Origin of the sequence: Pseudoalteromonas sp. K222D, from assembly GCF_017653575.1 — a bacterium.
Taxonomy (GTDB): domain Bacteria; phylum Pseudomonadota; class Gammaproteobacteria; order Enterobacterales; family Alteromonadaceae; genus Pseudoalteromonas; species Pseudoalteromonas nigrifaciens.
The window spans coordinates 138,652-179,937 of sequence record NZ_JAGGDL010000003.1 but is presented as its reverse complement, the minus strand read 5'-3'; the positions used below and the strand labels follow the sequence as shown (position 1 = coordinate 179,937).

The following is a 41,286-nucleotide window of genomic DNA, read 5'->3' as shown; positions in this document are numbered from 1 at the left end:
GTTACCAACAAGGCGTCATGAGCGCAGCTTTCCACGATGTGTGAAAAAGAAACCATCTAAATATCCCTATAAAAAAAGCCAGTCAGTGTTAACTGACTGGCATTAGCCTAGTGGCCCATTTTTTGTTTGTACGTTTATACAAACGCGATTTAAACCTTGAGCATTCAAGTACAAGCAGCTTATAAGCAGTGCTTACTTTCAGTATTACCCTGAAAATTATGGCCGTGATTTTCTAAAACAATTAACAACAACTCTGTATCGCCATTTTTATATTTGGTTGTAAGTTTGATTAAAAACCCAACTTTAATACATTTGCAGAACATAAGACTGTATTATACTGTGTTAGTTGATAATTATAGAAAACAGTAGTATTTATGCCATTAAATTATGCCGATAGCGATTTAAAACTTAGCCTTAAAGCCTCAAAAGTCCTCATTGTTGATGATCAGTTACTTAGCTTAATTGTACTGAAAAAAATATTATCAAAGCACTTTATTGTTAACACCGCCAACAGCGGTGAAGAAGCAGTTGAAATATGTAAATCTAATACTCCCGATATCGTACTGCTTGATATTTCAATGAATGGCATATGCGGTATAGAAACCTGTTTAAAACTTAAAACGACGACACAAACCCAAGACATTCCCGTTATATTTGTTACCTCCTTTGAAAATCAAGAAGAGGACTGCTGGGAAGCGGGCGCGGTAGACTTTATTCAAAAACCGATTAACCCAGAAACCTTATACAGAAGAGTAAGGGCGCACTTAACTATTAAGCTGCAACATGACTTATTAAGTCAAAAAGTGTTTCTGGATGACTTAACTAAAGTGTTTAACCGTCGTTATTTTGATACTCATATAAATAAAATACAATTGAGTGCATTAAGAGAGAATACACAATACGCTTTATTACTTATGGATATTGATTACTTTAAGCAATACAACGATATTTATGGACACGTAGAAGGCGACGTTGTTTTACATTTAGTTGCTCAAACAATCGCTAACAGCCTGCAAAGGCCAAGCGATTTTGTTGCCCGCTATGGCGGCGAAGAATTTGTGGTTGTGCTACCCCATACCAACGAGGAAGGCGCTCGCTGTGTTGCTGAAAAAATTAAAAATAACATATCCGGCTTAGGTGTTTTACATAAGTACTCAGAGTTTGAATTTGTCACTATAAGTATAGGTGGGGCTACGTTATTGCAATCAGACGAAAGTAACGTAGATATTTTGCAACGCGCAGATAAAAAAATGTACGCCGCTAAAGCACAAGGGCGAAATACAGTGTGCTTTTAAAGCGCAGCGAGCCCAGTAGAAAAATATACGGTAGAGCAGTTATTAACGCAGCAGGCCTATAGGTATGTAAGTAAATAGCCAATAGCTGCTCGAAAGTAAAATTTTATTTTAGCCATACACATCGCCTGTAACAGCCAATCCTAGGCATGGCTATTGGATGTATTTAAGGTTCAGTTGCCTGTAATTACCTACTTTACTCACCGCACAGCTGCAGTTTGTTATACGCTATGACACTTTTTATATTTTTTGCCACTTTGGCAAGGACAGTTATCATTTCTGCTTATTTTAATATCGGCTACCGGAAATAGTGTGCCATCAAGGTAGCGCCACTGCCCATCTTGTTTAATAAATAACGACTTTTCGTGTAACTCGCAATACAGGTTTTGGTAAAAGTAATTTACTTTAAAAGTTACAAAGCCTTCGCTTGCATCGTACTCAGTGTCGATGACGGTTAGCTTTATAAAGCGGCAGCTATCAGCAAAGTCTTTAATCTCTTTTACAGGGTTTTCTGCCTGTTTTTCATTTGCATAAGTTTGATAAACATAAGTTGCATTTTTAAGTACATATGCGCTGTAGCGAGCACGCATAAGTTGCTCAGGTGTTTCAGCTATTTTTGATGCTAAATGAAGTGGTTCACAGCAGTCAGCATAATTTTGCTGGCTGCCACAAAAGCAAGGAGAAGTCGTTAATGAGGTCATAATATTAATATAAAGTGTTTAAAACACGAGTTTAACAAGCTTATTGAGTTAGTGGTATCTCAAGGTTGTGAGTATTTTTAGTAAAACAGTAAAGCTTAGTATTTGTAGTGCTTAAATTTAATGATAGCTGTGTCAGCTGTTGATCATTAATAATATCAGTCCAGGTAATAACCGCAGCAAAGTTTCCGTTGTGCAGCGCCGAGCTAAGTACATATTCTAAGTTTACTAAATGTTTTTGCCTGATCACCAGTAATTTGCTGGTATCAATGGAGCATGAATCAAGTAAGGCTTTACTCGGTACATGGTCAGGTGCAATCAGCAGTGTCCATGCATTTAAGCTATTGTATTGGTGTAATACTTTAAGCAATTCAAAGGTTGCTGAAATTTCATCTTCAATTTGAATTAAATTTACACAATCACTTTTATCGTCTTGCTGATAACTTTTAACGGTTCTTACGGTAATAGGCTGTAACATAAATCTCTCACTCACTGGGTTTTTATACAGTACCCGTATACAGTAGTTTATACAGTGTTATGGTGCAAGTGTTTTTTTGCTAATTATTTGTACAGTCATTCAGTTTTAAATTTTTACACGGATAAAAAAACAAAAATAACTATTAAAAACAGGGCGTTAATATTTTAGGTGTATGTTTTATATTTTTTATTAAAGCTATGCGGCGAATAGCACCTATACAGTACTTTATGCTCTATTATTTACGTTAAAGTAAAGCTGATTGCTCAGCATATAAGCACGGTAATTATTATTTTTAAAACCTGAAGTACATACGTATTACCGTGTCATATTTATTATTTCAGCTACTTCAATAACTTAATGCATAACAAGGTAAAATGTCCGGTATTTCGCTATTTTTATGCTAAAATCTCGCCACTTTTTACTACCTTAAGTTTGTTATGCTCGAAGCCTTATTTAAAATCCGCGCAAATGATTCCTCAGTACAACGTGAATGTGTTGCCGGTATGACTACTTTTATTACTATGGTTTATATTGTTTTTGTTAATCCAGCAATGCTTGCCCAAGCAGGAATGGATCAAGGCGCTGCGTTTGTAGCTACATGTATTGCAGCGGCAATAGGCTGTTTTATTATGGGCCTATGGGCCAATTATCCGTTAGCGTTAGCGCCGGGTATGGGATTAAATGCTTTTTTTACCTATGGCGTTGTTTTAGGAATGGGCTATACCTGGGAAGCGGCATTAGGTGCTGTGTTTATGTCGGGTTGTATATTTTTATTTTTAAGTTTATTTAAAGTACGAGAGTGGATTATTAATGCCATTCCACTGGTGCTAAAACAAGCAATAGCGACCGGTATTGGTGCTTTTTTGGCGCTAATTGCGCTTAAAAGTGCAGGGATCATAGTATCTAGCCCTGCAACCTTAGTGCAGCTAGGTGATATTACTGCACCTGGGCCATTACTTGCTATTTTAAGTTTTTTTGTGATTGCGGCATTGTTATATCGCGATTTTAAAAGTGGTGTGTTAATTAGTATTTTACTGGTAACAGGTATTGCTTTGGCTTTTGGTTTGGTTGAATATCAGGGGGTTATGTCTATGCCGCCGTCAATTTTACCAACCTTTATGCAACTTGATTTTAGTGCGGCATTTGAGCTTTCAATGTTGAGTGTTATTTTTGCATTTTTATTTGTAGATTTATTTGATACCTCAGGCACCCTGGTTGCAGTCACGCAAAAAGCAGGGCTTGCAGATGAAAAAGGCAATATGCCACGTTTAGGGCGCGCTCTTAGCGCTGATAGCACTGCCACTATTGCTGGTGCAATGCTTGGTACATCTACTACTACATCTTACATAGAGTCGGTGGCTGGCGTTTCTGTCGGCGGACGCACAGGCTTAACAGCCGTTGTTGTGGGTATTTGTTTTTTATTGATGATGTTTTTTGCGCCACTAGCGCAAATGGTGCCAGCGTATGCCACTGCCGGTGCTATTTTATATGTTTCGGTACTTATGCTACAAAACTTAAAGTTTGTAAACTGGGACGACATGACAGATGCCATTCCTGTTAGTGTGGTGTTATTAATGACCCCGCTGACATTTTCTATTGCTCACGGTATAGCGCTTGGGTTTATTTCATACACTGCGGTTAAGGTATTATGCGGTAAAAAGGATCAAGTAAGTATTAGTGTGTGGATTTTAACGGCATTGTTTATTGTTAAGTTTGCATTTTTATCTTAAAAAACTTATTTAACTATCAAAAAAAGCCCATACAATTTTGTATGGGCTTTTTTTATAAATTATAGTACTAATTTACCATTTCTTTTTCGGAGCAAACAATATGTCTAGGTCATCTTGCTCTTGTTCAGTTTTCTTTTTAAGTGCATCGGCATTCGATGCTCTTAACTCAACACTAATAGCTTCTAAGTAGCCTTCTACTTCTTGATATTTAGCAGTTACATATGGATCGCTATACGATACCGCACTGAGTGAAGCATGGGCTTTTTCAAAATACTGCCTAGCTGAACCTACCATGCCTGCAGAGCGCGCCGATAAACCACGTTTAATTTGGCTTTCAATATTTATTTGTAACTGCAGTTTTTCCATTCGTTTGTCTTCAATTACAAATAGTTGGCTATCGAGGTTACCTTTATTGTGCTCAGAGCGTAGAATAATACGTAATTTTTTTATGCCCTGTATTAGCGATACCAATTGCTTATCGTTACTTGGCAGTGAAAGCGATTCGCTATTGCTTCCTTGAACAGGGTTATTCAAACGCTCTTTCGCTTCATTTAAACGGTTTTTTAATATTTTAGAACCAGGTGAAAGCGATACCATGGTACTAAGCGCATCGTGATTACGACGCTGTAAAACACGTAGTGTGTTATCTGAAAACGGGATATTAGCGTTATTCATTAACGCTTCCTCGGTTTCCTCAATGATAGCTTTTTGTTTGGTTAGTTCTTTACGGCGATCAGCTTCTTGTTTTTCTTTATGCTGTTGCACCGCACTTACCCAAAGCGCAATCACAATAAGAGCAACAATGAGTATAATTATAATAGAGACGATCATGTTACAGTTCTCGGGTTCTAAACCTAATTGCTCAATCTTACATTAAATATATAAGAACAGGAAAACTTTGCGCTAATTAACTATAAAAGCAGGCTAAGAAAGCGTTTAAATCTTAATGCTTTATATGATAATCATTGCTATCTGAAGTATATTTATTGTGCTAGCCTAAGCCTATATTTATTAAATACGATATTATCAATTAAAACCTACCATTTTTCGGGTGGTCAGTTTTTAAAGATAAAGTATTTACCCCCTCAAAAACGAATAATAACGAAAATACATAGCTATGAAATTACAACAACTTAGATATATTGTAGAAGTTCAAAATCATAAATTAAATGTCTCAGCAACAGCTGAAAGTTTATTTACCTCACAACCAGGTATTTCTAAGCAAGTGCGCATGCTTGAAGATGAGTTAGGTATTCAAATTTTTGGTCGCAGTGGTAAACATTTAACGCATGTAACGAGTGCCGGTGAAGAAGTCATTAATATATCGCGCGAAATCCTCTCAAAAGTGGAAGGTATTAAAGCGGTTGCTCATGAGCATACTTTACCTGATCAAGGTAAGCTTAATATTGCCACTACTCATACCCAAGCACGTTACGCATTGCCGAATGTTATTAAAGGGTTTATGAAAAAATACCCCGCAGTGTCACTTCATATGCACCAAGGTACACCGCAGCAAATATCAGATGCAGCTGCACGTGGCGATGCTGACTTTGCTATTGCAACAGAAGCGCTACACTTATATTCAGACCTTGTTATGCTGCCTTGTTATCATTGGAACCGTAGTATTGTGGTGGCAAAAGACCACCCATTAGCTAAAAAAGCCAATAGTATAACCGTGGCTGATATTGCAAAATATCCGCTTATTACTTATGTATTTGGCTTTACTGGCCGCTCAGAACTAGATAAAGCATTTAGTGCTCATGGGCTTGAGCCGCACATAGTATTTACCGCCACCGATGCCGACGTTATTAAAACGTATGTACGCTTAGGATTAGGTGTTGGAGTGGTTGCGTCAATGGCGATTGACCAGGTCAGTGATACAGATTTAGTGTGTATTGATGCCAGCCATTTATTTGAAGCGAGTACCACTAAAATTGGTTTTAGAAAAGGCAGTTTTTTACGCACTTATATGTATGACTTTATTGAACGCTTTGCACCACACTTAACAAAAGAGCGAGTAGAGCGTGCTAACTTATTACGCAACCAAGAAGATGTTGATAAGTTATTTGCTGATATAGAATTGCCAGTTAAATAATTGTTTCGGTATCTAATACTTAACAGTTAAAAGTAGCTAATAAAAAAGGCGCCTGTTTTTAAACAGGCGCCTTTTTTAATTATAATTAAGTGTGTTAACACTCAATTATATTAACGGCTAAACCACCACGAGCGGTTTCTTTATATTTAGTTTTCATATCGTTACCGGTTTCGAGCATAGTTTTAATCACTTTATCGAGTGATACTTTTTGCTCACCACTACCACGAATTGCAAGGCGTGACGCATTAATTGCTTTTATCGCGCCCATGGCGTTGCGTTCAATACACGGTACTTGCACTAAGCCACCAACTGGGTCACACGTAAGCCCTAAGTTATGCTCCATGCCAATTTCGGCGGCATTTTCTACTTGCACTACATTACCACCTACAATTTCGGTAAGTGCGCCTGCAGCCATTGAGCAAGCCACGCCCACTTCACCTTGGCAACCTACTTCGGCACCCGAAATAGAGGCGTTCTTTTTATATAAAATACCGATAGCGGCGGCGGTTAATAAATAACGCGTAACTATATCGCGATCGACTTCTTTTATAAAAGTATGATAATACATAAGTACTGCTGGTAAAATACCCGCTGCGCCATTGGTAGGCGCGGTTACAACACGCCCGCCAGCGGCGTTTTCTTCATTTACAGCTAAAGCAAATAAGTCGACCCAATCCATAGCACGTAGGGGGTCGTTACTTACTTCAACATTAAGTTTTAAATGTAAATTAGGAGCACGACGTTTTACTTTTAAACCGCCTGGTAAAATCCCTTCGGTACGCATACCACGCTCAATACAGGCTTTCATTACCTGCCAAATATTAAATAACTCGTCTTTAATGTCGTTTTCGCTGCGTAGTGTTTTTTCGTTATGCATCATTAAAGTAGATACACTGAAACCCGACTCTTTACACATTTCCAGTAATTCTTGTGCGCTACCAAACGGAAAAGGTGCAGGGTTTTCTTCACGAATATCAAGCGCTGCTTGTTTTTCGTTTTCAAAATCTTGGTCAGTAACAATAAAGCCACCGCCAATTGAGTAATAAATTTGGCTATAAACCTTCTCGCCATTATTAGAGGCAATAATTTCCATTGCATTAGAGTGCTTAGGTAGCGTTTTACGACGGTGAAAAACAATAGCCCCTTGCTTTGGGAATTTAGCCTTATGCGTTTGATTTAAATAAATAACTTGTTCTTTTTCAATTGTGGCTAAAATAGTATCAACCAAATCGGCGTCGATGGTTTCAGGATCATACCCAGCAAGGCCAAGTATTACAGCTTTACCCGAGCCGTGGCCAATACCAGTTTGACCTAACGATCCATATAGCTCTACTTTAATGTCGGTAACGTTTGCTAATAATTGTTTTTCTTGTAGGTCATTAACAAATAAACGAGATGCGCGCATTGGGCCAACGGTATGTGACGAAGAAGGGCCAATACCAATACTAAACATATCAAATGCACTTATCATAATGTGTCTCTTCTGTGTTTACTCAGCACTAGGCTGCTTTTTTGAACGGTCGTGTATAGTAACGCTAAATTGTGACTATGTAACCATTAATCAATAACATTTAAACTGGTAAGGCGAGTTGTTTTGTAAAGTTTTTAATGATGCTTGCAGTTGCACCCCAAAGTAAACCATGTGGGGTATTGTAACCATATAAAATAATGGTTTTACCAAAACGCTGAAAAGGCAGGGGCTGCCAATTAGCCTCGTTAGTTAAATCACGCAGTGGTAATAAAAAACTAGCTTGTACCTCATTATGATCGTTCTCCCAAATAGTGTGTTTATTAAGCACGCCAACAAAAGGGCTAATGTTAAAGCCGGTGAGTGTTGAGTACAAAGGTAATTGGCCAAATACTTTAACATTACTGGGCGTAATATTTAGCTCTTCATTTAGTTCACGCAGGGCAGTAGTGCGAAGCGTAATATCACTTGCTTCAAACTTACCACCGGGCAAGCAAATTTCACCGGGATGATGGTGCAAATAAATAGGGCGCTTACACAGTAAAATATGCGCATGATCATCTACATCAATAAGCGGCAACATGACTGCGCTGGCACGCTTTTTAGGGGTATCTATTCCTTGATCTGGCGCTGCCGTAGGGCTTAACTGAAACCGCGCTATAATGTGTTCACTATTCAAAGCGACCTACTGTTATAATAATGGAAGTATTTTATTTACTTTATCGTATGTTTCTTGATATTCCAATGCAACTTTAGAATCAGCTATTATGCCACCACCGGCCCAGCAGTGTATTTGTTGAGCGTGGCATACTAAAGTACGAATAGTAATGCTGGTATCCATGTTACCACAAGCACTTAAATAGCCTATTGAACCACAATAAATACTGCGACGATGCGGTTCAAGTTCTTCAATAATCTCCATTGCTCTCACTTTAGGCGCGCCAGTAATCGAGCCCCCAGGAAATGCTGCAGCGAGTTGATCAACCGCCGTTTTACCCTCTGCCAATGTAGCTGTAACTGTACTAACTAAATGATGCACCGCCGGAAAGCTCTCAATAGCAAATAATGAGGGCACCTGTACCGATCCTGGTTTGGCTACTTTACCTAAATCGTTTCGTAATAAATCAACAATCATTACATTTTCGGCGCGATCTTTGGCAGAGTTTGCCAATAATTGTGCTTGCTGGGCGTCTTGCTGCGGATCCGCTTTTCGCGGTAGCGTGCCTTTAATCGGCTTAGTTTGCACTTGATTATCGCTTACTAATATAAAACGCTCCGGAGAAATAGACAAAATTGCGCCTTGCGGATGGTTTATAAAGCTAGAAAACGGCGCTTTATTCGCTGCTGTTAATTTAACGTAGGCAGCCCAAGGCGAGCCTTCATATTGGGCACTAAAACGCTGTGCTAAATTTATTTGATAGCAATCGCCTGTTTTTAAATAATCTTCAATTACGGCAAATTTTTGCGCATAATCAGCGCGGCTCATATTAGATTGCCACGCAGTTTTAAGTGCAAAGCTAGGCATAATGGCAGGTTGTGCTAAATACTGCTGATAAAGTGCTAAGCGATTAACCTTAGGCTGGGCAATATAAAACCAACTGTTTTGTTGTTTATCGTATATGAGTGCATCTAAGTACAAGCCAACGGCCATTTGTGGCAAGTCTATATCGTTTATAGCGCTACTTGGGAGGTTTTCAAGTGTGCGGCCTAAGTCATAACCCAAATAACCCAGCCAGCCACCACTAAAGGGTAGGTTGTTGGCCGCTTTGTTGTTATTAAGTTTTAGCAGTTCGCTGTTCATTATTTCAAAGCAGCTTCTTGCATCGGGTTGGTTATTTAAAATACTCAGGTTGTTTTGTACTTCCAGTGTGCTTTTGGGCTCGATGGCAATAATATCAAAACGGCTGTCTACATGCTCACTATTGGCCGAATCGAGTAAAATGGCATAAGGCAAGTGGGCAAAATGCGCAAATACATCAATACAGCTTTGTGTTATGGCTAATTTTATACAATTATTTTTATTGTTTAGCATTTACTACCCCTTTAAGAACTGGCTCGAAACGGGCGAGGAGGGTATCATAAGTCAAATTTTTTTGGCAGCGTTTAGTTGCTTCCCAAATTAAAAACAGTGCAAACCACCGTCACCGGTTTGATATAGCTTACGCGACACCGCGTAACGGTAACTTAAGGAACCACTATGAGTACAATCCGTCAGCAAGACTTTATAGATAGCATTGAAGATGCTTTGCAGTATATTTCCTTCTATCATCCCCTTGATTTTGTTCAAGCGCTTGAAAAAGCCTATAACAAAGAACAAAGTAAAGCAGCAAAAGATGCCATCGCACAAATTCTAATTAACTCGCGTATGTCGGCTGAGGGCAAGCGTCCGCTTTGCCAAGACACAGGTATTATTACCTGTTTTGTTAAAGTAGGTATGGATGTTAACTGGGATAAAACCGATTTAACCGTTCAACAAATGGTTGATGAAGGCACACGCCGTGCATACTTAAATCCAGACAACCCGCTGCGCGCCTCTATTGTTGCAGACCCTGCAGGTACTCGTAAAAACACCAAAGACAATACCCCTTCAGTTGTACATATAGATTTAGTAGCGGGCGGTAAGGTTGAAGTAATGGTAGCGGCTAAAGGCGGCGGCTCTGAAAACAAAAGTAAAATGGTTATGTTAAACCCATCTGACGATGTGGCAGAATGGGTAGAAAAAACGCTACCTACAATGGGCGCAGGCTGGTGTCCGCCTGGCATGCTAGGTATAGGTATTGGTGGTACGGCTGAAAAAGCGGCAGTAATGGCTAAAGAGTCGTTAATGGATCCGGTAGATATTCATGAATTAATGGAACGCGGTGCAGAAACCACAGAAGAAAAGCTACGTTTAGAAATATTTGAACGTGCTAATAAATTAGGTATTGGCGCACAAGGCTTAGGCGGTTTAACAACGGTTGTTGATGTTAAAATTAAAACAGCACCAACGCATGCAGCGTCAAAACCGGTCGTGATGATCCCTAACTGTGCGGCTACTCGCCACGTACACTTTACCCTTGATGGTTCAGGCCCAGCAAACCTAAAAGCACCTAAGTTAGAAGATTGGCCACAAGTAACCTTTGAAGTGGGCGAAGGCACACGTCGTGTTGATTTAAATACCTTGACCAAAAAAGATGTGCAAGAGTGGAAAATGGGTGAAACTGTTTTACTTTCGGGTACTATTTTAACGGGTCGAGATGCCGCGCATAAGCGTTTGCAAGACATGATCAACTCAGGCGAAGGTTTACCTAAAGGCGTAGATTTTGATAATAAATTTATTTATTACGTAGGCCCAGTAGATGCTGTACGTGACGAAGCAGTTGGCCCAGCGGGTCCGACAACGGCTACGCGTATGGATAAATTTACCGATATGATGCTAGAAAAAACCGGTATTGTAGGCATGATAGGTAAAGCAGAGCGTGGCCCTGCTACGGTTGAGTCTATTAAGCAGCATAAGTCAGTGTACTTAATGGCAGTTGGCGGCGCGGCGTATTTAGTATCTAAAGCAATTAAAAAAGCACGTGTTGTTGCTTTCGAAGATTTAGGTATGGAAGCCATCTACGAGTTTGAAGTAGAAGATATGCCGGTAACAGTCGCTGTTGATAGCGAAGGTGCTAATGCGCATACGCAAGGCCCTGCAATTTGGAAAGCTAAAATTGAAGAGCTAGATAGCAAGCTAAAGTAATCTAACTTACTAATATACAAAGCGAGCCCTGTGCTCGCTTTTTGTTTAACTTAAACTAAGTAACCTGATCTCTGGATAATAAACCTATCTCAAGCAGCTATTTTCAGCGCTAACTGCGTTGAATTCACTTGCAATAGGCCAGCTATTGACGCGTGAATTCGTCTTGTTTTCACTGAAAATCTCTGGCTAGAGAAAATAAAGATAAATATAACTATGATTCAATACGTTAGTAAATCTCTTAACCAGAGTTCAGGTTAAATAACCTGTTCTACTCCCCGTAATTTAATTTGCTTAGCAAAAGAGTAAACAGCTCTGACCAGTTCTCTTAAACCACCCCCTTTTTAAGGCAAACCTATGTAGCATAAGCGTTTGCATATTATGCTTGCGTGTAATTTAAACTTTACAGTTATTAGTTGCGTTACGTTCACGTAAGCGTAAACCTTGCGGTGTTTGTTATTTTTAGCTTTTAATACTTGATTGCTTTACCTTTGTGGAATTTTTATGTGCACTTACCATTAAAGCTGGCTATTTAATTCAATGCTGTTTTGCGCTTGGGTTTATCCTCTCGTGGTATAGCGAAGCGTTATCCGAAGTGATAAAGTCTCGGCAATTTCATGCATGCATACCCTTTAGGGTTAACTATTTCGGAGTATTTAAAGTGGTTGTGTTTAATCAAGTTGAATTTGATAACCATGAACAAGTGGTTTTTTGTACTGATAAAGAGTCGGGTTTAAAAGCAATAATTGCGGTACATAATACTAACCTAGGTCCGGCAGTGGGCGGATGTAGAATGTGGGATTATGCAAATGATGAAGATGCCGTTTACGACGTGCTGCGTTTATCCAAAGGCATGACCTATAAAAATGCAGTTGCGCGCTTGCCATTTGGTGGCGGTAAATCTGTGATTATTGGTAATGCTAAAGAAATTAAATCTGAGCAATTATTCCGTGCTTTTGGTCGTCAATTAGAGCGATTAAACGGCAGCTACTATTCTGCTGAAGATGTAAATATCAACTGCGACGATGTTGCAATGATGAACAAAGAAACCAGTTATGTACTTGGCCTTGAAGGCAAAAGTGGTAACCCATCACCATTTACAGCATACGGTACGTTTTTAGGTATAAAAGCGGCATTAAACCATCAGCGTGGTCATCAAAACTTTGCTGGTATTAAAGTAGCAGTACAAGGGTTAGGGACTGTTGCTTATACTTTATGTAAGCATTTGTCAGAGGCGGGCGCTGAGCTATATGTTACTGATATTAACCAAGCAGCAATTGACCGTGTTGTTAATGAGTTTGGTGCTACAGCCGTTGGCATTGACGAAATTTACGATTTAGACGTAGACGTGTACGCACCTTGTGCACTAGGTGCAACTATAAACGATGCAACTATACCGCGCCTTAAAGCTACTATAATTGCAGGCTGTGCCAATAACCAGTTGGCACAATCGCGCCATGGTGAAATTATTCGTGAGAAAGGTATTTTATATGCACCAGATTACGTAATTAACGCCGGTGGTATTATTAATGTTTATTATGAAACGCTACCAGAAGGGTACAGTGCTGCTGCGTCAAATAAACATGTTGAAGGTATTTTTGATACCCTAACTGAAATCTTTGCGCGTAGTGAAAAAGAGCAAAAATCTACGCATTTAATTGCTGATGAGCTTGCACAAGAGATCCTTAAAAACGGTCTTTAATCGGCTAAATAAGTTAACCGTAAATATTAGGGCGTGCAATTGCACGCCTTTTTTTTGTTTATACGTTAAACTTAGTTTTTTATTTTGTGTGTTTATTTATCTATGTCTTCTTCGCCTGTTTCTATGCAGCCTATTGATTTTGATAGCTGGCCCCGTAAACAACATTTTGAGTTGTTTAAACACTTTTCTCAACCTTACTTTAATGTGTGTGTACAGCTAAATGCGAAGGCCTTATATAATTACTGTAAAGCGCATCAGCTGTCTTTTTTTCAGGCCTATACTTATGCCACACTTAAAGCGTGCCATGCGTACCCGCCAATTATGCTGCGTATTATTAATGATAAGCCATGGCTACTAAGTAACACCCGCGCTAGTGTGGTTGAGCTGGCAGCAGATGACTCGTTCAGGTTTAGTTACTTTAGTGATAAGGCCAACTTTACTGAGTTTGCCGTGCATGCCAGCGCAGTTAGTTTTAATGCTAAATCGCAGCCTTTATTTTCTGATGCCTTTGCACAAACCGAAGGGCAGGCCGACTTAATTCATATTTCGGTATTACCTTGGCTAAATTTTAGTGCTTTTTCGCATGCGTTTAGTGAAGGGAAATGTTTAGGGATCCCTAAATTTGTATTTGGTCAGCTTAATAAACAGCAGCAAACTATGCCCTTAGCTATTGATGTACATCACTCTTTAATGGATGGTTTACACGTAGCAAAGTTTATAAACATTTTACAAGATACATTTGATAACTTTTGTAAAGATTAGTTAATGAAATGCTACTGCAGGCTGTGGTAGTATTTTCTTAGTTTAGCTGGTTTTGGTTGGTTTTTAATCACTTAGGATTGCGTTAAATTTAGTGGGTAATACTAATTAATCAATAATAATTATAAAGGTCGCAGTGATGAAGCATTTAGGGATTTTATGTGTATTTTTCGTCATGTTCACGTGTCAGGTGCAGTCACAAACTCGTTTACCTTTAAGTGATTATTTTTTTGAAACATGGAATACCCGCTCAGGCCTGCCTCACAATAGTATTAATAGCTTAGCGCAAACTCAAGACGGTTATTTATGGATAGCAACATGGGAGGGTTTAGCGCGCTTTAATGGCCAAGAATTTAAACTATTTACTCGCGCTGAAATAAATAATCTTCCCGACTCAGGGCTTCGTGCACTTACTCCTACCGATGACGGCGGCTTATTAATAGCCGGTGCAAGAGGTGGTATCAGCTTATATCAATATAGACAGTGGAATACTCAGCCGAGTGCCTCAGCTATGGTTAATCACATAATTAAAAGTAACGATGACGGGTTTTGGCTGGCATTAGAAAACGATGGCGTATTTTACCGCGGGGCTAATAGTAAACACGATCAGGCCATTGTTCATAATGTTAGCGCCTATCGTGTGCTTGAAGATGCCAATGGCGTTATTTGGGCTGCTACTAGCGATGGTTTATATAAAATTGTTGATCAGCAAGCAAGCTTAATAACAGCCGATGATGGGCTACCCAATGCAGCAGTTTATACTCTACTACTTACTCGCCAAGGGAAATTAATTATTGGCAGTGAGCGCGGCGCTTATATTCTCAAAGACGCAGTATTTACTGCCATCCATCCACAGCTTAGTGCTGAGTCTATTTCTAGTTTATTAGAAGATAACCATGGTGATTTGTGGTTTGGCACTATTAATAAAGGTGTTTTTCGACTCAGTGTGGCTGGGCTTGAGCAATTAGATGCGAAAGGCGGACTCCCTGCTAATAGAATATTGTCTTTATTACAAGATAGAGAAAACAGTATTTGGGTGGGCACTAATGCCGGGCTGTTTAGATTAAGGGAGGCGCCATTTACCGCCTGGACTACTAAGCGGGGTTTAGCTGGGGATTACGTGCGAACGGTATTATCGCACTCCGATGGTAGCTTATGGGTAGGGAGTAGTGCCGGCCTTAACAAAATTAAAAATAATAATGTAACTCAAATAGAAGGTGCTAAAGAAGGTTCTCCCTATTCGGTATTGAGTTTACTGGAGGGCGAGGATGGCGATGTATGGATAGGCACTTATACATCGGGTGTATTAAAGGTTAGTAATAATAAAATAACGCCTTATTTAAATCGTAGTAATGGCCTTGGGAGTAACGAAGTAAGAGGGCTATTACTCGATTCCAAACAGCGATTATGGATCGGCTCTGCTATGGGGTTAACGCGAGTTGAAAAAGATGGCTCATTAGTGCAATTTACCAATGAAAAAGAGCTGCCTAGCGGTTTTATTTTAGCACTCAGTGAAGATAACAAAGGCAATGTTTGGATTGGCACCGGCAATGGGGTTGTGGTGTTTAATATACTAACTGAGCAATTTAGTGCTATAAGCTTTCCGGCGCAATTTGCTGCCGAGTATGGATTTGGTTTTTATTTTGATGACGACTACACATGGATGACGACAGATCGTGGATTAATGCGCTATGAGCACAGTGCAGGCAAAATGGCTATTTTAGGGCGGGAGCAAGGGCTGCCAGTCGATAAGTTATTTCAAATTGTGGCTCATAAAGATTCATTTTGGTTATCGAGTAACCGCGGGGTTATTCAGGTTGATCGCCAGCACGTTAATCATGTTCTTGATGAAAAACAAAAAAATATAAATATTCCACTCGTATTTCAACTTTATGACGAGGGCGATGGCATGCTCAGTGCACAAGTTAATGGCGGCTCGACCCCATCAGCAACAGTGCATAAAGATGGCACCATTTGGTTTGCTACTGCAAAAGGAGTAAGCGCGCTAAAACCTGAGTTATTGCAAGCATCAAGCAAAGTAGATTTGCCTACTATGATTGAGAGCTTTAGCGTTAACGGCAGAGCAACAGCGCTCCCATTAGATGGTGAAACAGTATTATTGCCGCCTAATGTTTCAAGATTATCTTTTCAGTATGCGGGTTTGAGTTTTATTATGCCGCAACGTTTAAGTTTTCAAACACAGTTAGAAGGTTTTAATAAAGAGTGGGTAAACCGCCAGCACATGACAGGTGCAGAATACACCAACTTACCTGCAGGTAAGTATACGTTTAAGGTGCGCGCCGGTTATCCAAATACGCAATGGCAGCAAAATGAGCAAGAAATTCGCTTTGTAATTCAAGCACATTACTGGCAAAAGTTGAGCTTTAAATTAATGCTGTTTTTTACTTTTTTAGTCACTATATATGCTATTTATAAGTACCGCTTATATCATTATAAAAAAGTAGAGGCAGAGCTAACTAAACGAGTAGAAAAGCAAACACAGGACCTTCAAGAACAGGCAAACGCCTTTGCTTATCAAGCCACTCACGACCAACTTACTGATATGCCAAACCGGCGCGCTTTCGATAGTTGGTTAGCAGCAAATTTTGCCACTTATAAGCAGCAAAATAAAATATTAGCTATTGCTATCATGGATATAGATCACTTTAAGCGGGTGAACGATGGCTGGTCACATATTGTTGGCGATAAAGTTATTTGTGAAATAGCCAAAATACTCAAATCGCATTGCGAAGGTGAGCAGCAAGTAGCTCGCTGGGGCGGGGAGGAATTTACCTTAGTGTTTCCTAACAAAACTGCGGCAGAAGCAAAACTCATGTGTGAACTATTACGGGAAGAAATTGCAAATAACGATTTTTCAGTAATTGCTGCTGGGCTGCATCAAGTAACCGCGAGTTTTGGTGTTTCTGATTCTAATAATATAGACGATTACGACCGACTTTTATCAGGAGCCGATCAGGCATTATACAAAGCTAAAAACGGTGGCCGTAATCGCACCGAAATCATGTAATTGAAAAGTGCCTCAGTCGCACACATATAGAGAGTATACATTGAGCGAAGGCATCAGCATGATAAATGGATTGTTAATTGTTATCTTAATTATTTTTGTGGTTATTTTTTGGCGTTGGCCAGCTATTCAAAATAGATTATGGCAACGTAAATATAAAACTCTTGAGCTTAATTCGCAGCAAAAAGATATTTTACTGCGTTGTATGCCTATTTATAAAAAAATGACCGATGCTGATAGAGCAAAGTTAGAGCGTCATATTATGTGGTTTTTAAGTGAAAAACGCTTTGTAGGGTGCGATGGCTTAAAACTAACAGGTGCAATGAAGCTAATTGTAGCAGCCGATGCCTGCTTGCTTGTGCTCAATAAACCTTGGCCACTTTACAAAAATGTAAAAGAAATACTCCTCTATCCAAGTGCTTATTATGCGCCGCAGTTAACGCGTGATAGCGCTGGCTTAGTTAGCTATCATAATGCAATTAGGCTAGGTGAGTCGTGGCCAGGTGGTACATTAGTACTCAGTTGGCACGACGTTCTTGAGGGAAATAGATTACCCAGTGATGGCCATAATTTAGTGTTTCATGAATTTGCGCATCAGCTAGATCAAGAAACCGGCAAAACAACCGGTACGCCGTTACTTAAAACAGCAGCCGAGTATAAAGAATGGGGGCGTGTATTTAGTCGTGCCTTTAACCAGTTAAAAAGTCATGTTGCTTATAGTATGGAGCATGTTATTCATAGTTATGGTGCGACTAATGAGGCTGAGTTTTTTGCGGTGATCACCGAAACCTTTTTAGAGAAGCCGGCAGAACTGCGCCGATATGACCCTGAAATTTATCGCTTGCTGGTGGACTATTATCAATTTGACCCTATAGTCTGGCATTAATTTACGGCATTTCATCTTATAACGCTGGCAACTTGTCGGCGTTTTTGTTGCAATCATGTAAGAGAGTTACATAGAGCAACAATAATAAGTGAGAATTGCATGAAAAAAATGCTGCAAACGGTGCTAGCTTTATCTGTGTCATTGGCACTAGGCAACGCACAAGCCCAACAAGACGATGAGCCAAAATGGCAAGTAGATTCACCTAAAGGGCAATTTGTAGATGCCACCATTAGTGTTGATCAAGGCACATGGATGAACCTAGATATTAGCCCTGATGGTAAAACACTGGTGTTTGATTTACTTGGCGATATTTATACTATGCCAATAAGTGGCGGCAATGCCACACAACTTACCTCAGATATTGCATGGCAAATGCAACCGCGCTTTAGCCCAAATGGTAAACACATTGCTTTTACCTCAGATCAAGGTGGCGGCGATAATATTTGGATTATGGATTTAAACGGCGAAAACCAAAGTGCAGTAACCGACGAAACCTTTCGCTTATTAAACAGCCCTGCATGGAGTCCTGATGGCGACTACTTAGTTGCGCGTAAACACTTTACCGCAAGTCGCTCATTAGGGGCAGGCGAAGTATGGCTTTATCATAAAGCGGGTGGTAAAGGAGTACAGCTTACTAAGCGAGCAGACGATCAAAAAGATTTGGGTGAGCCGATGTTTTCGCCCGATGGTCGTTATGTGTACTTTTCGCATGATGCAACACCAGGTAAAACCTTTCACTATTCAAAAGACTCTGTAGCGGGAATTTATAAAATAAAACGTTACGACCGTGAAACCGGCGAAATTGAAACGGTGATTAGTGGCATGGGTGGCGCAATAAGACCAACCCCCTCACCCGATGGTAAAAAGCTTGCTTATATAAAGCGTGACGACTTTCAAACTAGCCTGTATTTATACGACTTAACTAGCGGTGAGCACACTAAACTGTACGATAAGTTAGAGCGTGATATGCAAGAAACTTGGGCTATTCATGGTGTTTACCCCACGATTGCTTGGACGCCAGATAACCAACAACTGGTATTTTGGGCTGGTGGCACAATACATAAACTCGATGTTAGCGATAAATCGGTAGAAACCATTGCTTTTAAAGTACAAACCACTAAAAAAATTCAAAAAGCAGTGCGTTTTACACAAAACCTCGATACTGATGAGTTTGATGTAAAAATGCTGCGTAACGTACAAATTAGCCCAGATGGTGAAACGGCTATTTTTGAAGCGTTAGGACACATTTATAAACGTGATTTAGAATCAGGTAAAATTAAACGCTTAACCAAACAAACCGATCATTACGAGTTATTTGCGCAGTACTCGCGCGATGGCAAAAAAATAGTGTACACCACATGGGACGATAACGAGCAAGGTCAAGTACGTGTAGTTTCTGCGAGCAGTGGCCGTGGTGACACCATAACTGAGCAACCGGGTAAGTACGTTGAGCCTACCTTTAGCCCAGACGGTAAAACAGTGGTTTATCGCAAAGCCACCGGTGGCAGTATTTTAAACCCTAAGTGGTCACTAAACCCAGGAGTTTACAGCGTAAGTACTAAAGGCGGCAAAAGTGAGTTAATTTCAAAAAATGGCTATCAGCCACAGTTTGGCGCAGCTAACGATCGAGTGTACATCATGAGCCCGTGGCCAAAACCAACGCTGAGTGTAGTAGAGCTTGATACTAAAAAAGTGCGTAAGCTTTACGAATCTGAGCATGCCACCGAGTTTAGAGTATCGCCAGATGGCCAATATCTTGCGTTTGCTGAGCGCTTTAAAGTATTTGTAACACCGTTTGTAGAAAGCGGTAAAACGATTAATATTAGCCCTACAGACAACCAATTTCCTATTGAGCAGTTATCTGTTCGTGCGGGAGAAAATATTAGCTGGAGCGCTAATAGCAATAAACTGTATTGGACTTTAGGCCCTGAGCTTTATCATGCCAGCCTTGAGGGTATGTTTGCTATTAATAAAGCTGACGATAAAGACTTTAAAGTAAAAAGTGGCGATAACATTAGTTTTAGTAAAAAAATGGCTGAGCCAAAGGGCATGATAGCTCTAACGGGCGCTAAAATTATTACTATGGATGGCGAAAAAGTTATTGAAAATGGTGTGATTATCACCGATGGTAAGCATATAAAAGCCATTGGTACAGCTGCTGAAGTAAGCATTCCCAAAGGTGCTAAAGTAGTTGATGTAACGGGCAAAACGATTATGCCAGGCATAGTCGACGCCCACGCACATGGCTCGCAAGCAAGTGATGAAATTATTCCACAACAAAACTGGAAAAATTTTGCAGGGCTTGCATTAGGTGTAACTACAATTCACGACCCATCAAACGACACCTCAGAAATATTCACCGCCAGTGAAATGCAAAAAGCAGGCATGATAGTTGGCCCGCGTATATTCTCTACCGGTACTATTTTGTATGGCGCCAATATGCCAGGGTATACCTCGCATATTGACTCATTAGATGATGCTAAATTTCATTTAGAGCGTTTAAAAAAGGTTGGCGCGTTTAGTGTTAAATCGTACAACCAACCACGTCGCGAGCAACGCCAGCAAGTAATAGAAGCGGGGCGTGAACTGCAAATGATGGTAGTACCCGAAGGTGGCTCATTACTACAACATAACCTAAGTATGATAGTAGATGGGCATACAGGCATTGAGCATTCAATTCCGGTAGAGCATATTTACGACGATATAAAACAGCTGTGGTCACAAAGTGATGTAGGTTATACACCAACGCTTGTTGTAGCCTATGGCGGTATTTGGGGCGAAAATTACTGGTACGATAAAACGGATGTGTGGAATCACCCACGGTTAAGTAAATTTGTGCCTAAAAACCAATTATTACCGCGCTCAATGCGCCGCGTTAAAGCACCCGAGCATCACTATAACCATTTTAACAATGCCCGCGTAGCTGCTGAGCTGCAAGACCTAGGTGTACTAGTTAACTTAGGAGCGCATGGCCAACGTGAAGGTTTAGGTGCGCATTGGGAAATGTGGATGTTTGCCCAAGGTGGCATGACCCCACTTGAAGCAATTAGAGCCTCTACACTCGATCCAGCTAAGTACTTAGGGCTAGATAAAAACGTCGGATCGCTAGAAGTAGGTAAACTTGCTGATTTAATGGTAATTGATGGCGATCCGCTAAGTAATATCCGCGACTCAGACAAAATTGACTACACCATGATCAACGGCCGCTTATTTAATGCCGCAACTATGGTTGAAGTGGGTAAAAAACAGCGTAAACCACTTTATTTTGAAAACAACAAATAACATTTAAAGTTAGAGTTTAAATAACGTTAACGCATTTAAAAGCGGCTAACTTAGTGTTAAGTTAGCCGCTTTTTTTAGGCATAAAAAAACCGCTTAACGCGGTTTATTTTAAGATCACATTAGGATGTTAAACAACACCGCGCGGTAAACGGCAATCGTGCTCTTTACGCGCTAATTCTACAATCCAAAACTCTTCAGCTGTATAACCGTCTTCATTTTCGGTAACAACAGTAAATGGTGCTTTTTTCTGTGCTTTAGCAGGCGCAGCCACTTTAGTTTTTTTCGTTTTAGCAGTTTTGCCAGAAGTTAACTTTTTAGTTAACTCTGCTACATCAGCTAGGCGTAAATTTTTGCCGCCATCGATGCTGTACCAGCCTGGTTTTGTAGTGATTTCAGGTTTTTTACCGTTGGCAGCTTCATACGCTGATTCAAAGGCAGATAACACTGCTGTTTTGTCTAGTTTGCTCATTAGAGACCCTATACGTTGTTAACACAGATAAAGAAGTCCTATTTATACCTATTTTAAAAGTGTTTTTCAATTTTTTGCGATTTTCCTTCCATTTTAGCTCATAAACAGCCAAAATTTGCACAAAATTCAGTGTTAAGTAAGGTAGCTTATATGCAACGTCGAGAATTTAACCAGCTGTTAAATGACATTTTAAAACCCCACACAATTAATGATTTTTGCCCAAATGGCCTACAAATTGAAGGCAAAAATGAAATTAAAACCATAATTACTGGTGTTACTGCAAGCCAAGCACTGATTGATGCTGCAATAGAAAAAAATGCTGATGCAATATTAGTGCACCATGGTTATTTTTGGAAAGGCGAATCGCAACCAATTACAGGTATGAAAAAACGCCGCATTGGTGCGTTATTAGCAAATGACATTAACTTATTTGCTTATCATTTACCGCTCGATATACATCCGGTACTTGGTAATAACGCACAATTAGCACTGTTGCTAGATATTGAAATTGAAGCGGGTTTAGAGCCTGTTGCAAACAGCGTAGCAATGAAAGGGCGTTTAAAAACACCGTTAACGGGTGAAGAGTTTGCCAATAAAATAGCTCAAGTGTTAAACAGATCACCACTGAGCAGTTTAGTACGAACCGATAAAATAGAGACAATTGGGTTATGCACCGGTGGCGGGCAAGGTTACATTGACCTAGCTGCAGAGCAAGGCCTTGACGCCTACTTAACTGGCGAAGCCTCGGAGCAAACTATTCATAGCTCGCGCGAGCAAAATATTGATTTTTTTGCCGCAGGGCACCACGCCACAGAGCGCTACGGCATTAAAGCATTAGGTGAGCTACTCGCTCAAGAGCATGGTTTTGACGTCACATTTATTGACATAGATAACCCAGTATAAATAGTTAAAAATGCAATAAATATAAAATCATCATTAGCTCTCATGGCTTTGGTAAACAATACAAAAAACCATATTAATACATGTGTTAGTGAAGGTTGCGGCTGGGTGGTTTTTACTAAATACAAAGTGACAGGTAAAGCTTAAGCTATAAATCTTAAGCTACTAACCTATGAGGCTATTTTATATTTATGAGCTGCTTTAGATTTAAGTCGTGATCGCGTTTTTGAGGAATGCTTGAAGCCGTTTTTCTATAACTAGAAACTTCAGAGCCTCGAATATAAGTAATGAGAGGAGTCACTTTTGAGCGAAATGAAAATATTTGGTCTTTTTTTAATTACGGCTTTGGCAGAAATTATTGGCTGTTATTTACCATACCTTTGGTTGCGTGAGGGGAAATCGGTTTGGTTACTGGTTCCTGCAGCCCTCAGCCTGGCTATATTTGCTTGGTTATTGTCGTTGCATCCAGCCGCTGCAGGTAGGGTTTATGCTGCTTATGGTGGCGTGTATATTTTCATGGCTATTTTGTGGTTGTGGGCTGTTGATGGTATTCGTCCAACTACATGGGATCTTGTGGGGTCTGGTGTAGCACTTGTAGGTATGGCTATAATAATGTTTGCTCCACGTAGCGTATAACAATAGTATCAGAGGTGGTAGTTTCCATCACGGAAAATAAAAAACACCTATTTTAAGGTTTGTAATTGCAGCGTAGTTAGTAAAGCTGCACATATCCGGAAATTACCATGTCTAAATCAGTTCAACCGCACATTAAAAATGTAGCTCTAATCGTTAAAAACTACGATGGTGCTATCGCGTTTTATACTAAAAAACTTCAATTTACACTCCTCGAAGATACTGATTTAGGTGGCGGGAAGCGCTGAGTTTAGGTTTATCTTCCCTATTCTAATGGTACGAATTTACTAGGAGCACAAACGAGCAGACACAAGCTGTTGGTAACCAAACCGGTGGACGTGTTTTCTTACTTTTACAGATCAACGATTTCTGGTGAGACTATGAGCTAATGAAAGCAAATGATGTTGTATTTAATGAAGAGCCACGAGTTGAAGAGTATGGCACAGTAGTGTTTTTTCAAGACCTATATAGTAATAAATGGGATTTACTGCAACTCAACAGCACAACCAAATAGTATGCACTTAACAATAGACTATAGGAACAACAGCTGTTTTCACCACACACTTAATCTGGCAGCATCTAAGCCAATAAATTTAAAAAGTTAAGAACCGATAAAAATTATGAGCACTGAAAATATTTCTCAAAAAACCGCTAGCTTATTCCCATGGCTGATTATGATCTTGATGTCGTCAGTGACCTTTGTAGGGATATTATCGGAGCTGATGCCCTCAGGTGTTATGCCTTTAATGATGGCCGATCTCAATATTAGTGAGATGCAAACAGGTAATTTGGTGGGCTACTACGCCATTGCTTCAGCGATATTTGCAATTCCGCTCATTTCAATGACGATGCAATTTAATCGCAAGCACTTACTGCTGCTTTTGTTGAGTGGCTTTGCCGTTTCAAACATTGTGGTTGGGCTGATTGATAATTATAACGTTATTATTTTTCTTAGAATTATCGGAGGCATTTGTGCAGGTGTGATGTGGCCAATGATTGCAGCTTACGGTATGCGACTGGTAGATGAGGAACATCATGGCAAGGCTATTGCGGTTATTATGGCAGGCACCACGCTGGGAATTAGTATTGGTATGCCCATAATGACGACTATTGGCAATGAATATGGCTGGCGAAGTGAGTTTATTGGCTTTGGGCTGGTTATTATTGCTATTGCCATTATTAGCTTTTTTGCTTTGCCTTCTGCGCCCGGTGAAAAGCTGAGCAAAAGCTCCTCACCTTTTGCGGTATTAACAAATCCAGCTGTACTAGTTATTCTTGTGCTTACCTTGCTTGGTGTAACCGCACATTATGGTGCCTATGTTTACATTACAAGCCTGGTTGAGGAAATTGGTTTAGCTGGTGGGATTGAAAGTGCTTTATTGTTTTTTGGTATAGGTTCGATGATTTCTGTTTTTTTAGCTATAAAACTTATCGATAAATACCTGCGGCTATTAACAATAACCATGTTTGCATTACTTATTGTTTCTATGCTCACATTACTAATGTTTGGCAAAGTAAAAGGTGTAGGGCATTTTGCTTTTTTTATCTGGGGTCTTTCATTTGGTCCCTTAGTCACTTTAATGCAGGCCGCCGTTAGCAGGCAGGTAAAAAATGCTAAAGATGTTGCTACTTCAGTTCAGTCCTCGGTATTTAATTTATCCGTTATGATCGCATCTTCTGTTGCTGGGCTGCTGCTGGGGATTTATTCACCTATGAGCTTGGTGTACTTTGCCGTTGCTTTATCTATTCCGGGTATTATTATCTCATTTTTTGCGAAAAAAACTTTAAGTAAAGTGTTTTAGAAAAACTTATTGATGCTAAGAAAATAAAATCTATACAGTTAAAGTGAAGTGGCCAATTGAAAGGTAGTGTAGCTAATATTACTCCCTCTAGTGCCGGATGATGATGGTTATAGTTATAGCTTGTTCATGCAGCAAAATGGCCTAAAGTGAGCTCCCTATGTATCTGCTTTAGCATTTGGAATTTGACTCTAAGCGCGATGGAAAGTCACTGCTTGTTGCTTAACAAAGTAATCAAAGCTGTCTTTGGTAAGTGCACTAACACGTGTAACTTTGTGGGATGTTATGTGGCGCATTAGCAAAATGTACGACACACGTTATTGGCAAAAGTGTTATAAATTAACAAAACCGGACACCTATTTAAGTAACCCGGTTTGATACACTATTTGTAATTTACTGCGTTGAACTTACGTTAAAGTGCTTCTGGGTCTATCCAACGGCGCATGCTGATCCACGCTTTACCCACTACCTCATGGCTGTATTGTGTTACTACATGCAAAGCTTGGGCATTTGGTACGAGTTGTTTGTGCCAAGGTAACACAGCAAAGTTATGATAGTCAGTTGCCGCTGTTATTACCTCAACACCTTGGGCGTTAAATAAATCTTTTGCGCGCGGCATATGTAAAACTGAAGTAACCAATGCCACTTTGTAGTCAACTAATGTGGGGGCTAATAATTTTGCTTCGGCTGGGGTATCCATAGCCGCTGGATTTTGCACTAAGCGATTTTTATTAATGCCTAAATTTATTGCTGTGTTATACATTAAGCTACTATTAGTGACTTTTTGGTATCCGCCGCCCGATACAATAAGTTGTGCTTTTGGGTAGAGTTTGGCTAGCTTTATGCCTTCGACTAAACGAGTAAGTGCGCAGTTGCCAAGTTGGTTATTAGCACTTAAAGCCGTGTTGGGGTTAATGTCGCAACCGAGTACGACTATTTTGTCAATTTTTGGCTGTTTTAATGAATTAAATGCCAGTGTGGGTGACTCGTTATTTTTTATAATTAGGTTAGCAACCAGCGGTGTGCTGACTAAAAGCAGCGCTGCTAAGCTTATAAAAGATAAAAATAAAGCAGATCTTTTACCTCTAAATGCCAAAAGTAGCATAATAAGGGCAAATAGACCCAATAAAGGCAGTGGCATTAATAAACCACCCAATAATTTTTTTATGGCAAACATAATGAGTAATATAAAAAGCTAAGTTAGCTTTATATTACTCATGTGTAAGATGTTTATCGACCGTTATTTAACTTACAGGTATTTAAAAAGTGACGATAAACTGGGTTGTCTTTCATTTCTTTTTTCATCGCTAAATACATAGGGCGAGTTAAGCCTAATGCTCCTAGCGGAATTGACTTAATTAATCCTTGGCTTTCGTAAGGTGTAACCAGCCAGTCGGGTAATGCAGCCACGCCCATGCCCGCACTAACGAGTTGAAAAATAAGTAATCCCTGGTCAACTGTTTTAAGTGTGCCATCAAAACGGGCATTTTGAATAAAGTGTTTAAAAATATCTTGGCGTTCGCGCGGAATAGGGTAGGAAATAATAGTTTCGTTTTTTAAATCAAGCGCAGTTACATAGGCTTTTTTAGCAAGATCATGGTCGGGGGCAACAATGAGCTTTAATTTAAAGTCGAATAAATGGGCGTATTCTAGCTGGTCGGGTTCGCGTATATCTGAGGTGAGCACTAGGTCAAGTTCATCACTTAATAAATCAGGGATGGCGTCGTAGCTAAAACCGCGTTCGTAATCAATTTTTATATCGGGCCAAAAATTATTAAATTCTTTAATTGTTGGCAATAACCAATGAAAGCACGCATGGCACTCAACACTTAAGCGCATTTGTGAAATAGGCTGGTTTAAACTTTCTTTTAAGCGGCACTTGGTTGCTTCTACTTTTGGTAATATTTCGTGGGCTAATTCAAGTAATAGCATACCTTGGGGGGTAAATCGTACTGGTTGGGTTTTTCTCTCGAACAATTGGCAGTCTAATTTGTTCTCTAAATCTTTGATTTGATGTGATAAAGCCGATTGCGTTAAAAATAACTCACGTGCGGTATTAACCAAAGATCCCGTTTCTTTTAAGGTAGCAATGGTTTTTAAGTGTTTAAGACCAATCATCTTTAAAAATTCTCATGAAAAAGGTGAGTTTAACTCAGAGTAAGCACATATTACGCTTTTACAAAAAACGTTTCAACGTCTAGAAGGCTATTAATTGTGTTTTATTAGTAACCTCTATGCTTAACATTAAGTTTTTTAATCATGAAAGTCATTTTAAAATAGATTTGATGGATTTTGCATGAGTTTAGCTCATGTTGGGTTTTGGTGTGATTACTAAAAATATTGTGGGCGAGCATGGATTTATTACAAAGGTTTGAAATGTTGATTACCCGAATGACACTGACCAAGTGTATTAGGATATTAATACAGCTAAGATGCCTAGTATTGCATGGATAAATCCAGATTGTGGTTTAAAACCAGATCATGGGACAAGCACTTACCAACATGGTTAAAACAACCAAAGAGCTGCGTGAAGAGTTAAAGGTTAGATCTACACCTTAAAAATGTAGCTTACGTATATTACTTATATAAAAATAATCGTAAAAATAAGCCAGCAATAATTAGCTGGCTTTTTTATTATAGTGGGGCGTCGATTAGTAAAATAGCTTCTTGGGCTGTTACCGGTTTTGATTTTAAATAGCCTTGCCCGTAATTGCACTGCGTAGTTTGTAAAATAGCGAGTTGCTCAGCAGTTTCAATCCCCTCAGCAACCACTGCAAGATTAAGTGATATTGCTAGCGACAAAATAGCATCAACGAGTGGGTTGGCTGAGTCATGTAAGTGATCAATAAAGCTCTTATCTATTTTTAAAATATGAATAGGTAGCTGATGTAAGTAACCAAGCGCTGAGTAACCTGTACCAAAGTCATCAAGGCAAAGCTTTACTTTTAATGGCGATAAGCCTTCAATTATTTGCGTAGCTAAGTCTAAATTTTCGATTAACCCCGATTCAGTAATTTCTAAACACAAAGATCCCAGCGGGAGCTGATATTTATTATAAATAGCGTGAATTTGTGCCACAAAATCTAAACTGGCAAAGTGACGAGACGATACATTAACGGTGACTTTTAAAAACCGGTGTCCTTGTTGATGCCAAGTGCTAATTTGTTGTGCGGCTAAATCTAATAAATGTAAGTCTAAATTAATTATTTGCCCGGTTTTTTCAGCAATTGGGATAAAGTCATTTGGCGGTACAAACCCTTTACTGGGATGATGCCAACGAACAAGTGCTTCAAAACCGATTACTTCACATGTTGCAATGGTAAATATAGGCTGAAAATACAGCTCAAACTCATTGTGCTCTATACCGTGTTGTAAGTCGTTTTCAATATCGGCATGTGTTTTAAGCTTTTTGCGCATAATATTATTAAATAGCTTAACTTGTCCGCGTCCTGTCGATTTAGCTTCGTACATAGCTGCATCAGCTTGTTGCAATAAAATATAGGCTTTGTCGTTTTCGTTATCACTTAATGCTACGCCAATACTTGTAGATGCTTGTAATAGGTGGCCGTCAATATTAATTGGCTTTGAAAGGGCAAGTTGTATGCGTTTGAGCGCATCCGTTACCTGATTGCGGTGAGTGATGTTTTCCATAAAAATAGCAAACTCATCGCCACCTAAACGTGAAAATGTGTCGGTATTGCGCACCGTGCCTTTAATTAATTGGCATATTTTTATTAAAAAGTGATCACCAACTTCATGACCAAGTGAATCATTAATACTTTTAAAGCGATCAAAATCTAAATAGAGTAAGGCGTGGCTAGTGCCTTTTTTTGCTCTTGCAAGGCGTAAAATAGCATGCTTAATTCGCTCAATAAGTAATGAGCGATTAGCTAGGCCAGTGAGGTCATCGTGCAGGGCGCGGTGCTCTAGTTCTTGGCGAGCTAATTGGCGATCAATCGCCATACTTATTTGTCGGCTAACATAGGTCAGCAGCGCATTATCGTGTTGACTGTAATGTAGTGCTTTATCGTAACTTTGCACTACTATAACACCGCTATGGCGATCGTTTACCCTAAATGGGACACCTAACCAAGATTCTGCGCGCCTACCCACCATTTTAAAATGCTGTTGTTCTACATGGTGTAAAAACTCACTATTAGTGAGCAGTAAAGATTGCTCCGTAACTAATAAATAATACGAGGCAGTATCTTTTAATTGCTCTTTTGAAATTTTTTGATGGCTGTTGGTTTTAATGCCTTCTTCAACAATATAAACAATATCTAACACGTCAATTTGTTTATCGTATAGCGCTATAAAAAAGTTATCGGCAGGGAGTAAACTATTAATAATTAAATGCAGCGATTCAAAAAAAACGTCTAAATTTTTAGCTTTATAAGTTAAGTTTGCAATTTGCAGCAGGCTATTTTCTAACTTTTGGGCATTATTTAATTGTAAAACCGTTGTTTGTAAGCTGTTTACCGTATTAACTTGGTTTATTTTGGCACTTAATAAGTGAGCAACCGTAGTGAGTATTTCGAGGTGCGAGTTAGTAAAGTAATTTTTAATTGGGTGCTCACAATCTATTACCCCTAAAACATGATCTTTGTATATAAGTGGAACACATATTTCAGATTGAGCAGGGCGCTCATCAGCAATGTAGCGGCTATCTTTGGTTACATCGCCAATCATGATTGCTTTAGCTGTGGTTGCTACATAGCCGGTGATACCTTCATCAAAGTGGATCACTTTTCTCTGTGCTTGATATTCTTTGCGCTCACTGGCAACGCCCATAGAAGCGGCTTGAATAAGCGTTAAATTGGCAGTATCAGCAAGATAAATAACACAATCAACAAAGCCAAGCCTATTAATCACTTGGGTAGTTACATATTCAAATAGCTCATCAAGCGTATCTAATTGCAGCAAGCTTGAGGAGAACTGATTAATTATACTCAGCTGATCGGTTTTAACTTCGAGCGCTGTAGTTATATCTACTTTGTTAGGCATAGCAAATAATGTAGTTCTTAGTTAAGTATAAATACGGGTACTAATTTAACATGGTATTAACTTTCCTACAAAACAAAATGATAATTGCTTTATGTAAACTGTAAAGTTTAATTGCAGCGCTACAAAGGTTGATTATTTATAATAAGATCTTTACTCGAAAACGTCCTATGCCTATGATCGGATAAATTTAGCTTAGGGACCAACTCATGACCGTTAAAAATACAGACTCTGCAGCAACACTCACTATTACCAGGCCAGATGATTGGCATGTACACTTACGTGATGGTGATCAATTAAAAGACACGGTTCGTGATATTAGCCGTTATATGGGTCGAGCAATTATTATGCCTAATTTAATGCCGCCAGCAACTTGTACAGATACGGCATTAGCATACAGAGAACGTATAATGGCTGCAGGCCCACAAGGCAATTTTGAGCCTTTAATGGTGCTATACCTTACAGATAAAACAACCCCAGATGAAATAATAAAAGCCAAAGCAACTGGCAAAATAGTTGCAGCAAAACTATATCCGGCAGGTGCAACAACAAATTCAGACTCAGGTGTTACCTCAATTAAAAATATTTACCCTGTTTTAGCTGCAATGCAAGACGTAGGCATGCTGCTTTTAATACACGGTGAGGTGACAGATTCGTCTATTGATATTTTTGACCGTGAAAAAATATTTATCGAAACGATTTTAGGTGATGTAGTAACTGACTTTCCTGAGCTAAAAATAGTACTTGAGCATATTACAACCAAAGATGCGGTAGAGTTTGTAACTAATGCGCCGGATAATGTTGCAGCAACAATTACTGCTCATCACTTACTGTACAATCGCAACCATATGCTGGCAGGGGGCATTCGACCACATTATTACTGTTTACCTATTTTAAAACGTAATATTCACCAACATGCTTTAATGGCTGCTGCAGTAAGTGGTAATAAAAAATTCTTTTTAGGTACTGACTCAGCGCCTCATTATAAAGATAAAAAAGAAGCTGCGTGTGGTTGTGCAGGAGCTTATACCGCACATGCTGCTATTGAGTTATACGCAGAGGCATTTGAAGGCGCTGGTAAGCTAGACAAACTGGAAGGCTTTGCAAGCTTTTTTGGACCAGACTTTTATGGCCTTGCACGTAATAAAGATACCATTACTTTAGAAAGAAGCCCGTGGCAAGTGCCTGCAAGTTATACGCTTGGCGACTCACAAGTAGTACCTATAAAGGCAGAGGATACAATTGACTGGCAAGTTAAGTAGCTGGTTGCTCACAATACCTAAAATTTTTAAAGCCGTTTAGCTTAGCTAAGCGGCTTTTTTTCATTTTTTAAACGGAGTTTAAACTTTAGGTAGAATCAGCTGGTAATTTTAGAAAAGCGCTTTAGATTTATTGTTAGATGATTATAGAAAATACTAAAGCGTTTAATAGTATCGCCAGCAAGGTGATAATTACAGGATAAAATCTATATTTATTTGCTTTTAAATTAACCGTTTAAGAAAAAAAATCAGAAACAACGCATTATTGATAAATATTTTCTAATTAATAGAGCGAAATAAAATTTAATGTGCTAATCTTAACTTGCTTTGAGTTTTTGCCTAATGAATTTACGGATGTTGTGCTGCGTTTAAGGTTACCGGTTTGGTTATTACTTCTTCCTGTACTGTACCTCCATATTTTTGAGCATTGATTCAAGGAGGATATTGCCATAATAATATGGCTGAATTTTAATTATTGACTTACAGGAAAATTTAGTATGTCGGTTACTGGTAAAGTAAAGTTTTTCAACGAAGCTAAAGGCTTTGGTTTCATTGAACAAGAAAATGGTCCTGACGTGTTTGTACATTTCAGCGCAATCACTGGTTCTGGTTTTCGCACTCTTAGCGAAGGTCAAGCAGTGACATTCAGCATCAAGCAAGGTCAAAAAGGCCCTGAAGCTGAGAACGTAGAAGCAGCATAATTTATTATGTGAACCTTCGTTCAACGTGGTGAAACAGGCTACTGTTTCACCATAATTTTCTTTTTAAATAATTCACATTCCCGCAAATCAAAATAGCTACCTCTAAATATTTTAATTATCACTTATCAACTTAAACACTCTGTTGTTGTGCGTCATTTTAATAATTACAATTTTTAAAAATTCCATTACTCAATAAATAAAATCATTCTTTATGTATTTGCTATTTATAGTTTAAATAACCACAAACACAGCAAATCATGGGTTATAAAGTTTAATGGTAATATTTTTAAAAAAGATAAAATAGCTTCTTCACTGTGTTGAAAGTAACTTAAATAGAGTAACTAATTTTTGTTTGTGCGCAGTTAATTTAAATCCCCCTTCGTTATTTACTCCCACTGAATTTAAAGCAGTTTTAATAAGCTGATACAAGGTCGTCAAAGTTATTAAAAGTAACTTGTGTACGCATGTAAGTTGCGTATGTAAGTGCTGCGAGCGTACAAAGGCGCTACAACAGGATATTACAAACTACCAGCCTCATAGTTTAAGGGGTAAGCACTCCTTAGCTTTAATGCTGTGTTAATCAATCCACATCACTTTAAATTAATAAAAAATGATCAGACTATAGAATTAAATCATCACTAGCTGCGTTAAAAGTAATTTTTAGTCACCACACGAGCGTACTAAGTGAAAGTGATGGCAAAGTAATAATTCAGAACAACGAAATATAAAGCCTTGATTAAGAACAAGAGGCTTGCTCGTCATTAAAATAACCCTTTTAATTAAGCATATTAATATTATTGCCTTAGGGGATGTAGTAATTATCAACTACTCTAAAATAAGCCTGCAGATACCGCTTTAGTAGCAAACATTAAAAATAAACATTGTGCTAATAGGGTGGTAATGATTTATATTATTTTTGCATTTTAAAAAATGGATAAGCCATATTTATTGTTTGAATTCTACCTTTATGATTAGTTTTTTATAATGTAATACACAATAGTTATTATGAAGTGGGTTGTAGATTATCTATGGTACAAATGAGTTTTCGTCTATAAAACGCTCAAAAGTTGTTAAAGATAAAATAATAGAAGGTTATTTATATTTTTTTTTTAGTCTCTAAATAGTTAATGTCAAATGTTATAATAATGTTTATTTTTAAGTTGTTAATTATGAATGTTGTTATTACAAAAGGGTTTCATGAAAGTATTTGCGGTAAAGTGGTTGCAATAATGTTAATGTTATCGGGTTGGTATATTAAATAACTAGTTCATATGCATATTTATTTATAGGTAATGCTAAACATCAAGTTGACATGACTTACTGCATTTAGCATTATTGAAAGGTTGATATCTATTAAAAGATATCAGGGTTGTCTTCCTCTTGTAGGTTGATAATTAAATTATAAAAGTAACATTACTTAATTGGTTGGGAACTATGTCTGTTAAAATCAGAAAGAGTCTTGTAGCAACTGCGTTGGTTGGCGCATTTGCATTTGCAAGCAGCAATGTGATTGCAGATCCTTTGAATGACGTGCAACAAGCAGGTCAGCAAATTCAAAAGGCTGCAGTTAAGTCTCAAACTAAAATTGACAATGTATATGGTCAAACTCAAGAGCTAATAGCTGAGTACCGTAGCATTGTTGATGAGACTGAACTTATGAAAGTGTACAACGATCACGTAGCACGTTTGGTTGATGATCAAAACGCGTCTATTGAATCGTTTGACCGTCAAATAGCAACTATTGATAACACTAAACAAAACGTTGTGCCTCTGATGTATCGCATGATCGATACGCTTGAGCAATTCATCAAAGCGGACGTTCCATTTAATCTTGAAACGCGCTTAGGTCGTGTTGAAAGATTACGTGAAATCATGTCTTCTTCTTCTGTAACAACGTCTGAGAAATTCCGTCAAGTACTTGAAGCTTACACAGTAGAAACATCATACAGCTCAGCTGTAAATGCTTCACAAGGTACGCTTGATGTTGATGGCCGTAGCATTAACGTTGATATCGGTCGTTTAGGTCGTATTACTTATGTTGCACAGTCATTTGACTTGAAACATGCTTGGGTTTGGGATAACAACACTAAACAGTGGAAAGAATTAGGTGAAGAATACCTAAAACCTGTTAAAGAAGTGATCCGTATGGCACGTAAGCAAGCGACACTAGAACTTGTTAAACTACCAATTTTTGGCGCGGAGTAATCAATAATGAAGAAACTATTTAAAGGTTTTGCTGTTGCAGCAGTACTAACTGTTTCTGCAGGTACCGCGCTTAATGCACACGCAAATACGAATGCATTAGATAAAATTCTTGAGCAAGTAAAGCAAGAGCGTATCTCTGAAGGTAAAATCAATAAGCAACGTGAGCAAGAGTTCTTATCAGAACGTGCTGACAAGCAATCATTACTTAATAAAGCGAAAAGCCAATTAGTTGCTGAAAAGTCACGTGGCGATCGTTTAACTAAAGAGTATGCACAAAACGAAAACACGCTAGCTGAGAAAGAGCAAGCACTACAAAATGCTCAAGGTACACTTGGTGAAATGTTTGGTGTTGTACGTCGTGCAGCTCAAGATGCTATCGGTTCTATCGAAGCGTCATTAGTAAGTGCTGAAAAGCCAGGTCGTGCTGAAGTATTACGTTCATTAGCTGCGGCTAAAGAGCTTCCTACAGTTCGTGAGTTAGAAGAGCTTTGGATTTCACTTCAAACTGAAATGACAGAGTCTGCTAAAGTTTCTACTTTTGAAACTGAAGTTGCTGGTCTTGACGGTAACCCGTCAATGAAAAAAGTAACACGTATTGGTAACTTTAACTTAGTTACAGACGACGGTTACTTAATTTATTCACCAGAAACAAAGTCGATTCAACCACTTGGTAAGCAGCCTGATAGCTACATTTTAGACGGTATTGCAGACCTTGAAAAAACATCACCTGACAACTATGCTGGTGTATATGTGGATCCAACTCGTGGCGCGATTTTGCGTATTAACACTCAAAAAGCAACACTTATGGAATACTTCCATCAAGGTGGCGTAGTAGGTTACATAATTACTGCGTTGTTAGCTTTAGGTATGTTAATTACTCTAATTCGTTTTGTTGACCTTACGCTTACTACAAGCAAAATTAAGAGCCAACTTAAAAATGTTGCTACACCGAATACAAATAACCCATTGGGTCGTATTCTTAAAGTGTACCATGACAACAAGAATCAAGATGTTGAAAACCTTGAGCTTAAACTTGATGAAGCGATTCTTCGTGAAACGCCACGCATCGAAGCTGGTATCAACATTATCAAGATCCTTGCTGCAATCGCACCATTACTTGGTCTACTAGGTACAGTAATCGGTATGATATTAACGTTCCAAACAATCACATTGTTCGGTACGGGCGATCCGAAGATCATGGCTGGTAATATCTCTCTAGCACTTGTAACTACAGCGCTAGGTCTAATTGCTGCACTACCACTAATTCTACTTCACGCACTTGTAGCTGGTCGTAGTAAGTCGGTATTACACATCCTAGATGAGCAAAGCGCAGGTATCGTTGCGACTCACGCGGAGAAGGAGAAAGCCTAATGCTAGTCCTGATGGAGATATGGGAATCTATCAGGGATTTTGTTGGCACAGGCGGCCAGGTTTTATACGTGGTCGCGATAGCACTCTTTCTGATGTGGGTTTTAATGATTGAGCGCTATTGGTTCTTACTTGCAGAGTTTCCGCGTTTATCGCAAGAAATTATTGCAAAGTGGGATGCCCGCCAAGACACTACGTCTTGGTACGCACACAGAATCCGTGAAGCATGGATTTCTGAAGCGTCTGAAAAATTAGATCAGCGTATGTTGTTGATTAAAACATTAGTAGCTGTTTGTCCTTTAATAGGTTTGTTAGGTACTGTTACGGGTATGATTTCGGTTTTCGAAACCATGGCTAGTCAAGGTACTGGTAATGCACGATTAATGGCATCAGGTATTTCAATGGCAACAATCCCAACAATGGCTGGAATGGTTGCGGCACTATCTGGAGTGTTTTTTAGCTCACGTCTTGAGACAAAAGCTAAAATGGTGAAAGCCAAACTTGTAGATAACATGCCTCATCACTAGAGAGAGAATTAAATATGGCACGTAAACAACGTTTTCGTGAAGAAGAAGAAGCAGCGGTCGATATGACGCCGATGCTTGACATCGTATTTATCATGCTTATTTTCTTTATCGTAACTACATCGTTCGTTAAAGAGGCTGGTATCGAGGTCAATAAACCAAAAGCTGCCCAAGCTACTAAGCAAAAAAATGCTAACATTTTTATTGCTATACGTAGTAACGGCGAAATCTGGGTTGATAAACAACAAATTGATGTTGAACGTATTTCAGCAAAAATTGAAAGTTTATTAGCAGAGCAACCTACCGAAGTTGTGATTATACAAGCTGATAAAGAAGCTAAGCACGGCACGGTAGTTAAAGTGATGGACCAGATTAAAGCGACGGGTGATAACCTAAGAATTTCAATCGCTGGAGATCAGTAATGATTCGTTTTCTGTTTTCACTGATTGCAGGTGGGGCAGTTACTTTCGGCTTGTTCTACTTCATGGCATTCCTCATCTCTGGTGGGGCTGACCGTAATACTGAACAAAAAGAGCAGATCATAGTCGAAATAATGACGAATCCGCCTGAATCTAAGGTGCAGGAAAGAAGGCGTGTTCCGCCTCCTCCTCCTCCACCGCCTAAGCAGCCGCCTAAACCGCAGCCGCCACAGCCGGAAAATAACAACCCTAATCCTGGTGGATTGTCATTTAATATGCCAAGCATCGATGTGGGAAGCACGGCAGGTGGACTAAGTGGTCCGGGTGCATTTGGACGAGATGGTGATGCGACACCTATCGTTCGAATTGAACCAAAATATCCAACGCAAGCAGCACGTGATGGTAGAGAAGGTTGGGTTCAACTTTCGTTCACTATCGATGAGTTAGGTGGCGTGGTTGACGTTGATGTAATTGACGCTGACCCGAAACGTGTCTTTGACCGTGAAGCTAAACGTGCATTGCGCAAGTGGAAGTACCGTCCTAAAATTATTGACGGTAAACCACAAAGACAAGTTGGTTTACAAGTTCAATTAGACTTTAAACTTAACCAAGGCAACTAAGGAGGCGAGTAATGAGAAATTTATCTAAAGTAACTGCTCTTGCAATTCTTATGTCTGTGTCGGGTGCAGCTTTGACTGCACCTGTTTTAGCGGCGCCAAATTACGCAAAAATTGAAGAGCGTAAAAAAGCAAAAACTAAAATCATGGGCGAGCGTACTGGTAAAAAGGTAATTAAAGCGTTTGACTTGTATAATGAAGATGATGTTGATGGTGCACTTGCTTTACTTAAAGAGTTAGATCCGTCTAACGATTTTGACAAAGCAACTGTAAATCGTTACTTAGGTAGTATGTATGCTCAAAAAGAGCAATACAAAACAGCCATTAAGTATATGAAAGCAGCGATTGCACCAGATGTATTAAACTTTGCCGATCAAGCACAGGGTTTAAAAACCTTAGGTGATATGTATGCAGGTACTGAGCAATATAGTGCTGCAAAAAAAGCCTACGCTGATTGGATGGACTTTACAGGTGAAGAAGATCCGAAAGTTTATACTCGTATTGCGCAAGCAAGTTACGAACTTAAACAGTTTAAGGATGTTATAGAACCTGCAGATAAAGCGATTAAGCTTGAAAAAGAGCCAACAAAAGCTCCTTATCAACTTAAGCTAGCTTCATATTTTGAACAAAAGCAGTATCAAAATATGGTTCAAGTTGCAGAAGAAATCGTTCGTGTATGGCCAGATGATAAAAAATCTTGGGTAGGCTTAGGTAAGTATTACTTACAAACTGAAGACTACAAAAAAGGCCTAGCAACTATGGAAGTTGCATACAAAAACGGTTACTTTGAGAACGAAGTTGAATACAAAGTACTAGCTAACTTTTATTCTTTAAACGAAATACCTTATAAAGCAGCATTAACGCTTGAAAAAGGTGTTAAAGAAGAAAAAGTACAACGCACTAAGCAAAATATCAGTGCAATTGCTAGTAACTACCATCGTTCAAAAGATATTGAAAAAGCCGCTAAGTATTACGAAGAAGCTGCAAAATTTGATAACGATGCTGAGCTTTATCGCAAAGCCGGTTCGTTACTTTTACAATCTGAAAACTTTAGCGCTGCAGTTGTTCGTTTGAACAAAGCACTAGAGTTAGGCTCTGATAAAAAGGGCACTATTTATTCAGATTTAGCTGAAGCGTACTACTACCAAGCTAAGTATAAGCAAGCACATGCTGCAATTACTAAAGCTATGGATGACCCTCGCACGCGTAAGTTTGCAAAAGGTTGGGCTACATATATTAAAGATAAAGCCGCTCGCAACGGTGTTAAAATTTAATTTTTAATGTATATTAGCAATTTTTAAAAAGCCCCATTGGGGCTTTTTTTATTGGGATGAACATGAACAAAACGCTTATTTTTTCATTTTTACTTTGTCTATTTTTGGCCTCTTGCTCTAAGCAACCACAGCAGTACACATCGTTTGATGAAGCGCAGCACGCATTAAAATCGCTTAACTTAGCTTTATATCAGCCAAAAAATAGTAAACACGCAGGGCTGCGTGGTGAGCAATTGCCTTTTACAGATGCGTATTTAAAAAAACGCCACGCTATTTATCAAAGCTTAATGCAAATGCAACTAACCAAGCAGCAAACTGAGCAGGTTAACTATCTTGTTATTGCAGAGCGTTTTCCTGAGCGTTACTTTGCCTGGCCAGCACATACAAATGTTTTAGTTAATTTACTTAACTTAGCAAGTTCAGAGAGTGACTATCAAAATATAAGTAATTGGCTTGAATTTGTGCAGCGACAACTAGAAAGTGCGCAATTAAGCAATTTAAAGTTGAATAAAATTGAACACAATTTAATAAAAAATTATGTGCTTAGTGCACTAAGCGATAAAAACATACCCAATAGCTTATTAGCTCAACTTAATATTTTAAAAGATTATTTAGTGCAATATAGCCCCAGAGGAAGTGTCGGGCTATATGGTTTAGCTAATGGCAGTGAGTGGTATCAAAGTAAGCTAAACTATTTTAGTGGTACAGTGCACTCTCCGCTAGAGTGGCTTACTATTATAAATGAGCAGTTAAAAGAGGAAAGTACACAACCAGCCAATCAGGAGGTTAGCCAAATTTATCCACAGTCATTTTTGGTGCAATTTACTAATGGGGATAAAGAGGTACCAGGTTTAGATTGGTTGTCGGGGTTTAGAAACTTACCCGCTATAGCTGAAAACAAATCACTTTTAGCGCAGCAAAAAACGCTAATGTTAGCAATGATGGAAACTGATGTTGGATTGCATATTCATGCGTGGACCTTGCCACAGGCAAAGGTTAACTTAATAAAGCGTTTAAACATTAGCGAAATAGATGCAACAAGATTAGTTAAAAATATAGTGCTTTACCCTGGGCAGGCATTTAGCTTTGCTCAGCAATTACTTTAACTGCTCCAGCGACTTAACGTTGCTCAATGTGCGCTTTATTTAGCGCACTGTTCACAACGTTGTGTAGCTGGATCTAATTCGAGTAATGCTGTGGTTATAGGCTCTTCACAATCACAGCAATAACCGTACTGACCTATCTCAATTTGACTCACAGCAGCCTCTAAAGTGGTCATTCGTTGAATATATTCACCGTATTCGGGACCTAGTTTTTGCGCCGCCAAATCGAGCCACTCTGCATTGACTGTTTGCGTTAATAAAGATAATAAATGCTGATGAGATAGATGCGCTGATTGAGAAAGTAAGTTTAATATAGTTAATTTTACTTCCTCTATTTCATTAATTAACCTTTGCTGATGTTGCATCGTGTATAACCCCTTTATAATTAGCATTGAGCAATAGGGGTATTATCTAGGTAGATTTACTTACGCGTTATGATTTGCATCAAACTGTGGCGCTTTGGCATACTTACTTAGTACCTCTGCGACATCTTCTTTGGCCTTTAACCGGCGGATCTCGTCAAATAATGTTATTGCCTGTGGGTACTGACGCTTTAAGTAGCCTAACCACTGCTTAGTACGCGATGCAAAGTACTTTTCATCTTTAGCCGGGTCGTGATGAATAGCAGAATTTATTAAATGATAAAGAATATGCTCCCACTCGAGCCCTACATAATGTTCATTATTTATATTCGCTTTAATCTTTTTTGCTAAATCGGGATGAGATAACGCACCACGACCAAGCATTAAGTCGGTACAACCACTGCGTTTTTGGCACAACATAGCATCAGCTACTTGCCATATTTCGCCATTGGCCACAACCGCAATATCTTTATCTTTAATTAAAGGTGGGATCTTTTCCCAATAAGCAGGTGGGTTATAGCCATCACGTTTAGTGCGAGCATGAATTGCAATACTACTTGCACCAGCGCTGACAACAGCATCTACTATTTCTTGGCTGTTACTGTCATCATCAAAACCAAGACGAATTTTTGCACTCACTTGATGCTTGCTATCAACGGCGTCTCTTACCGCTTTAATTATTTCATACATGTGCTCGGGATCTTTAAGCAGTACAGCTCCGCCTTTACTTTTATTAACAGTTTTTGCAGGGCAGCCAAAATTTAGGTCTATGCCATGAGAGCCCAAACTAATTGCTTTAACTGCATTTTCTGCAAGCGCACCTGCAACTTGACCTAATAACTGAATGCGTACCGGTGTACCAGCACTAGTGAGGCCATTATTGCTAAGTTCAGGACAGTAACGATAAAAAACTTTATCAGGTAAGCAAGCATCAACAACACGCACAAACTCAGTCACACATAAGTCAAAACCACCTATATTGGTAAGAAGTTGGCGCATTTTGAAGTCAACAACACCTTCCATCGGTGCTAAAACAAGTTTCATAGAAAGATTAATTATGGCTAAATAAAGGGATGTGTAGTGTAACCGTTAATCATAAATTGATAAATCCGTAATTACCGCGCATAGTTACTTTAGCCAAAAAGTTTACAATTAATTAAACTAAAATGAAATTTTTTATTTTTATACAGGTCTACTTAAATACATACTCGTATTTTCCAATTCTTTGGTTATACAATCTTATTAAAAAGAGAGTCATATAATGAATACAATCAAAAAAAGTTCAATCGCGTTAACACTAGGTGCAGTTGTTGTTGGCTCTGCAAGCTTTGTATCTGTGGATGTGCAAGCCAATCCTTTTGAGTTTCAACAAATGGTTACCGGCTATCAAATAGATGCTACCGAAGGTAAGTGTGGCGAAGGTAAATGTGGCGGCGAAGCAAAAGCTAAAAAAGAAGGCAAATGTGGCGAAGCTAAATGCGGCGCAGATGCAAAAGCTAAAAAAGAAGGCAAATGT

The 41,286-nt window shown here is 39.0% G+C and carries 33 protein-coding genes and 2 pseudogenes; 23 read left to right on the top strand and 12 right to left on the bottom strand.

Annotation, left to right across the window (positions count from 1 at the left end; translation table 11 throughout):
* The first annotated feature begins 374 nt into the window (after positions 1-374).
* Positions 375-1,295 (top strand): diguanylate cyclase, encoded by a 921-nt coding sequence (locus tag J5X91_RS03470; protein WP_208834066.1) that lies wholly within the window; start codon positions 375-377, stop codon positions 1,293-1,295.
* 218 nt (positions 1,296-1,513) lie between these two features.
* On the opposite strand, the gene J5X91_RS03465 is transcribed toward J5X91_RS03470, so the two are convergent.
* Both J5X91_RS03465 and J5X91_RS03460 read right to left on the bottom strand, forming a co-directional pair.
* Positions 1,514-1,993 (bottom strand): YchJ family protein, encoded by a 480-nt coding sequence (locus tag J5X91_RS03465; RefSeq protein ID WP_208834065.1) that lies wholly within the window; start codon positions 1,991-1,993, stop codon positions 1,514-1,516.
* Positions 1,994-2,033: 40 nt separating this feature from the next.
* Complete coding sequence (locus J5X91_RS03460) at positions 2,034-2,468, bottom strand: SulA-like leucine-rich domain-containing protein (RefSeq protein WP_011327844.1); 435 nt, start codon at positions 2,466-2,468, stop codon at positions 2,034-2,036.
* Positions 2,469-2,905: 437 nt separating this feature from the next.
* On the opposite strand from J5X91_RS03460, the gene J5X91_RS03455 reads away from it, so the two are divergent.
* A complete protein-coding gene (locus J5X91_RS03455; protein ID WP_050754470.1) occupies positions 2,906-4,198 on the top strand; it encodes an NCS2 family permease in 1,293 nt (430 codons plus the stop codon).
* Positions 4,199-4,270: 72 nt separating this feature from the next.
* On the opposite strand, the gene J5X91_RS03450 is transcribed toward J5X91_RS03455, so the two are convergent.
* Positions 4,271-5,029 (bottom strand): hypothetical protein, encoded by a 759-nt coding sequence (locus J5X91_RS03450; protein ID WP_182683239.1) that lies wholly within the window; start codon positions 5,027-5,029, stop codon positions 4,271-4,273.
* Between the two features lie 286 nt (positions 5,030-5,315).
* On the opposite strand from J5X91_RS03450, the gene cysB reads away from it, so the two are divergent.
* Positions 5,316-6,293, top strand: coding sequence for an HTH-type transcriptional regulator CysB (gene cysB, locus J5X91_RS03445; protein ID WP_011327847.1), 978 nt, complete (start codon positions 5,316-5,318; stop codon positions 6,291-6,293).
* A 94-nt stretch (positions 6,294-6,387) separates the two neighbouring features.
* Here cysB and J5X91_RS03440 read toward each other — a convergent pair whose 3' ends face one another.
* From J5X91_RS03440 to pabB, 3 genes are all read right to left on the bottom strand, one after another.
* On the bottom strand, positions 6,388-7,764 hold the full coding sequence (locus J5X91_RS03440; protein WP_011327848.1) for an L-serine ammonia-lyase: 1,377 nt from the start codon (positions 7,762-7,764) through the stop codon (positions 6,388-6,390).
* A 100-nt stretch (positions 7,765-7,864) separates the two neighbouring features.
* Positions 7,865-8,440 carry a CoA pyrophosphatase gene (locus J5X91_RS03435; protein ID WP_208834064.1) on the bottom strand — a complete coding sequence of 192 codons (576 nt, stop codon included), beginning with the start codon at positions 8,438-8,440 and terminating at the stop codon, positions 7,865-7,867.
* A 12-nt stretch (positions 8,441-8,452) separates the two neighbouring features.
* The gene (gene pabB / locus J5X91_RS03430; RefSeq protein WP_208834063.1) at positions 8,453-9,793 is read right to left on the bottom strand and encodes an aminodeoxychorismate synthase component I; all 1,341 of its coding nucleotides are present in this window, start codon (positions 9,791-9,793) and stop codon (positions 8,453-8,455) included.
* A 165-nt stretch (positions 9,794-9,958) separates the two neighbouring features.
* Between pabB and J5X91_RS03425 the strand changes: the two genes are divergently transcribed.
* The 6 genes from J5X91_RS03425 to J5X91_RS03400 all read left to right on the top strand — a co-directional run bounded on the left by J5X91_RS03425 (position 9,959) and on the right by J5X91_RS03400 (position 21,136).
* Complete coding sequence (locus J5X91_RS03425) at positions 9,959-11,485, top strand: fumarate hydratase (protein WP_011327851.1); 1,527 nt, start codon at positions 9,959-9,961, stop codon at positions 11,483-11,485.
* A 658-nt stretch (positions 11,486-12,143) separates the two neighbouring features.
* Positions 12,144-13,184, top strand: coding sequence for a Glu/Leu/Phe/Val dehydrogenase (locus tag J5X91_RS03420; protein ID WP_089368020.1), 1,041 nt, complete (start codon positions 12,144-12,146; stop codon positions 13,182-13,184).
* Positions 13,185-13,307: 123 nt separating this feature from the next.
* Entirely contained in the window at positions 13,308-13,946 is a 639-nt protein-coding gene (locus J5X91_RS03415) for a chloramphenicol acetyltransferase (protein ID WP_080516808.1), read from the top strand.
* A 136-nt stretch (positions 13,947-14,082) separates the two neighbouring features.
* The gene (locus J5X91_RS03410; RefSeq protein ID WP_208834062.1) at positions 14,083-16,971 is read left to right on the top strand and encodes a ligand-binding sensor domain-containing diguanylate cyclase; all 2,889 of its coding nucleotides are present in this window, start codon (positions 14,083-14,085) and stop codon (positions 16,969-16,971) included.
* A 58-nt stretch (positions 16,972-17,029) separates the two neighbouring features.
* Entirely contained in the window at positions 17,030-17,854 is an 825-nt protein-coding gene (locus J5X91_RS03405) for a M90 family metallopeptidase (RefSeq protein WP_011327855.1), read from the top strand.
* Positions 17,855-17,953: 99 nt separating this feature from the next.
* On the top strand, positions 17,954-21,136 hold the full coding sequence (locus J5X91_RS03400) for an amidohydrolase family protein (protein ID WP_208834061.1): 3,183 nt from the start codon (positions 17,954-17,956) through the stop codon (positions 21,134-21,136).
* Between the two features lie 127 nt (positions 21,137-21,263).
* Here J5X91_RS03400 and J5X91_RS03395 read toward each other — a convergent pair whose 3' ends face one another.
* Positions 21,264-21,605: a hypothetical protein gene (locus J5X91_RS03395; RefSeq protein ID WP_011327857.1), complete on the bottom strand. Its 342-nt coding sequence runs from the start codon at positions 21,603-21,605 to the stop codon at positions 21,264-21,266.
* 150 nt (positions 21,606-21,755) lie between these two features.
* Here J5X91_RS03395 and J5X91_RS03390 point away from each other — a divergent pair, with 150 nt between their 5' ends.
* From J5X91_RS03390 to J5X91_RS03375, 4 genes and pseudogenes are all read left to right on the top strand, one after another.
* Positions 21,756-22,508: a Nif3-like dinuclear metal center hexameric protein gene (locus J5X91_RS03390; protein ID WP_011327858.1), complete on the top strand. Its 753-nt coding sequence runs from the start codon at positions 21,756-21,758 to the stop codon at positions 22,506-22,508.
* Between the two features lie 300 nt (positions 22,509-22,808).
* The gene (locus J5X91_RS03385; protein WP_041454392.1) at positions 22,809-23,141 is read left to right on the top strand and encodes a YnfA family protein; all 333 of its coding nucleotides are present in this window, start codon (positions 22,809-22,811) and stop codon (positions 23,139-23,141) included.
* A gap of 107 nt (positions 23,142-23,248) precedes the next feature.
* Positions 23,249-23,652 (top strand): annotated as a pseudogene (locus J5X91_RS03380) (VOC family protein).
* A gap of 106 nt (positions 23,653-23,758) precedes the next feature.
* A complete protein-coding gene (locus tag J5X91_RS03375; protein ID WP_208834060.1) occupies positions 23,759-24,940 on the top strand; it encodes an MFS transporter in 1,182 nt (393 codons plus the stop codon).
* 409 nt (positions 24,941-25,349) lie between these two features.
* Here J5X91_RS03375 and J5X91_RS03370 read toward each other — a convergent pair whose 3' ends face one another.
* The 3 genes from J5X91_RS03370 to J5X91_RS03360 all read right to left on the bottom strand — a co-directional run bounded on the left by J5X91_RS03370 (position 25,350) and on the right by J5X91_RS03360 (position 29,941).
* Positions 25,350-26,114 (bottom strand): YdcF family protein, encoded by a 765-nt coding sequence (locus tag J5X91_RS03370; RefSeq protein WP_208834059.1) that lies wholly within the window; start codon positions 26,112-26,114, stop codon positions 25,350-25,352.
* 53 nt (positions 26,115-26,167) lie between these two features.
* Positions 26,168-27,055, bottom strand: coding sequence for a LysR family transcriptional regulator (locus tag J5X91_RS03365; protein ID WP_011327866.1), 888 nt, complete (start codon positions 27,053-27,055; stop codon positions 26,168-26,170).
* Between the two features lie 516 nt (positions 27,056-27,571).
* Positions 27,572-29,941, bottom strand: a complete 2,370-nt coding sequence (locus J5X91_RS03360) for a GGDEF domain-containing protein (protein WP_208834058.1) — start codon at positions 29,939-29,941, stop codon at positions 27,572-27,574.
* A 206-nt stretch (positions 29,942-30,147) separates the two neighbouring features.
* Between J5X91_RS03360 and pyrC the strand changes: the two genes are divergently transcribed.
* From pyrC to J5X91_RS03315, 9 genes are all read left to right on the top strand, one after another.
* Positions 30,148-31,200 carry a dihydroorotase gene (pyrC, locus tag J5X91_RS03355; RefSeq protein WP_086993324.1) on the top strand — a complete coding sequence of 351 codons (1,053 nt, stop codon included), beginning with the start codon at positions 30,148-30,150 and terminating at the stop codon, positions 31,198-31,200.
* A 494-nt stretch (positions 31,201-31,694) separates the two neighbouring features.
* On the top strand, positions 31,695-31,898 hold the full coding sequence (locus J5X91_RS03350; RefSeq protein ID WP_002961702.1) for a cold-shock protein: 204 nt from the start codon (positions 31,695-31,697) through the stop codon (positions 31,896-31,898).
* A 1,434-nt stretch (positions 31,899-33,332) separates the two neighbouring features.
* Positions 33,333-34,103, top strand: a complete 771-nt coding sequence (locus J5X91_RS03345; protein WP_011327871.1) for a DUF3450 domain-containing protein — start codon at positions 33,333-33,335, stop codon at positions 34,101-34,103.
* A gap of 6 nt (positions 34,104-34,109) precedes the next feature.
* The gene (locus tag J5X91_RS03340) at positions 34,110-35,474 is read left to right on the top strand and encodes a MotA/TolQ/ExbB proton channel family protein (RefSeq protein ID WP_011327872.1); all 1,365 of its coding nucleotides are present in this window, start codon (positions 34,110-34,112) and stop codon (positions 35,472-35,474) included.
* The gene (locus tag J5X91_RS03335) at positions 35,474-35,998 is read left to right on the top strand and encodes a MotA/TolQ/ExbB proton channel family protein (RefSeq protein ID WP_011327873.1); all 525 of its coding nucleotides are present in this window, start codon (positions 35,474-35,476) and stop codon (positions 35,996-35,998) included. The genes J5X91_RS03340 and J5X91_RS03335 overlap by 1 nt, the downstream gene beginning before the upstream one ends.
* A 14-nt stretch (positions 35,999-36,012) precedes the next feature.
* Entirely contained in the window at positions 36,013-36,417 is a 405-nt protein-coding gene (locus J5X91_RS03330) for a biopolymer transporter ExbD (protein ID WP_007583867.1), read from the top strand.
* Positions 36,417-37,034: an energy transducer TonB gene (locus J5X91_RS03325; protein ID WP_011327875.1), complete on the top strand. Its 618-nt coding sequence runs from the start codon at positions 36,417-36,419 to the stop codon at positions 37,032-37,034. The genes J5X91_RS03330 and J5X91_RS03325 overlap by 1 nt, the downstream gene beginning before the upstream one ends.
* An 11-nt stretch (positions 37,035-37,045) precedes the next feature.
* Positions 37,046-38,305, top strand: coding sequence for a tetratricopeptide repeat protein (locus J5X91_RS03320; RefSeq protein WP_011327876.1), 1,260 nt, complete (start codon positions 37,046-37,048; stop codon positions 38,303-38,305).
* A gap of 62 nt (positions 38,306-38,367) precedes the next feature.
* Positions 38,368-39,411: a hypothetical protein gene (locus tag J5X91_RS03315; protein ID WP_011327877.1), complete on the top strand. Its 1,044-nt coding sequence runs from the start codon at positions 38,368-38,370 to the stop codon at positions 39,409-39,411.
* A 35-nt stretch (positions 39,412-39,446) separates the two neighbouring features.
* Here J5X91_RS03315 and J5X91_RS03310 read toward each other — a convergent pair whose 3' ends face one another.
* Both J5X91_RS03310 and J5X91_RS03305 read right to left on the bottom strand, forming a co-directional pair.
* Positions 39,447-39,773, bottom strand: coding sequence for a conjugal transfer protein TraR (locus tag J5X91_RS03310; protein WP_089368028.1), 327 nt, complete (start codon positions 39,771-39,773; stop codon positions 39,447-39,449).
* 60 nt (positions 39,774-39,833) lie between these two features.
* A complete protein-coding gene (locus J5X91_RS03305; protein WP_182678485.1) occupies positions 39,834-40,814 on the bottom strand; it encodes a tRNA-dihydrouridine synthase in 981 nt (326 codons plus the stop codon).
* Between the two features lie 217 nt (positions 40,815-41,031).
* On the opposite strand from J5X91_RS03305, the pseudogene J5X91_RS18075 reads away from it, so the two are divergent.
* Positions 41,032-41,286, top strand: a pseudogene (locus tag J5X91_RS18075) (hypothetical protein); the annotation flags it as partial.

Coding starts and splice junctions, on each gene's coding strand:
- J5X91_RS03470 (WP_208834066.1), top strand. CDS start 375: ATGCCATTAAATTATGCCGATAGCGATTTAAAACTTAGCCTTAAAGCC.
- J5X91_RS03465 (WP_208834065.1), bottom strand. CDS start 1,993: ATGACCTCATTAACGACTTCTCCTTGCTTTTGTGGCAGCCAGCAAAAT.
- J5X91_RS03460 (WP_011327844.1), bottom strand. CDS start 2,468: ATGTTACAGCCTATTACCGTAAGAACCGTTAAAAGTTATCAGCAAGAC.
- J5X91_RS03455 (WP_050754470.1), top strand. CDS start 2,906: ATGCTCGAAGCCTTATTTAAAATCCGCGCAAATGATTCCTCAGTACAA.
- J5X91_RS03450 (WP_182683239.1), bottom strand. CDS start 5,029: ATGATCGTCTCTATTATAATTATACTCATTGTTGCTCTTATTGTGATT.
- cysB (WP_011327847.1), top strand. CDS start 5,316: ATGAAATTACAACAACTTAGATATATTGTAGAAGTTCAAAATCATAAA.
- J5X91_RS03440 (WP_011327848.1), bottom strand. CDS start 7,764: ATGATAAGTGCATTTGATATGTTTAGTATTGGTATTGGCCCTTCTTCG.
- pabB (WP_208834063.1), bottom strand. CDS start 9,793: ATGCTAAACAATAAAAATAATTGTATAAAATTAGCCATAACACAAAGC.
- J5X91_RS03425 (WP_011327851.1), top strand. CDS start 9,959: ATGAGTACAATCCGTCAGCAAGACTTTATAGATAGCATTGAAGATGCT.
- J5X91_RS03415 (WP_080516808.1), top strand. CDS start 13,308: ATGCAGCCTATTGATTTTGATAGCTGGCCCCGTAAACAACATTTTGAG.
- J5X91_RS03410 (WP_208834062.1), top strand. CDS start 14,083: ATGAAGCATTTAGGGATTTTATGTGTATTTTTCGTCATGTTCACGTGT.
- J5X91_RS03405 (WP_011327855.1), top strand. CDS start 17,030: ATGATAAATGGATTGTTAATTGTTATCTTAATTATTTTTGTGGTTATT.
- J5X91_RS03400 (WP_208834061.1), top strand. CDS start 17,954: ATGAAAAAAATGCTGCAAACGGTGCTAGCTTTATCTGTGTCATTGGCA.
- J5X91_RS03395 (WP_011327857.1), bottom strand. CDS start 21,605: ATGAGCAAACTAGACAAAACAGCAGTGTTATCTGCCTTTGAATCAGCG.
- J5X91_RS03390 (WP_011327858.1), top strand. CDS start 21,756: ATGCAACGTCGAGAATTTAACCAGCTGTTAAATGACATTTTAAAACCC.
- J5X91_RS03375 (WP_208834060.1), top strand. CDS start 23,759: ATGAGCACTGAAAATATTTCTCAAAAAACCGCTAGCTTATTCCCATGG.
- J5X91_RS03370 (WP_208834059.1), bottom strand. CDS start 26,114: ATGTTTGCCATAAAAAAATTATTGGGTGGTTTATTAATGCCACTGCCT.
- J5X91_RS03365 (WP_011327866.1), bottom strand. CDS start 27,055: ATGATTGGTCTTAAACACTTAAAAACCATTGCTACCTTAAAAGAAACG.
- J5X91_RS03360 (WP_208834058.1), bottom strand. CDS start 29,941: ATGCCTAACAAAGTAGATATAACTACAGCGCTCGAAGTTAAAACCGAT.
- pyrC (WP_086993324.1), top strand. CDS start 30,148: ATGACCGTTAAAAATACAGACTCTGCAGCAACACTCACTATTACCAGG.
- J5X91_RS03350 (WP_002961702.1), top strand. CDS start 31,695: ATGTCGGTTACTGGTAAAGTAAAGTTTTTCAACGAAGCTAAAGGCTTT.
- J5X91_RS03345 (WP_011327871.1), top strand. CDS start 33,333: ATGTCTGTTAAAATCAGAAAGAGTCTTGTAGCAACTGCGTTGGTTGGC.
- J5X91_RS03340 (WP_011327872.1), top strand. CDS start 34,110: ATGAAGAAACTATTTAAAGGTTTTGCTGTTGCAGCAGTACTAACTGTT.
- J5X91_RS03335 (WP_011327873.1), top strand. CDS start 35,474: ATGCTAGTCCTGATGGAGATATGGGAATCTATCAGGGATTTTGTTGGC.
- J5X91_RS03330 (WP_007583867.1), top strand. CDS start 36,013: ATGGCACGTAAACAACGTTTTCGTGAAGAAGAAGAAGCAGCGGTCGAT.
- J5X91_RS03325 (WP_011327875.1), top strand. CDS start 36,417: ATGATTCGTTTTCTGTTTTCACTGATTGCAGGTGGGGCAGTTACTTTC.
- J5X91_RS03320 (WP_011327876.1), top strand. CDS start 37,046: ATGAGAAATTTATCTAAAGTAACTGCTCTTGCAATTCTTATGTCTGTG.
- J5X91_RS03315 (WP_011327877.1), top strand. CDS start 38,368: ATGAACAAAACGCTTATTTTTTCATTTTTACTTTGTCTATTTTTGGCC.
- J5X91_RS03310 (WP_089368028.1), bottom strand. CDS start 39,773: ATGCAACATCAGCAAAGGTTAATTAATGAAATAGAGGAAGTAAAATTA.
- J5X91_RS03305 (WP_182678485.1), bottom strand. CDS start 40,814: ATGAAACTTGTTTTAGCACCGATGGAAGGTGTTGTTGACTTCAAAATG.